Raw genomic sequence first — 57,671 nt, forward strand, 5'->3', positions numbered from 1 at the left:
TGTCGGCAAATGCGGAGAAGTTGCGGCGCGTCCTCGACCAGTGAGAGCGAGTTCGGCGGGCGAGCCCATGCGCGGGACGATCAGCCAAGCTTGAGGCCTCACGCCCAATCCACCGCCCGTCCAACGGCTTTTGCCCAGCCTGCATTGAGGCGGCGTCTTTCGTTCTCCGGCATGACCGGCTGCCAGCGCTTGTCGGCGGCCCAGTTGCCCACGAGGTCGTCCGTCCCACCCCAAATTCCCGTCGCAAGCCCGGCCGCATAGGCTGCACCCAGCGCCGTCGTCTCGATCACCTTGGGCCGCACCACCGGGACATCGAGAATGTCGGCCTGGAACTGCATCAGGAGTTCGTTCACCACCATGCCGCCGTCGGTGCGGAGTTCCTTGACGGCGATTCCCGTATCCTGCGTCATGGCTTGAAGCACCTCCATGGTCTGGAAGGCCGTGGCCTCGATCGCCGCGCGGGCGATGTGCCCCTTGTTCGCGAACCGGGTCAGCCCGCCGATGAGGCCGCGCGCGCCGGCGTTCCAATGGGGGGCGTAGAGGCCCGAGAAGGCGGGGACGATCGTCACGCCGCCATTATCCGGCACGCTGCGCGCCAGCGGCTCGATGTCGGTGCTCTGCTCGATCAGGCCGAGATTGTCCCGCAGCCATTGCACCAGCGCCCCGGCGATCGCGATCGAGCCTTCGAGCGCGTAGACGGTCTTGGCCTCGCCGAACCGGTAGCCGACGGTGGTAAGCAGGCCGTGTTTCGACGCATAAGGTGTCTCGCCGGTGTTCATCAGCATGAAGCAACCGGTGCCGTAGGTGTTCTTCACCTCGCCCTGTTCGAAGCAGGCTTGGCCCACCAATGCGGCTTGCTGATCGCCGAGAATCCCCGCGATGGGAACGCCCGCGAGAAGCCCCACGGCCTCGCCATAGAGGTCGCTCGACGACACGATCGTCGGCAGGCAGGCATCGGGGATGTCGAACAGCGCCAGGATGTCGTCATCCCATCGCAGCGTCCTGATATCCATCAACTGCGTGCGGCTGGCATTCGTCACGTCGGTGATGTGGCATTGGCCGCCCGTCAGGTTCCAGACCAGCCAGGTATCGATGGTGCCGAACAGGACGTCGCCCGCGGCAGCTCTCTCCCGCGCGCCCGGAACGTTGTCCAAAAGCCAGCGCAGCTTCAATCCCGAGAAATAGCTGGTGAGCGGCAGGCCCGTCTTGCTGCGCAGCCTGTCGTGCCCTCCATCGCGGGCATATTCGGCGACGATGGAATCCACCCGCGTGTCTTGCCAGACAAGGGCGTTGTGCAGCGGCGTGCCGGTGTGCCTGTCCCAGATCAGCGTGGTCTCGCGCTGATTGGTGATTCCGATGGCTGCAAGATCCCGCGGACCAAGTCCCTTTCGGGCCAGCGCCTCGGCGATCACACTTTCGGTGTTGCGCCAGATCTCGATCGGATCATGTTCCACATAGCCCGGCTTGCGGTAGATCTGCTGATGCTCTTTCTGCGCCACGGAGACGATCGATCCCGCCTGATCGAACACGATGAAGCGTGAGCTGGTGGTGCCCTGGTCGATCGCCCCGACATATTTGGCCATGAAAAAGCTCCCCCGCGTTTCTCTTCGTTAAGGACGTTGCAGCGCGCGGCTTATTGTGCGGCAAACTGGGCGACGTCCCGCGTCGACAGGTAGGCGTCGATCCTCGCCGCCGCATCGGCCGGCACATGGAGACCGAGCTTGGAGCGCCGCCAGAGGATATCCTCAGCGGTGCGCGCCCATTCGCGGCGCACGAGATAATCAACCTCGGCCGCCGTGAGACCGGCACCGAAATCCTCGCCGAGATCCGCCATCGAATTCGCGCCGCTGAGCAACTCGGCGATGCGGGTGCCGTAGGCGCGCGACAGGCGAAAGGCGAGCGCATCGTCGAGGAAGGGAAAGCGTGATTTGACGCTCGCGAAGAAGCGCTCGAAATCCGCATCCGGCATATCGCCGCCGGGAAGTTTAGCCGTTTCGGTCCAGGCCGGTTTCATGTCGGGGAAGAAGCGCCTCAGGTCTTCGAGGGCGTGTTCGGCAAGCTTGCGGAACGTCGTGATCTTGCCGCCGAAAATCGACAGCACGGGCGCTTGGTCGTGGGGCGCGTCGAGTTCGAAGACGTAATCGCGCGTGACCGCCGAGGCGTTGCTCGACCCGTCGTCGAACAGCGGACGTACGCCCGAATAGGTCCACACCACGTCGCCGGGTTCGATCTCGCGTTTGAAGAAGTGGTTGATCGCGTCGCAGAGATAGCGGATCTCATCGTCGCTGATCACGACCTTCCTGTCGGGCACCGCCTCGACTGGGACATCGGTGGTGCCGACGAGCGTGAACTTTCCCTGATAGGGGATCGCGAACACGATCCGCTTGTCCTTGTTCTGCAGGATGAATGCCTGATCGCCGTCGAACAGCTTCGGCACGACGATATGGCTGCCTTTGACCAGGCGCACTTGCTTGTTGGTGTTGAGGCCGAGCTTCGTGTTGAGAACGTCGGCCACGAACGGCCCGCCCGCATTGACGACGGCGCGGGCGCGGATCTCATAGGTCGTTCCCTTCTGCGTATCCTCGAGGATCGCGAGCCAGGTGTCGCCATCACGGCGCGCCGAGACGAGCTTGGTGCGAACGCGGATGTCGGCGCCTCTCTCGAAGGCGTCGAGGGCACTCAGCGCCACCATGCGGCTGTCCTCGACCCAGCAATCGGAATAGACGAAAGCGGTGTCGAAACCCGGCTTGAGAGCCTGTCCGGCCGGATGGCGGGTGAGATGGATCGTCTGTGTCCCCGGCAGCCGTTTGCGCGGCGCCAGATGGTCGTAGAGGAACAGGCCGAGGCGCACGAACCAGGCCGGGCGAATTCCCTTCTCATGCGGGAGAATGAAGCGCAGCGGCCAGATGATGTGGGGAGCTGCCTCGAGCAGGCGCTCACGTTCGAAAAGCGCTTCACGCACGAGGCGGAACTCGTAATATTCCAGATATCGCAGGCCGCCGTGGATCAGCTTGGTGCTGGCCGATGACGTGTAGCCGGCGAGATCGGCCTGTTCGCACAGAACGACCGAGAGGCCACGACCGACCGCATCGCGCGCGATGCCCGCGCCGTTGATGCCGCCGCCCACGATAAGAAGATCGGTTATTGTCGCCACGAAACGCGTCTTTCCTCGAAAGCCGGAGGGGTCCGGCGCTCTGCAAAGAATTCCTTTAGCCGTCTAAGGCACCTGAATTCAAGGCTCGAACCGGCCGCTTCACGAGTCCTTTGCCACGACGAGGTTTAGCACAAACGCGATGAAGGAGCCGAGGGCCATCACGAAACAAAGGATCGTCACCGCCTGATAGCTGCCCCACCAGGCCCAGATCGCCCCGAAAGCAAACGGAGCCGCCGATTGGGCGAGGCGAACCGGCATCGCGATCATGCCCTGGATGGCGCCGTAATCCTCGCGGCCGAACAATTCCTGCGGGAGGAGGGCCCGGACGATCGTCAGCATGCCGTTGGACGCGCCGTAGAGGAGTGCAAAAACGATCAGTAGCCAGGAACCGGCTGGAATGAAGGGCAGAAGCCCAAAACCAAGCGTGCTCATCGCCATGGTGACGACCCCGATTGCCCGCAGGCTCAGCGCCCGCTCGCCAAAGCCGGTCGCGAAGCGTGCGGCGACCTGCGCCGGGCCGATCACCGAATACGCAATGACCGCCGATTCGAGGGAGAAACCCCGTTCGGCCAGCAGCGGTATGAGGTGGATGGGAAGGCCGGTGGAAATAAATCCCTGGAAAACCGACATCGCCACGAAACACCAGAACGAGGGCTTGGAGAGCACGCGCCGCGGATCGGACCGGGCAGCCGAGGGCTCCGGCTCGGACCTCCGCGCCGGCCGGGCGGCCGCCTTGGGGATGCTCACCACATGCAATGCGGCGCAGATCACAAGGTTGAGCGCGGCGAGCAGAAGAAGCGAGCCGCGCCACCCATAGGCCTCTATCAGAACGTGGGTGAGGGGGATGAAGACGGTGCTGGCGAATCCGCCGATCAGCGTCATCACGGTGATGCCGCGCCGCGCCTGAAACCCCAGCCGCAGGGCCAGGACCGCAAAGCCGGGCTCGTACAGAACAGCGCTCATGGACGCGCCCAATCCGATCCAGATCAGCAAAAAGAGCGCGTAATCGCCGACCTGTGACCAGAAGGCGAGGAGGATCGCGGCCAGGACCGAGCCGCCGGTCATCACTGCCCGGCCGTAGCCCCGGTCGATCAGCCGGCCGACCGGCACGGCGAAGAAAGCCGACGAGACGAGGGCGAGCGAATAGGCGGCGGTCAGGGCCGATTTGGACCAGCCGAGATCCCGTTCCATCGGTTCGATCAGAAGGGCGAAAGCGTAGAAGAGCGTCCCGTATGAAACCAGCTGGGTGACGGATAGGGCAGCCACAAAACCCCATGGCATACGGTCGGGACGAGACATCTGGGCCTGCACCTCGTTCGGCCCCGCGCCGATCGACTCTCCGGAAGATCGTGGCACCAACGGGGGCGGTGGCGGCCCTTATGTCAGGAGCGGAGCTTGACGAACAGGGCTTTATCCATCATATGCACAGCACGGCGTCAGCGCTCCCATCGGGAGCCGCTTGAGTGGGGCTGCGTGACGGATATCCGCCTGAAGGTGGAGGCCCGGCCCCTTTCTTCAATCGCTTGACCGCTCGACTGCCCATCACGCGGTGGTCGCCAAGAGCCCGGCAGCGCCCGTCTTCCAACATGAATTTGGCATGACGAACTTGGCCTTTTTGGCTCACTTTTCTCTGCTCGAAAGACACTCACTTTGACACTTTTCACCGACTTTGGATTGGCGCAGCCGATCCTGAAGGCGCTTGCGACCGAAGGCTATGAGAAGCCGACCCCGATCCAGGCGCAGGCCATCCCGTTCGTGATGGCCGGCCGCGATATCTGCGGCATCGCCCAGACCGGCACCGGCAAGACGGCAGCATTCGCGTTGCCGATCATCCACCGTTTGTCTGAAAAACCCCGCGCCGCAATCCGCAAGGGCTGCCGCGTCCTCGTCCTCAGCCCAACGCGCGAACTGGCAAGCCAGATCGCCGACAGCTTCCGCACCTATGGCCGTCACATGAAGCTCACTACCTCGGTGGTGTTCGGTGGCGTCGCCATCGGCAAGCAGGAGCGCGATCTCTCGTTCGGCGTCGATGTCCTGGTGGCGACCCCCGGTCGCCTGCTCGATCTCATCGACCGCCGGGCACTGAGCCTGCGCGACGTGGAGATTCTGGTTCTCGACGAAGCGGACCAGATGCTCGATCTCGGCTTCATCCATGCGCTCAAGCGCATCGTCACGATGCTGCCGAAGGAGCGCCAGACGCTGTTCTTCTCGGCCACCATGCCGAAGACCATCTCGACCCTGGCCGATACCTTCTTGCGTGATCCCGCCCGCGTCGCCGTGACCCCGGTCGCGACCACCGCCGAGCGGGTTGAGCAGAGCGTGATGTTCGTCGCCACCGGACGCAAGCAGGCTCTCATCGAAACGGTTCTGCAGGATCCGGCGATCGACCGCGTCCTCGTCTTCAGCCGGACCAAGCATGGCGCCGACAAGATCGTGCGCGGTCTCGACAAGGCCGGCATCAACGCGGCCGCCATCCACGGCAACAAGTCGCAGCCGCAACGGGAACGGGCGCTCGCGTCCTTCCGCGCCGGCTCGTGCCGGGTGCTGGTTGCGACGGACATCGCAGCGCGCGGCATCGACGTCGATGGCGTCAGCCACGTGATCAACTACGACCTGCCGAACGTGCCCGAATCCTACGTCCATCGCATCGGCCGCACGGCCCGCGCGGGCGCGACGGGCATTGCGCTGTCGTTCTGCAACGATGAAGAGCGGGCTTTCCTGCGCGACATCGAAAAGCTGACGCGCCTCAAGGTTCCGGTTGCGGCACTTCCGGAAGGCTTTCAGGCCGGTCCGGTGGCTGGCGAGCGGGAAGAACCCCGTGAGCCGCGCCGGCAGCAGTCGCAGCGTCCGCGTTCCGCTCCCCATGCCCGCGGGCATCAGGGGCACGGCGCGCCGCGCAATGCCGATCCCAACGCCGATCGCGGCCCCAAGCGCCACCGCCCGCGCGGCGCGAAGCCCGCTGGTTCCCCGAATGGCGGACAACGCCAGCAGCAACAGCCCGCACGGAGCGGTGAGGCCCGCGGCGATGGCCGTCAGGTCAGCTGGCTCGACAAGGGCCCGCGCGGCCGCTGAGCAATCGACCTTATTCTGACCGAAGGCCGTATAAGGTCAAAAAAGGCGCCCCAAAAAGGCGCCTTTTTTGCAGGGCTCTTGGCAATCGGCCGAGCGCTTAGTCCGACATTGCGGCTTCGCGGCGTTGTCCGAAATGGTCTCACCTCACCTCCCTCCCCGGCTGGGGAGAGGTGATTCTGTCGGGCGGTGCCGCTTTTCCACCTCTGCCTCGAGGGAGAGGTCGGACCGCAGGTCCGGGTGAGGGGATGCGCGCTGTCCGGAAAGGTCCCACCCCTCACCCTCGCTCCGCTCGACCTCTCCCCGGCGGGGAGAGGTGATTCCGTCGGGCGGTGCCTAATGATACGGGTCCGCCGCGTCGCGCAATCCGTCGCCCATGAAGTTGAACGCCAGCACGACGATCACCACCGGAATGATCGGAAACAGCAGCCACGGATGAAGCTGCACGGCGGCGAGGTTCTGCGCCTCGTTCAGCAGCACACCCCATGAGGTGATCGGTGGGCGCAAGCCAAGGCCGAGGAACGACAAGGCGGTCTCGCCGAGGATCATCGACGGAATCGACAAGGTTGCGGAAGCGATCAGGTGGCTCATGAAATTCGGAATGAGGTGGCGCGAGATCACGCGCTGCTTCGAGGCGCCCATGAGTTCCGCCGCCTTTACGAAATCCTCCTCACGCAAGGACAGCAGCTTCGAGCGGACCGCACGGGCAAGGCCTGGCCAATCAAGCAGGCCGAGAATGATGGTGATGCCGAAGAAGACGAGGATCGGGCTCCAGTTCGCCGGCAGCGCCGCGGAAAGCGCAAGCCAGAGCGGCAATTCCGGCAGCGATCGCAGGATCTCGATCATGCGCTGGATCACGTGATCGACCCAGCCGCCGAGATAGCCCGCCAATCCGCCGAACAACAGCCCGAGCGTGAACGACACGGCGATGCCGACGATGCCGATGGTGAGCGAGATCCTGGCGCCATAGATGATGCGCGAGAGAAGGTCGCGCCCGAGCCGATCGGTGCCGAGCAGGAACATCGTGCCGTTCTCGGGCGGGCAGAACAGGTGCACATTCGCTGGGACCAATCCCCAGAAATCGTATCCATCCGCCCGGCACAGGAAACGGATCGGCTGCGGCGTCGACGTGTCGATCGTGTAGACCCGGCGGAAGCTCTCGATGTCGAATGTGAATTGATACGGGTAGACGAACGGCCCGATGAAGCGGCCTTCATGCATGAGGTGCACGGATTGCGGCGGTGCATAGAGAAAATCCCCATGGCGCTTGGTCTGATTGTAGGGCGCGATCACCTCGACGAAGGGAACCATGGCGTAGAAGACCAACAAGATGAAGGCTGCCGCGACCGCAACCTTGTGGCGGCGGAATTTCCACCACATCAGCCGCCAGGATGATGCGCGATAGAAGCTTTCGCTCTCCGATCCCATCGGCTCCGTCGCGCCCGGATCGAAGGCCGCCGAATCCACATAATGCTGCTTCACAGAAAGCGACTCGTTCATCGGCCGCCTCCCATCCTGATGCGCGGATCGAGCCAGGCAAGCAGAAGGTCGGAGACAAGCATGCCGATGACCGTGAGAACTGCGACGAACATCAGGATGAAGCCGGCGAGAAACTGATCCTGGCTCTTCAGGGCACTGAGCAGGATCGGCCCGACCGTCGGCAGGGACAGCACCAGCGACACCAGCACCGAGCCCGAAACCAGATGCGGCAGCAGGTTGCCGATGTCGGAGATGAACGGGTTGAGCGACATGCGGAACGGATATTTCAGCAGTGCCTTGCGCGGGGTAAGACCCTTCGCCTTCGCCGTCACGTAATATTGCTTGCCGAGTTCATCGAGCAGGTTCGCACGCATGCGCCGGATCATCGCCGCCGTGCCGCCGAGACCAATCACGATGGTCGGCACGATGAGATGCGACATGAGCGACTGGATTTTCGGCCACGTCCATGGCTCACCCGCATATTGCGCGTCGTAGAGACCGCCGATGGACACGCCGAACCAGCGGTTGACGTAGTAGAGCAGGATCAGCGCGAGCAGAAAGCTCGGCGTGGCAAGCCCGATATAGCCGATGAAGGTGGCGATGTAGTCGCCTATGGAATATTGCCGCGTCGCGGAGTAGATGGCGATCGGGATCGACACGAGATGGATAAAGATCACCACGGCGAAGTTGACCAGAAGCGTCAGCCAAAGAGCGTCGCCGACAACTTCCACCACCGGACGATCATATTCGAACGACCAGCCCCAGTCCCCTTGCAGCAGGCCTGAAAAACCGTTCTGACCCGGCATCACGCCGAGCCAGACCAGGTATTGCTCCCAGACCGGGCGGTCGAGCCCGTATTGCTTGATGAGAAATTCGGCCTTGGCGACGGAAGCGGATTCTCCTTGCGCGCGCAGTTCTGCGATCTGATTGGTCAGAAAGTCGCCGGGCGGCAATTTGATGATCGCGAAGACAAGGGCCGAGATGATCAGCAGCGTCACACACATGGTAACGAAGCGACGCAACAGGAAAGTAATCATCTGCGAGCCTCTTTGAGAACGGCCTTGTTCCAGTAAATCTGATCGACGCGGTAGATGCCGAGCATCGCCGTCGGCTCCCATGAATAAAGTGCCTTTTTCGGCAGGCCGTGCAATCCGTTGCGGACGACGATGGGTTGCAGGGCACCGGCGACCGTGCCGATGGTCCACTGATTTTCCGCGTGGTTGCTCAGGATTTCGCTCCAGACGTCCCGCTGCACGGTGCGGTTGCCGGTGTTCATCCAGATCTCATAGACGGCGAGCAGCCGCTTGGCTGCGGGAATATCCACCGCTTCGCCGGTCTTGCCCTTGGTCTCCACGTACTGGCCCCATTTCGACCACGCATAATTGTCCTGCCGCATCGGCGCGAATTCCGTCGGCGGCATCAACGCGGTCGGGATAGCGTTGTCGAAGCCCTGGCCGGCGACCATGACGGTCAATCCCGCATAGACGCGGTTTCGCATCACGGTGCGGTCCTGCGGCTTCACGAAAAGCTTCACGCCGATCTCGCGCCAGAACTCGGTAATGAGCGTCAGGCCATCGACCACGAGGCTGCTTTCGCCGTCGGTTTCGACAATGATTTCAAGCTCGCGTCCATCGGGCAGCAACCGGATGCCGGCCGCATTGCGCTTGGTGAGCCCGATCTCGTCGAGAAGCCGCGAGGCCTCGCCCGGGTCGTAGGTCGCGTTCTGGGTCCGCAGCATCGGATGGTAGAGCGGGCTTTGCTCCATGATGGTGTTGTTGCCCTCGATGCCGAGGCCGAAGAGGAGCGCGTTGTTCAACGTTTTCCGGTCGATTCCGAGGGACAGCGCGCGGCGGTATCGGAGGTCGCGGTTCAATGCCCGCCACACAGGATCCGAAGCATTGAGATTGGGATAGAGCGCGAGCTCCGAGCCGCGCGCGTAAGGCCACAACAACGTGGTGTAGCCCTGCGCTTTCTCGCCCTGTTTCAGCACCGGAATGTCGCTCATCGACAACCCGCGAAAGAGAAGATCGACCTCGCCCGCATTGGCTTTCGCGGCGAACAAGCCGCTCGCCGACACATCCATGATGATCCGGTCGATGTAGGGAAGCTGCTGCCCCTTGGTGTCGACGCGATGATAATAGGGATTGCGCTCGAATGTGAAACGGGTGGCCGGAGCCCGGTTCGTCACGCGCCACGGCAGCAATACCGGCAGATCGGGATTGGTCTGCTCTTTCATGTCGTCGACGCGGTTGTGAAGGGCTGCCCAGGATTTCAACTTCTGGGCTTTGGCTGCCTCCTCGAGCTTCGCCTTGTCGGCATATTTGGCGTGAAATTGCTTGAGGTAATGCGCCGGACGATAGATGCCCGGATCGACGGCGCCCGCCAGCTGCGGCAGGAAGCGCGGATTGGGATGATCCCAGGTGTAGCGCACGTGCCGCTCGTCGAGGATCTCGAATTTGGCCGGCTTGCCGCCCGCCATCATGAATTCGGGGACACCGGCCGGCGACAGGTCGGGATTGTTGACGATGTCCTCCCAGTAATACCGGAAATCCTCAGCGGTGAACGGCGCGCCATCGGACCAGCGATGGCCGGCGCGCAGCGTGAACGTGAAGATGCGGTCGTCGATGTTGTGGACGTTTTCGAGAAGGTCGGGCTTGAGTTCGAGCCTGCGGTTATACCCGAGCAGCCGCGTGTAGGTGTAGGTGGTGATGTAGCGGATATCGCGTGAGCGCGGCACGAGCGTGATGACGTCGCCGCCATATTGCCCCGCCTCGCCGTCCATCGGCTCCACAATCAATGGCGTTTGCGGCAGGCGCTGTAAGACCGGCGGCAACTCTTTGCGCCCGACCTTCTCGGTGAGAAGCGGCGCCTCGCTGAATTCGATCGCGTTGGCTGGGAACACCAGCAGGCCCAGCACGCACAACGCTGCCGATGCGCTGATCCGGAGGTTTGCCAACATCATGCCGCCTCCCTGACGAACTCGGTTCCAAGGCGCACCTTATGGCCGGGTTCGATTTCCTTCATGCTGCCGAACTCGCCCGCCGCCAGCCTGAATGGCTCGGGCCATTGCGACGGATCGGCAAAACGGCCGACCCGGAGCTTCTCAAAATCGAGCGGACGATCGATATCGGGATCGGGCACTGCTGCGAGGAGCGCTTGCGTGTAGGGATGAACCGGGTTGCGGAAGAGGGACGTCTTGGGAGCTTCCTCGACAATGTAGCCCCGGCACATGACGGCGATCGTGTCGGCGATGTAATCCACCACCGCGAGATTGTGTGACACGAACAGATAGGTCAGCCCGAGCGCTGCCTGCAGATCCTTCAGGAGGTTCAGCACCTGCGCCTGCACCGAGACGTCGAGCGCCGAGACGGGCTCATCGCAGATCAGCACCCGTGGTTCCAGCGCGAGCGCGCGGGCGATGCCGATGCGTTGGCGCTGCCCGCCGGAGAAGGAATGCGGATAACGTCGCAGGACCCGCTGGTTAAGGCCCACCATGTCGAGCAGCTGCTTGGCGCGCTCATACCGCTCGTCCGATGTGCCGATACGATGGATGCGCAACGGCTCGGTGAGCAATTCATAAACCGTCATGCGGGGGTTGAGCGACGAGAAGGGGTCCTGGAAAATGAACTGGACGTTCCGCCGATAGGCTGTGAGCGCGTCACCCTCGAGCTCGTGAACCTTGCGCGGCCCGGTGCCGTCGTCGAACAGCACATGGCCGGAATCCGGGTTCATCGCCCGCATGATGATCTTTGAAACGGTGGTCTTGCCGCAACCCGATTCACCGACGAGCCCAAGCGTCTTTCCGGTCGGCAGTGCGAGATCCACGCCATTCACCGCGTGGATGGTGCGGACCTTGCCGGAAAACCAGCCCGACCGGAGCGTGAAAGTCTTGGTCAAGCCTTCAGCCTGGAGAATGGGGCCTGCAGGCGCGATCCGCTCGGGCGTCTGCGCATGCGCCAGCACTTCGCTCGTCACCTCCCGGATCGGCGTCAGGCGCTCGCCCTCAGCCATGGCGAAGCGGGGAACGGCGCGCATGAGCGCCTGCAGATAGGGATGCTGCGCTCGGCGGAACAGGTCGTCGCGCGACCCTGCCTCCATCACGCGGCCGCGATAGATCACCACCACCTCGTCGGCCACATTCGCCACCACGCCGAGATCATGGGTGATGAGCAGGACCGACATGCCGGTCTCGATCTGCAATTTCTTGATGAGATCCAGGATCTGCGCCTGCGTCGTCACGTCGAGCGCGGTCGTCGGCTCGTCGGCGATCAGAAGTGCCGGCCGTGTGATGAGCGCCATGGCGATCATCGCGCGCTGCCGCAGGCCGCCGGACAATTCGAACGGATAAGTATTCAACGCCCGCTTCGGGTCCGGAAATCCCACACGCTCCAGCACTTCCAGGGTGTGGATTTTGGCTTCGGCGGGGTCGTCGGCAATGTGCGTGAGATAACTTTCCGAAATCTGGTCGCCGATGGTGTGGAGCGGCGAGAGCGATGTCATCGGCTCCTGGAAGATCATCGCAATCCGGCCGCCGCGCATTTCGCGCATGGCGGAACTCTCCGCCTCAAGACCCGTGATGTCGACCGCATCTCCGATTGCCGGATCGTTGAACACGATGCTGCCGGCCCCGATCTTCGCCTGCTTGGGAAGGATTTGGAGGATCGCCTGGGCGGTGATGGACTTGCCCGACCCCGATTCCCCTACGAGCGCCACGGTCTTGCCCTTGGGAATGTCAAAGGTCAGCCCGTCCACAGCCCGGAAGTTTCCGGAATCCGTGACGAAATCCACCGTCAGCTCGCGGACGGACAGGAGCGGCTCATCCATAGGCTTCTCCGACAAAGGCGCATTATAGGACGATAACGCGCTACGGCTCGACGACGTTTCCACTTTTGTCACAGAATAACTTTCGAACTGGCGCAAAGTGAAGCTGCTTTCTCGCGAGAAAGAGCAGCAACTCTTCGCAAAATGCCCAGATGCACTCGTCGTGCACCAGGTGATGGGTGAGCAATCCTATCGGCTCGCCGTCCCCGACAGGGGATGCGCGCCGATCGATCGCACCCGCAAGCGCCGCAACGAGCGCCGGCACGTTTCCAAGGCTGCGGGTGCCATGCCATTCAATCGGGTCGATATGGGTGTTGATCTGGACGAGGCCGGGCGCCGGCTGGGGCGCCGGGCGGTCCCGAAACGTGGAGAGGCCGACATATCCCGCTCCGGCAAGTCTTGGGAGGAGCGCGGGCGGGATGCGATTCCAGGGCGGCACGAGGACCCGCAGAAGCCGGTCGCCGAAGACGCGTCCGAGGTCCCGCAGGCCGGTGCGGACCTCCGCTTCCATGGCATCAAGATCGCGTTCCGCATCGAACTCCGCTTTCTTCTTGCCCGTCGGCGCATGGTTGGCGTGGGTGTAGCCATGGACGAGGATGGAAACCCGCTCCTCGTCCCGCAACGCGCGCTCCAGCGAGGGTTCGACCCTGCGCGGGACCGCCGCGACGGCGAGGCCGGCCTTGTACCTGTTCGCGAGTTGCAGGAGACGATCAAGCTGCGGGGTCTCGCGCACCGCATCGTCATCGCGCCACCACATGACCGGCTCATGACAGCGATCGCGGGATCGATCGATGGCCGTGTCGAGGGGGCTCCAATCGATGGGCGGGCTCAGGAGTGCGGGGCGCGACAGGGCGAGTTCCGCAGTGATGCGGAGAGTTTCGTGCGCGCCGTCGAGCGCGATGGAATGGGACGGCGGCAACTGCTTTTCGAGCTGCGACGTCACCGCGTCGGCGAGTGACCGCGCATCGAGCCTATCCTCCGGCAGGACCTGCGCGAGACCGGCTTGTTGCAGGCACTCGGCGCGCTGTCGCTGTTCGGTTTCGTGCCCCGCTTCGAACGGCACCAGAATGGCGCGCACGCCAGACCGGAGAATATCGACGCTCGTGTTGTAACCCGCCTGACTGATCGACACATCAGCGCCGGCGAGGAGTTGGCGGAAATCGGGCCGCGCGCGTTCGACTGTCACATGGCCGGGAGCAGCGCGCTGGAGCGCGCGAAAGTCCTCATCGGCAATGCCACGACCAACCAGAACCCGCCACGACGTGCGGGTGACGATTTGCGCCGCTGCCAGCGCGGACCGGTAGAGCGGCAGCGATGCGGCGCTTGATCCGCCGGAGACGATGATCCCGGCGCGCCGCGCCTGCGGTGTCGTCACCGCGGCTTCGTCCACATAGCCGGTGTAGCGCAGCAGTGGGCGAAGCCGGTCGTCGACCGGCCATGACATGTCAAGAGGCGCCACTGCGGGGTCGCCGTGGACGAGAACGGCGTCGTAGAATTCGTCGATCCGCGACACCGCCTGTGTCACCCGTTCCGGCTTGGTCGGCGCGACGAGGATATCGCGGATCGACGACAGGACGAGGGGGCGCGGGCGCATCAGGTGCGCTTCACGCAGCACCGCGAGGAATTCATCCGCCAGAACGCGGCGGCCGAACGGAAAAAGCTCGGTGATCAGGATGTCGGGGCGAACGCGGTTCACCGTCTCGAGTAGATAATCGCAACGCTCTGCCAGGAACGCGGGCGTCACCGGCCGGCCGCCATCGTCCAGCAGGGCCGAGAAATTTGTGCCGCGTGTTTGCACGGGTGGAAGCTGGACGAAGATCACGTCATCCGGCATCGCGACGGAGGTTCGCATGCCACCGGAGACGAGCGTGGTCGAATGACCGGCTTGCGCAAAGGCGCGTGCGAGCGCGGTCGCCCGCGTCAGGTGACCAGCGCCAAGCAGATGCGTGACGAGAATGAGAACACGCTTCGTCATGCGGCGCTCCCGCCGCTCAAGGGCAGCATCGCGTCGCGCAATCGCATCGCCGCCCGCACGAGAGTGCGTTCGCCGGTCACGAAAGCGCGGGCGGCTTCGCCCATCCGATGCCGGGTCGCCGAATCCTCGATCAACGCGCCGATGGCTTTTGCGAAAAGGTCGATATCGCCCGGCGGCGTCAGGACTCCGGTTCGGCCATTTTGGACCACGCTGCCGACGCCACCGAAATTTCCTGCCACAACGGGATTCCCGAAGAGTTGCGCTTCCAGAAGCGCCATACCGTAGGCCTCGTTCACCGCCGGCCACACGATGATATCGGCATGCTGGTAAAGGTCGCGAAGCTCAGTGGCCTCGCATTGTCCATGAAAGCGAAGTCGCGGTTCGAGCGGCGCAAACAACGCTTCGACCTCGCCACGCGCTTCGCCATCCCCCGCGATGTCGAGATGCCACGGGAGGTGCCGCAATTGCACAAGCGCCTTGCTGAGAATGCGATAGGATTCGAACTTGTCGCCCTTGCGCATCATCGCAACGGTGAGCAGCCGGGGCGCGGCGCCGACCCGCGGTGCGCGAGCGGACGAGGTGCCCCATTCCGTCTCGTCGAGAAACGGCGGCAGGTCGACCAGCGTTTGATGAACTGGCTTGGCCGCCTGCAAGGCCGGTTGGTCCATGGCGGTCATGCCGAAGATCAGATCGGCCCGGTCGAGCGCCTGTTCGGCGCCCCGATGGGTGAGCGACCAGGGTCCGTCCGACCGCTTTGAAGCGCGCGATCCCTCGGCAACGACGTAGGGAATATGCAAGGCATCGGCCACACAAGGCCCGATCCAGTCCGGGGCCTTGTAATAGACATGATAGGTGAACCACAAAGCCGGCCGTTCCGCTGTGGGAAGGCCGCGATAATGCGCGATCAGCCGTTCGGCCTCGGCAAGGGATTCCTGCCGCACGTGCTCCTGAAAAGCGCCATCGCCATGCTTGTCATGCGTGCGCAGATGGCTCGCAACGAAGGGTGAAAAGCCGGCCATCCGCAGGGCCTTCAGGAGAAGCCTCGCCATCGTCCTGTCACCGGACGGAGACGGATGGTCCGGACTTTTCAACGGCGCGTAGAATGCCACCGGCAGCGAGGTGGTCACGCGGGCAACCGGACGGTTGCGGCGGGGCCGAGGATGGCGCGAAATCGTTCATCGAGGAGGTCGATGCCGCCATCCATCGAGAAGTTGTGCCGCAGCCGCTCGAACGCGGAATTGGCCAGCTCGGCACGCCGCTCGGGTTCGCGCGCCAGAAGGTTGATGGCATTCGAGAGCGCAACCCAATCGCCCGGCGGCACCAGCACGCCGTCGGTGCCTTCGCGGATGAATTCCGGAATGCCGGCGAAGTCGCTTGCCACGATCGCGAGCTTCTGGCTCGCCGCCTCCATCAACACGTTCGGCAACCCATCCCGGTCGCCGGAGGCGGCCTTCTTTGACGGCAGGGCAAAGATGTCGGCCTCGCGCAGGAGCGCGATGATGTCCGGTTGCGCTTTCGCACCGAGAAACGCCACCCGATCTCCGAGACCGCTCTTCTGTGCTTGCGCTCTGAGACTCTTGAGAAGATCGCCGCCGCCCACATGCGCAAAGCGCCAGTGCAGGTCCGCCGGCAAGGCGGCCAAAGCCTGCAGCAGGTCGCCGAAACCTTTCTTGGCGACGGCACGACCGACCGACACGATGCGGATGGGATCGGCCGGATCGGATCCGTCGCGCAGCGAGCCGTCGGCGGGCGGGGAGGGAAAGCGCGACAGGTCGAGGCCGTGATAAACCAGCCTCACGCGGTCATGCGACGGGCTTAATGCCTGCAGATGCCGTGCTCCCTGCTCGGTGCAGGTCACGCCCCAGAGCGCATCCGCGAGCTTTTCGCGCTTCTCCCAATCGGGTGTCGTCCAGATGTCCTTGGCGTGGGCCGAGAAGGTCCAGGTGCGCCCGGTCAGGATCGCCGCATAGCGCACCACGGAGGCCGGCGTATGAAGATAGTGAGAATGGATATGCTGAATGTCGGCCGGCATCTCCCGCCCCATGACGAAAGCCTGCCCCAGGCGCCGGACGCGGTTCGCGGTGAAATCGCGCTTCAGATCGGCCCAGAAGGCGCGCATGAGTTTTCGAAAGCCCGGCTGGCGTAGGGCGAAAAGCTTTCCGCGCAGCACGCGCAGCGGCTCTTCGTAGAGATATTCCGGCAGGTAAGTCACAGGCGCCTTGATCTGGCGGTTCATGGGATGAACCGCCTTCTCGGTCGGGTGCCGCAGGGACCAGATTGCGAGGTCGAGTCCACGCTGTTCGAGCGCCAGGATCTCCTGGGCGATGAAGGTCTCGGAGAGGCGCGGATAGCCCTTCACGACGACGGCGATCCGTCGGGCTTTCATGGGCAACGACATCCTGGCGGTTACTCGGCTGCCTCTGAGGCGGGCATATAGGCCCGGGGCTGCGTGAGAGCTTTAAGCCGCTCCTGCACGCGGTCAAGTCCGTCGAGCAAGCCCGGAACGGTGACCTCGGACGGGCGTGGTTGCGTGGAGAGGTTGCGAAGGGCGCTTGCCATCCGTTCGGGCGTGCGCGCCTCGGTATAGTCGCTTAGCATGCTCACAAGACCAAGCCTCTCGGCCTCGACCGCACGGATGTGCTGCTCCAGGCGAGGCCGGGTGCGCGGCACGATCAACGCGCGCTTATCGAAGGAAAGAATCTCGCAGAATGTGTTGTACCCCCCCATGGCGACGATCGCGGTCGCCTTTTCCATGAGATGCTCGATCTTGGTGTCGAACGACATCGCGTCGAGCTTCGGCTGCCGCGAGATCCGCTCCATGAACGAGCGGCGCTGATCCCGGTTCACGAAGGGCCCGAACAGGATGACGGCCGGCATTTCCGGGCTCTGATCCGCCTCATAGGCCGAGATCACCCAATCGATCAGGTCGTCGCCGTCGCCGCCGCCGCCGGTGGTCACCAGAATGAAGGGCTGCTTGGTGATTTTCGGATACCGCACGAGTGACGGGGTCGCGGGCACCTCGCGGCGCAGATAGCCCGTATAGGTGATGCGTTGTTCGATCTCCGGCGGCAGGTTGAGGGCCGCCAGGGGCTCGTAGACGTCCTTGAGGCCATAGACCCAGACCTCGTCATAATAGCGGATGAGCGCCTGGCGGGCCTCCTTGCGCTCCCATTCCGGTACGAGAAGAGCCGGCTCGTCCATGACGTCGCGGATGCCCAACACGAGCCGGCAGCCGGCCCGCTGCAGATATTCGAGGGCAGGAATGACCTCTCCGCGAAAGCCGGTCGGCTCCTTGTCGACGATGAACACGTCGGGGCGGAATGATTTGACCGCCTGCAGGATCAAGGCTTCGCGAAAGCCGACGGCCTCATCAAGCTCCACATTGAGGTTGAGAGAGCGGTAATCGCCGTCGGGTAATTTCGTAACGCCGGGAATGCGAATGTAGTCGACCCCGCTGCCGAATTCGAAATTGCCGATTACCGGCGAGCCCGAAATGATCACCACCGAGGTGTCGGGGCATTCCTCCACGATCGCATTCGCAATGGCCCTGGACCGCCGTAAATGGCCCAAACCAAAGGTATCGTGGCTGTAAATGACCACCCGCGACCCGCCTTTGGGCCATGGCGGAGACTGTGCCGTAAGAGCTTCCATCGTCACGTCCATGACCAGCTGCCATGTGGGGCAAATTAGAGAAGGTGTCGAAATGACGTTAAGACACAGAGTTCCGGGCTTGCAATAGCCCCGCCGCAAGTAGGTAAAGCCGCCGTTGAAAAGGGGAAGGGGCGGCGGAAAGAGACTATGGTGGGGCAAAGCGTTGGTGATATCGTCCGGCCAATGGAAAAAAGCCTGTTTCGTTATATCTGGACCCACTCGAAGCGCGACCAGCTGCTTGTCTGCGCGGTCGTGCTCGTGTCTCAGCCGTTCTATTTCGCCTCCCTCGACCTCCCACGGCAGATCGTCAACCAGGCAATCCAGGGCGAGGCCTTCCGCGAAGGGCAGGCCACCGCACCGTTTCTTCCCTTTACGTTAAGCCTGCCGGAGTGGCTCGGCGGAGCCTCGTTTCCGATCTTCGAGGGGTTCGAGGTCGGCCGGATCGGGCTGCTGCTCGGCCTGTCGGGCCTCTTCCTGTTCTTCGTGATCATCAACGGCGCGTTCAAATACTGGATCAACGTCGCCAAGGGCGTGCTCGGAGAGCGCATGCTGAGACGCCTGCGGTTCGACCTCTTCACCATGGTGCTGCGGTTCACCCCGGAGGCGCTGCGGACGGTCAAGTCGTCCGAGACCGCGACGATCATCAAGGACGAGGTCGAGCCGGTCGGCGGCTTCATCGGCGATGCCTTCATCACCCCGGTGTTCCTCGGCATGCAGGCGCTGACCGCCTTGTTCTTCATCATGGTGCAGAATGTATCGCTGGGGCTGATGGCGCTTGCCGTCGTCGGCATTCAGTTCACCATCATCCCGCGCATGCGTCGGGAGCTCTTGCGCCTTGGCAAGCGGCGCCAGATCGCGTCCCGCCAGCTGGCTGGTCGTATCGCCGAAGTCTCGGATGGCATCGAGGCCGTGCAGGTTCACAATTCCTACGCCTGGGAGCGCGCGGAGATCGGCCAGCGATTGTATCAGCTGTTCGACCTGCGCCTGCGAATCTACAATCGCAAATTCATCGTCAAGTTCATCAACAATTTCCTGTCGCAGCTGACGCCGTTCTTTTTCTATTCGGTCGGTGGTTACCTCGCCATTCGCGGAACCCTGGATATCGGCCAGCTCGTTGCGGTGATCGCAGCCTACCGGGAATTGCCGCCGCCGCTGAAAGAACTCATCGACTGGGACCAGCAGCGCCTCGACGTGCAGGTCAAATACGACCAGGTCACCCAGCACTTTTCGGAGGAACGGCTCGCGCCGACGCTGCTTGCGAAGGAGGACGCCGGTGAAGAAGCGCCGCTCGTGGGACCTCTCGTCGCCGAGGACTTGCGGGTGAGCGATCCCCATGGGGGCGTGATCCTGAACGGCGTCTCGTTCGAAATTCCGCTGCCCGCCGATGTGGCGCTCATTTCAGGGGGGGCCTCCGTGGCCAGCCTGATGGCGCAGATCCTCGCGCGCCGCATGACCACGTTCGGCGGCCGTATCCGCATCGGCGAACAGGATCTGCGGCAGATCCCGCCCGCGATCGCGGGACAAAAAATCGCCTATGCGGGCGTCGACCCGATTCTGTTTCCGGGCAGCATCCGCGATAATCTGGTCTACGGGCTGCGCCACAAACCGCTCGGCCAACGCAAGGAGGACGAGCGCGAGGCGCTTCGCCGGATCAGGGAGGCGCAGCGGACCGGCAATCCGATCGAGAATGTTGCCGACGAATGGATCGACTACACGGTGGTCGGCGCGAAAGACGAGGACGACCTCGACCGCATTCTCATCGACCTGATGAAGAAAGTCGGAATGGGCAACGAGATCTATCTTTTCGGACTTGCGGGCCGGATCGATCCCGAGCGCGATCCGCAACTGGCGGAGCATCTGGTCGAAGCGCGCAGGCGCTTGCGCGAGACTTTCCAGGCGGAGGGAATGGCGGATCTCGTCGAGCCCTTCGATCCGCAGCAATTCAACGACCAGTCCACCATTGCGGAGAACCTCCTGTTTGGCGTCCCGACATCGGACGCTTTCCGCGGCCGCAACCTTGCGGAAAATTCAAGCTTCCGCTCGGCCATCGATCAGGCCGGGCTCTTCGACGAACTCGTCCATATGGGCCGGCAGATCGCCGAGACGATGGCGGAAATCTTCGAAGGGTTGCCGCCGGGACATTCGCTCTTCGAGCAATTCTCTTTCATCGGAGCCGAGGAGCTGCCCGAGTTCGAGGCGATCCTGCGCCGGAGCCGTTCCGATGCGGCGTTGACGAAAGAGGACCGAACCCGCCTGCTCTCGCTGCCGCTGGCCTATATCGAAGCCCGACATCGTCTCGGTCTGATCGACGACAAGCTGAAGGTCCAGTTCGTGCAGGCGCGCGGATACGTGCGTCAGGAGTTCCAGAAAGTCGAAGCGGATGTGGAGTTCTACGACCCGGAAAAGATCTGCGCGGCTGCCCCCGTGCGCGACAATCTGCTTTTCGGCCGCGTCAGTTACCGGGTAGCGAACGCCCAGGCGCGCGTGGCGGAAGCGATTTCGGCCGTGGTCAAGGGCCTCGACCTGCTGGAGGATATCGAGCGTGTCGGCCTCGATCGGCAGGTCGGCACCGCCGGCCGCCTGTTGACGGCGCAGGAGCGCGCCAGCGTCAATCTGGTGCGGTGTCTGGTCAAGCGTCCGGATATTCTGGTGATCGACGGCGCCTTGGCGCCGTTCGACGAGACGCGCGCGCAAAAGATGATCAAGCTCCTGATCGAACTCGGAAGAGGCAGGAGCCTTTTCATGGTGCTGCCGAATGATCGACAAGTCGAGGACTTCGATATTCTAATGCGCTTCGGCGACGGACAGATTACGACAGAGAGCAACGCCGGTCGGACGTCCGAGGCATCGGAGCCCCAGCCGGCAAACGCACAGAGAATAGCAGGAGAGGTTGCATGACCCTTGAAGCCGAAGTTCAAACCTTGCGGCAGGTCCCGATGTTCAAGGACATCGATCCGGCGCGCTTGAAACTTCTGGCCTTCACCAGCGAGCGCGTTCAGTTCGCGGATCGGCAACGGTTCTTCTCGCAAGGTGATGCGTCCGACTCGGCCTACGTGATCCTGGAGGGAAGGGCGGATGTCCTCCTCACCACGCCGACAGGGGAGATCAAGGTCGCCGAGCTGGAAGGCAACGCGCTGGTGGGCGAGATGGGCATTTTGTCCGACACGCCACGGTCGGCCACCATCATGGCGTCGGAGCCCACGACGGCGCTTCGGATCGACCGGCGGGTTTTTCTGGAGCTTCTGGCGCAGTTCCCGCAGATGTCTTTGGCGGTAATGCGGGAGCTGGCAAAGCGTCTGGAACAGACAAACGCGAAGCTCGTGGCAAAATCTACGCCTTAATTTTCCGTTAACAAACAGGGTCTTAAGCCAAAAAAGGCAGCGCCCACGGTTAAGCTGACCGATTCTCGCCACATCTGCCCGCCACCCCTTTGTATCAGAACGACAAAAAGGGAGGGTCCGCCGTCCGGTCGGGCCCAGCGGGAAATAACCGAATGCCGACGATTGCGATCACGCCTGTGGGCGCGATTCCGCGACCTGTAACGGGTGCACAAACGAATGCGCGACGCGGTCGCCACGCGATCCGTCTTTGTGCAACGCTCAGCCTGGTGCTCGGCTTTCAAGCTATGGCGGCTGCGCCCGCCGCTGTCGCGACTTTGCCCAGCGCCCTCTTGGCTCGTCCGGTTTCTGCACCTTTGCCGGTCCCGGAATTCCGTAAAAATCCTGGGCTCTTCCGCTCCATCATCGAGGCCGCTTTTCCGAAAGCGACCCAGAGGAAACCCGCCCCGGTCGATCCGGTTCCGGTGGCGGCCTTTGACGATCCCGACGAGTTGATCCTGTTCGGCGGCCGGACCGTGCCGCGATGGCTGGTCCATTCCGTGCTCAAGGCGGCTCATGTCACGGGCGTCGATCCGGTCTACATGCTGACGCTCGCCGATGTTGAATCGAGCCTCTCCAACGAGGCGAAGGCGCCGACCTCGAGCGCCGAGGGGCTGTTTCAATTCATCGACCGCACATGGCTCGAGACGGTCTACCTCCACGCGGCCGATTACGGCTTCGAGGCCGCCGCCAAGGCAATCCGCCTCGTCGATGGCGAACCGGTCGTAGGCGACGACAAGGACCGTTCGTGGATCATGAGCCTGCGCACCGATCCCTATTTTTCGGCGCTGATGGCGGGAGAGTTGATCAAGGACGTGGAGCGCGCGCTACAGGCACAAGGCGAACGCGAACTGGAGGAGGCCGAACTGTATCTGGCCCACTTCCTCGGCGCCGGCAGCGCGGTGCGTTTTCTCGATGTGCTCTATTCCGATCCGAACATGAACGCCACCAAGCTCTTCCCAAAGGCAGCGAAGGCCAATGCGGGATTGTTCACGGACGGCAAGGGCCGCAAGCGCCGCGCCGTGAGCGTGGCGGAGTTGTACAACAAGATCGATTCGAAGATCGTCCGACGCATGGATCGCTACGAGGATATCGGCCCCATCCTCGCCCGGATCAACGCCCCCGCCGCCGCGCCGCGGATCGACGCATACGCAGAGGTTCAGTAGTTGCGCGTTGGCCGCGGGTCCCGCGGCTAGAGCCGGGCTCTGTCTCTTAGTTTTGGCGCATGATCCTTCGGCGAACCGGCAGCCACTTCGCCGGATCAGGCTCTAGAACGCCTTGAAGGTGATGATCGTGTGTGTGTCGGCGATCTCGGGAATCGATTGCACGTTCTCGGCGATGAAATGCCCGATATCGACGTCGTCATCCACGTGGAACTTGGCCAGGATGTCGTAATTGCCGGCGGTCGAATAGATTTCGGACGCGATCTCCCGGTCGGCCAGCGCACTCGCGACCTGATAGGTCCTTCCGAGCTTGCATTTGATCTCGACAAAGAAAGTCTGCATGAGGCGCGCTCCGGGTCAGGGTTCGTCTATATGGCGCGAAAGGCGCGCCGCGTGAAGGTCAAGGCCGCCCGATGCTCACATAAGTGAAGCCGCGCCGCCGCATGTCCTCGGGCCGATAGATGTTGCGAAGATCGACGACGATCGGCTGCGCCAACGTCTTGTGCAGGCGACCGAGATCGAGCGCGCGGAACGCATCCCATTCGGTCACGATCACCAGCGCATCGGCGCCCGTCGCACAATGGTACGCGTCGCCGGCGTATTCGACATCGGGCATGAGCGCCTTTGCGGCCGTCATGCCCTCTGGATCGTAGGCGCGCACGATCGCGCCGGCATCCTGCAAGGTCGTGATGACATCCAGCGACGGTGCATCGCGCATGTCATCGGTGTTCGGCTTGAAGGTGAGACCCAGTACCGCGATGGTCTTGCCGCGAACCGAGCCGCCGCAGGCGGCAATCACCTTGCGTCCCATCGCCCGTTTGCGCTGGACGTTGACGGCCGCGACCGTCTCGATGATGCGCGTCGGCGCCTCGTGATCCTGCGCGGTCTTGATCAGCGCGAGCGTATCCTTGGGAAAGCACGAGCCGCCATAGCCGGGTCCCGCATGCAGGAACTTGGAGCCGATGCGGTTGTCGAGGCCGATGCCGCGCGCGACATCCTGCACATTCGCGCCCACCTGCTCGCACAGGTCGGCGATTTCATTGATGAACGTGATCTTGGTGGCGAGGAACGCGTTGGCGGCATATTTGGTCAGTTCCGCGGTCCGCCGGGACGTCACCAGAAGCGGCGACTGGTTGAGATAAAGCGGGCGGTAGACTTCCGTCATCACGTTGGCGGCGCGGTCGTCCTCGGTGCCGATGACGATCCGGTCCGGGCGCTTGAAATCCGCGATGGCAGCGCCTTCGCGCAGGAATTCCGGGTTCGACACCACGGCGAATTCAGCCTCCGGCCGCGCCTCGCGAATGATGCGCTCGACCTCGTCGCCGGTACCGACCGGCACAGTCGATTTGGTGACGATGACCGTGTAGCCGTTCAGGGCGGCGGCGATGTCGCGGGCGGCCTGGTGGACGAAGGTGAGGTCCGCGTGCCCATCCCCGCGTCGCGAGGGCGTGCCGACCGCAATGAACACCGCTTCGGCTCTCGCCACCGCCTCCGGCAGGCTGGTGGTGAAGGAAAGCCGGTTCTCGCGCACGTTCTTGGCGACGAGATCGCTCAGGCCCGGCTCGAAAATCGGAATTTCGCCCCGGTTCAGGGCCTCGATCTTGGCCGGGTCCTTGTCCACGCAGCAGACGTCATGGCCAAAATCCGCAAAGCAGGCGCCCGAAACCAGGCCGACATATCCCGCTCCGATCATCGCGACACGCATCAGGGGCTCTCCGGTTGATCAACGACCGGTTTAAGCGGGCGGAGGCTTGGCTGCAAGCGGCGCCGCGGGAGGCCATCGACGCAATAGAGTCTTTGACTTCGGTTCTCGAGCGGCACACAAGACCCGCCAATCGAATCCGAGGCTACCCATGGATAACCCTTTTCTCGTCGAGGTCGCCCGCGGCCATCTGGTCGAATCGCGGCACCGCGGCAGCGTTTCGGTCGTGGAAGCCGATGGCGTCACGGTTTTGTCGCTGGGCGATGTCGACAGGCCGGTCTTCCCGCGCTCGGCGGTGAAAGCGCTTCAGGCACTCCCTTTGATCGAGAGCGGCATCGCCGAACAATTCGGGCTTACCGACGAGGAGATCGCGCTCGCCTGCGCGTCCCATTCGGGTGAGCCGCGCCATACGGCGGCCGCCGCCGCCATGCTGGCGAAGGCCGGGCGCGACCTGTCGTGCCTCGAATGCGGCACCCATTGGCCCATGGGAGAAGCCGCCAACCGTGCGCTTGCGGCGAGTGGCGAGACACCCACGGCCCTGCACAACAACTGCTCGGGCAAACATGCGGGGTTCATCTGTCTCGCCTGCGGGTCGGACACCGATCCCGCCGGCTATGTGAAGGCGGCGCACCTGGTCCAGCAACGGGTGCGCGCTGCGCTTGAGGACATCACGGGCGCATCTCACGACGAAGACCGGAGCGGTCTCGACGGTTGCTCGATCCCAACCTATGCAATCCCGCTCCCGGCCCTGGCCTTCGGTTTCGCCCGCTTCGGCACGGGGATCGGAATATCGCCCGACACCGCGAAAGCCGCCGGACGCATCCGCAAGGCGGTGGCGCAGCACCCGTTCATGGTGGCGGGCACGGACCGCTTCGACACCAGGGTGATGGAGATCCTGGGCGAGCGCGCCTTCGTGAAGGTGGGCGCCGAGGGCGTCTATTGCGCGGCCTTGCCCGAGCTCGGCTACGGCATCGCACTGAAGGCCGACGATGGCACCACCCGCGCCGCCGAGGCCATGATGGGCGGGCTGCTGCTGCGCTACCTCAAGCTCAGCGACGAGGAACGCGCTGCCATTGAGCGCCTGGCGCAGCCGGTCCTCAGGAACTGGAACGGCATCGAGGTGGGCGGAATGACCGCGACCGGGGAGTTGATGGGTGCGCCGTCTTCCTGAGACGCAGCGGCGTCTCGAAGGATCCTCTAGCCCCAATGCGAACCGAGGGTCCTGTCCCCAGGTCGCCCAGCCGCAAAGGCGAGAGCCGCCACGCCGATGACCGCGAAGTAGCGCCGGACACCTGATCGGCCAGGCGCTGGATCGGTGCGCGGCTGCGCTGGGCTTCCGCCACGAGCTGTACGATCTGCGACAGCATGGTGTCGCGCCCGACCTTTCGCGCCTCGGTCAGGAGGCCGCCGGACTGGTTCATGGCCGCCGATCGCCTCGGCACCCACCTCCTTGGTCACGGGCATCGACTCCCCTGTCACCATCGATTCATCGACGGAGCTGCGCCCCTCCACAACGATGCCGTAGACCGGGGACCTTGCTGCGGCTTCGGGCCAAGGACGCCCCTACCGCGGCCTTGTAGGATCTGTTCACCCGCTGGTCCAGACATTCGGTTTACCTCTCAGAGGTACCAAGAACGGCGATTTGCGTCGGTTTGGTCTTGATCTCACCAGCCGCACCGAGGAACTTCTGCATTGCTCTATGGTGTGAAACAGAAGGTATCAACCGATGAAGACGCGCAAACTCGGTCCCCACCTCGCCGTTTCGATAGTTGGGCTCGGCTGCATGGGAATGAGCCACGCCTATGGTGGCCAGGACGAGCAGGAATCCATCCGCACGCTTCATCGGGCCATCGATCTTGGCGTTACCTTCTTCGACACGGCGGAGGTCTATGGCCCGTTTCAAAACGAAATCTTGGTCGGCAAGGCCCTGAAGCCTTATCGTGACAAGGTGGTGATTGCCACCAAGTTTGGCTTTCGGATCGACACGAGCAAGAGGGGCGCGGACGCCATGTCCGGCGTCGACAGCCGGCCGGAGCATGTCCGCGAAGTGGCCGAGGCGTCGTTGAAACGGCTCGGGGTCGAGGTGATCGATCTGTTCTATCAGCACCGCGTCGACCCGCAGGTGCCGGTCGAGGATACAGTGGGTGCCATGGCGGACCTTGTGAAGGAAGGCAAGGTGCGCGCGCTCGGCCTTTCCGAAGCGGGAGCCACCCACATCCGCCGGGCTCATGCTGTCCATCCGATTTCCGCTCTTCAGAGCGAGTACTCGCTCTGGACCCGCGATCCGGAAGGCGAAATCCTCGACACCTGCCGCGAACTAAGTATCGGCTTCGTGCCATTCAGCCCACTCGGTCGCGGTTTTCTAACAGGTAAAATCCAGAAACCGGAGGATTTCGGTTCCGAGGATTTCCGGCGGACGCTTCCGCGCTTTAGTCCCGAGAACATGGCCGCCAACGCCTCGCTCGTGAAATTGCTGGAGGAGACGGCGGCGACAAAGGGCGTGACGGCTGCACAACTCGCGCTTGCCTGGGTCCTCCACCAGGGAGATTTTATCGTCCCCATCCCCGGTGCACGGAAGATCGCGCATCTGGAGCAGAACGTCGCCGCTGCGGACATTGCGCTTTCGCCGGATGAGTTCAAGACGCTCGGCGACTTGTTGGCGCCTGAAAAATTTGCCGGCAAGCGCTATGGCGATGCAGCCATGTCGCTGACCAAAAGGTGAGATAGGTACGTTTAGCGCGAGCATTTCAGTTCGACGACTTATCCAGCCGTACGAAAGCAGAAGTGTGCGGAACGCGCCGCAACAATCACATCGCCACACGGGCGCCATCCAGACATGACATCTCCTAGCATACTCCTGATGGACGGGGACGGGCATGATGTGATCCGGCGGCAAGAGAACCAGAAATAGGACACGATTATCGAGCTCACTGACGGTGCGACACTGACTGAACGACCGGCAGGTCCGCTGGTTTGCCCCTTTGGAAGTGGTCCTCCTGAGGTATGGCTTTGCCGAAGTCAGTCGCATTGAGGCGGGAACAACTGCTGATCCTGCGTTTGTGAGATTAGCTTGCGGTCATCAATAAGCCGCGGCGCGTAGCCAAGTCACCGATGCCAAGATTTCATCCTCCGCTGGTGCTTTACATTCCGGAAAGTCGTCGAAAGTCTCAGTCGCGAGCGCTTGAACCAACTCGCAGTCCCTTACTCCAACCTGTCCCAATTGGTCCCGATGACGTTCGAAGTGTTCTTCCGTTGGGTCGCATGGTTGCTTACTCTGGCAATCTTGGCATTCACCCTTTCTCCCATTGAACACAGGCCGGTCACTTCGGCTCCTGCCGATCTGGAACGGTTTGCCGCGTTCGTGGTGACGGGAGCAGCTTTCTGGCTCGCCTATCCCAAACAACGCTTTGGAATCATGCTGCTGGTGACCGGAGGTGGCGCGCTGCTCGAGACGGCCCAAGCCTTAGTCCCAGGTCGTCACGGTCGCCTCGAGGATGGCCTTATCAAGGCGTTAGGCACCCTTCTTGGCGCTGCAATCGCTCTGTTGATTGAGCGGGAGATCAAACGACGCAGGAAAATCCGCTGAACGCCCAATCGAAAACCTGGAGCGCCTTTCGCGGCCAGAGGTTCGATATGGCAAGATTGTCATCGATTTCTCGTTCTTGCGCAGTTGACGGCTGGAGTCGATGAATGTGCAGCAGGGGCGCAAGTTCTTCTCAACGCTACGACCAGCGTCAGACAGCAATCGGGTCGGGTTCAGGCTTGATAAGAAACTGCGGTCCTACATGGCTGGCACCGCCGCGATCAAGGATAGGGTTGACCAACCACGAACTGCCAAATGCCTTCAGCGATCGCGGCGGCGACTGCAGTCGCGACGCTTCACTAGGCGGCACGGTCGAACGCGCGCTTCTCACCTGCGCCGACGGTTGAATCCGGATTGCGCCTATCCTTGACAATAATGCAAGTCGCCCGAATATTATCTGGCGAATTGGGCGGGTTTCGATCGCTCCGATATGGCACTCGCGCCCGTTCTCTCGCGGGTTACTATTTTGTTCCATGCATTGCGGCGCCATGCTGTTCTATCGCGACGTTTCGCCGGCGCAGATCTGCGCTTCCAGGCTCTTCGGGATCATTGGAGCAGGGGGCCTGGGCTGTCCAGACGTCTGACCCGCCGGCTGTCCGAGTTAAGTCCAGAACTGGAACGGATCATCGCAACCAAACGACAGCAGGGGCTTTATGTGCCCTTGGCTCTGATCGATCGAAATGGACCGCTTCTTCCGCTGATCGAGCCTTTCTGGGCCACAAAGGTCATCCCCGCTATCGAGTTTCGACCAGTCCATCGACACAGCCTCGTCGTTGTCGACCTCGAGGGAGATGTGGGCATTCTCAAAAATTTCCTCGGCAACGTTTCTGAGTTCGTGAACGAACTCGAAGCCGCGCTGATGCTACATGAAGCACGCTGCAATGTTCCGGACGTGCTCCACGTCGATTTCGACCGCCTCCATATCGTCTATAGCTATATTCGAGGTCGCAACCTACGGTTGGCTCTAGAGGAGGCTGGCGCCGATGTCAAAGGGCGGCCGATGCCCCGATTTATCCTCTCCCGTCGCCGGCTAGAGGCGCGTCGGACCGAGTTAGCTCGCCAGTTTCTACCACACGTGGTCGATGCGGTTACAATCGACCGGATCCGGGACGGCCTCGTCGCCGTCCACCGTGCTGGATGTACGCTTGAGGATATCAAATACGGCAATATCATCATCGAGGAGAAAACCGGCGAACCGGTCTTCATCGATTTCGAGCGAGCACTTTGCCTAAAGGACATTCCAGCCGGGCTCGCCTCGTATATCCGCGAGCGGGACATCAAAAAGCTCACCTGGATTCTCAAGGTCGATCCCGCCGTTGCGTCGAACCGGTGGTCGCGTTGATGCCGACGCACAGGGCCCAACCTGTGCGCACTATCTCACACTCGTCAAAGGCTCTCCGCGGTCCGCCCGCGGAACGCCGCGATCGGTACAACTGCACTTATGACAGCCTTATATCGGGAGATGACATGCCCGGGATCGAATTGGTGCGCGCGTCGCCACGCCGCCACAGCGAAGCGAGCGCGCGTCTCTGGATCTTCCATGACGCGGAGTGCGGCGCTCATCGCGTGCTCGTCATCAGTTGGAACCAGAATCCCGAACGGCGCTCGGGTCAGGGTCAAGGCTTTCGGCCCGCCTGTCTCGCCTTGGAGAATCTCGGCCGGTCCCGAGTCGCAGTCGGTGGCCACGACGGGTTGCCTGACGCACATCGCCTCGAGCATTGCATTGGGGAAGCCCTCCGCATTAGACGAAGAGACATAGAAACGCGCCCGTGCGACGATTGCGTGCGGATTTGGAATATAACCCGGCATATGGACCCTGTCGGCGATCCCGAGCGCCGCGGCGAGCGCCGTCAGTCCGCTTCGCTCGGGTCCTTCCCCGAGAATGACGAGCGCGCTGGTGATGTTTGCGCGAGCGTAGGAACGCAGGAGCATCGAGAAGTTCTTGTTGGTCACGAGACGCCCAACGGCCACGATATAATCGGCTGGAAGGACGATTGACGGCTCCGCGCGAGCCGCATGCGCGATCCTATCGATCTCGATCGTGTTGTGGATCGTGACCATTTGGCGAGTGGTTAAGCCGTAGTTGCGCACGAGGTCGTCGCCGACGCCGCGTGATACCGCTATGACGCGATCGGCGTACGGGTAGAAACATCGGACCGCCAGCTTGCGCAAACCCCGAAAGCCGCCGGATGAGAAATGGCTTGTGGTATGCACACGTTCGCTGATGATGCAGGGTATCCGCAGCAGCCGCGAACACGCGATCGCCGCACAGTTCGCGCGGGTCAGGAAGCTGACGACGACGTCGGGCCGGTTCTCCCGCATCACGCGAAGAAGGACATGGATACTGGAGAGCAACCGCCCTCCAGAATCGAGTGGCGTACGCGTCACACGAGGCGAGGGCGCGTACATGTCCTCGCCGCGATCCAGCGTTACGAGCGTCACCGCCCAATGTTCCTCAGCCTCTGCCAACGCGGAGGCGAGGGTACACACCACCCGTTCGGCGCCACCACCCTCGAGCGAGTTGATGACGAAAAGGACCTTGCATGCTCGTGTTTTGCTCGTCATACGTCAGCGGGCTCTAATTTGGTCGGTGGCGGCGCCTTCGGGGAACGGTCGTGATGGACGATAGCCTCGACAAAGCCGGCAAGCTGCCGACCGATCTTGACCCAGTCATTGGCCGACAGGTCCGGCGAGTGATGAAGCCGTTCAGACCGAAGCGCGAACACGAACGCTGCTATCCGATCGGCTGTCAGGTCACCCTTGTAAAGATGGACCCAATCCGCACCGGCTGTTTCCCGCAATTCCGGCAGGCTGCCGATGGACGGTGCCAGGATTGGCCGATTGCGCGAAAGCGAAAACAGCGCAGCGCCGCTATTCAGCACGTTTCGATAGGGAAGAATGACCGCATCGGACTTGTCCAACATGGCTTCGAGTTCCTCATCGCGCAGGAGCTCGGACCTTAGGTCGAGCTCAATGTGAGAGGCGCTACTTGCAAGTTCCCGCAATCTCTGGATGAGGTCGAGGTCGTCCACTTTCCCTGCGACGGTGAGGTGAACAGCGTCTCCCGGCAATTCCTTCATGCACCAGATAAGCTGTTCCACGTTTTTGTAGGGTCGAATTTGACCGAAATGGAGCAGGCGAACCGGGAAGCCAGGGGAGCGAGGCGGCGTCGGAGGCGATGCCATGGACGAGCGGTAATGCCCGTGCGTGGTGACGAGACCCGGTACCGCAGCGAGGGCGGGGTGGTGTTTAAGGATCTCCGCGCGCGAGCTGTTCGACAGATAAATGACGCCATTGATCAACTTTAGGAAATCGGCGCCACTACCCGGCTGAAGATTGGGCACGTCGTGGGGGTGAATATTGTGAGCAACCCACACAATCTTGAGACCGGTAACTAGCTTCGCAAGTTCAAGGAGCTTCAGTCTCAATCGCGATCTCAAGCCGCGGCGTCCGGCAGAGCCCGAAAGAAAACTGTTCGGCCAGTGAAAGATCACCACCCGGAACGACAGGAGTTTCCGAAACGAGAATTCCTCGACGCGAAAACCGTTCGCCAGCAGCGCTCGCGCGAACAGCACGGTAAATGCGTTACTCCTTCCTCTGAATGCCGGCGAGATCGCGACTGACAGCGAGGCGCGTAGCGGCATGGCAACATCTTCTGTGATCCGTTTGTGCCTAACCATAGTAACGATCGAGAGAAAGAAGTTGCGAAAAGGGAAATCGGCTCATGGTTCATCCTCAGCCGCGTGTAACTCGGGCGCTTCCGCCATGACTGCCTCCCACGGTTGGGGCGCCGAACGGTTTCGGACGGGATTTGCAAAGCCCCTACCGTGTGTCTCGGCCATGCGGTTGCCCCGAGGGTGCTTCAGTGGGAACCAGTCGCTCCTTGAGAAGAAGAGAGTAGAGGCGCTCGGCTAACAGACGATGCCCTTCGGCGTTGGTGTGTTCATCCCAAGGAGCAACCCAGAGCGACTGCCGGTCCCGGACCCTCGAGAAGGAACCTTGTAAATCAATAACCGGAAGCTTGGCTGATTGCGCGAGGGTCGCTAAACGATCGAACACTTTGCTGCGCGAGCGGCTGTCGTTCGGGATTTCAAGCAGAACCAGTGCCGGGCGAATGCCCCATGATACGGTCGAATCGTGGAACCTTTCGAATACCGCCCGCAGGGTTTCCTCCGCGAAGGGCGCCAACTTGCTCTTGAGGACGTCCTCCTCCGGAAGGGCCTCGGGCCTGATACCCGCCCGATCCATTGCGTTTTTGATAAAGGGAAACTGATCGAGGAGCTGGTTTCTGACCAAATTCCGAACTGATCTGAACGTCCAATCCGGTTCCACTGTGCCCGCCACATACAGGACCAGGTTCGGGTGAAGCGGTAAAATTCGTTGCTCGATGACGGCAAGTTTCTGGGTCGGTCGATATGATTGATATGAAAAATTCAGGATCTCGAACTTATAGCCGGTCAGCGGGCCCAATTCGCGGTTGAGGCGGTCCTCGACGACGTTCTCATAGGTTTCATCATCCTTCACACCCCAACCCATGTCGTGCGAGGCGCCAACCAGGCCGATACGGAAGGTATTGGGCTCGGGCTCGAGCGAGTACTCACGGTCACGTAATCCAAGCCTATTGATCGTGCGCGTGACTCCAGTAGCCATCGTTGCTGTCGACGGCACAAATTCCCTCTCGATAGCATCGTTACGGTCCCTCACCGGGACTGACCCTTTCCAATCCGGCGGCTGCATGCCGTAGATCTTCCACAGCTCGTCATTGAAGCGCGCCGCATCACCGAGATCTTCGTAGTAGCCGCGAACGAGCTTCTTCGAGTCGGCAGCGTTGAGCTGGGTGCGGTCGCGCATGTCCTGCACCAGCGTCACCAGCGCTGGCGACACCGTCTTTAGCAAAGCAGGCTGTAACGCGACTACGATAAGCAGGCTGGCGATTGCCGAGACCGCCGCAGCCTGCAGCAGGAATGGCTTACCCGCTTCGCCGGCTTCGCCGCCACTGCCGAACACCTCGCGCCTTCTGTGCCGAAGCACTGCACCCAGCACACCCAGGCAGGCTGGCAAGCCGAGGAGGACTGCCAGATCCACCGGCCCCGAGTTGAGAAGGGCTCGCCAAATGAATCCAAGCTCCTCCAGATTGGGGGTACTCCAGATCGTCCAGAGAACACAGATTGTGATGAAAGTGCCGCTGATCCTCAGGGCGAGCAGCGCATCGCTGCGAAATGTCCTTGCCGGCTTCGCGAGCGATCTTTGCCGTCCCTTGCGGGATTCCAAAAGGACGTTGATCGATACGACGAGACCCAGCCCGAACCAAAACACCATGTCGGTCCATACAATCGGAAACTCGCCCCGAATCCAGAACCATTGGTAGGAGTGGAGAAGCCAAGTGGCGGTGAATGCAATCAGCGTCGCCAATGTGATCGCAAAAGTCTCGCCCCGTTTCCGGAGCGAGAAATAGGCGGGGTTAAAAACTAGTTTTTGGATGAAATCCTTCCAGTAGATATTAATTCTACGCCAGAAGTCGGTGAAGCTAGAGGAGAACAGATAAAAGTGATGGGTTTCGGCGAGCCCGAAGCCGTACAAATGGAGCAATCCGACAATGAGGTGGAACAGGCCGGAGATCTTGAGATAGAGCAGGAAGGTAGACACCATGTATTGCGCGGCGTCAGTACCGCTCATCGCACTTGTTGGCTCAATAACTGCCAAGAAATAGACCGCCTTGTAGAGCGCCAGCTGAACAAGCCCTCGCAGCATCCATCTCACGCCGGTTTGGTATAACCGTAATGAATCGTCGTTGTAGATGCTGCGCTGGAGAGTCTTGTAATCGACCACGGGAAAGAGAGGGAAGCAAACATTCGGCAGCATGAAAAAGTATGAGAACGCGCGCCCGACGCTAAACGGCCCGGCACTGTGTTTGAGATCGTAGATGTAGATGACCAGCCGGAATATGAACATCGAGCCAAGGATGGGCCAGATGGTCATCGGGATCGCTGATAACTGCGGTAGCACCTGCTTTCGCGCGAGCGCCAACATCAGACCAACGATCGTTATGAGTGCGATGCGAATCCAGAACGCTACCGGCAGGTGACATAAGGCAATGAGCAGTCCTCCGGTGGCGAGCAGCCACATTCCGGGTTCCCACCCAAAGACGAGTGGCACGCTTGCAATGGAGAGCGCAGCAAAAAAATTGATCCGCCAGGCCGCAGGCAGGAAATGGTGGACTAGAAAGCCGCCCAAAGCGAGCATCAGGACCGACTCAAATGCGCGGGTTTCTATATTGGTCAGCCTGATCGCAGCCGCCACGAGCGCGAGCTCGACGGTGATCACGGCGAGCCGGAGGAGCCGCCCAAGTTGGAGATCCCTTCGGAGCTGTACTCTATAGTTTTGTACAGCGTCATCGGCGCCTCCATTGGAGACGTCAACGCCAGAAATGGGCATGCCTGCGAGAGCGCGGCTGGCTTGGTGCATCGGCCCTAAGCGTGCCGATGTAGTAGGAGCTTCCACGGGCGTGGCCTCCTCTCAGGCTTCTTAGATCCAGGCACACTGGCGCCGTTCAGCCCAGATGATCTTTGACCGGCGCACCGCTGAAGGTCCAGTGATGAACCTGCGCTAAATTAGCTGCTCGGAATCGTAGGCGCGGTGCGGAGCCGATCGGCGACGCGCCCCTCGGTTTCGATGGTTTCACTCGATTGGCTGTGTGGAGGTGCTTCAACCGTGCAGGCCTCGCGCAGCTCGGAAGGCAAAGCCAGCTTGCAGACCATTGAGGCGGGACTATATTAATCTCGGCGATGCGATGACTTCCGTCGCAGCACTTTTTCTGGCTACTGTCGATCGTGACAACCCGGATGTGACGCAGATACCAGTCGATACTGCGAGACAACTGGAGCAGATCTCATGACCCACGAGAGTTCCGCAATGAGCATCGTCAAGGAGTTCATTCTTGACGAATTCCTTCCGGGTGAGGAGCCGAGTAGGCTCACGCCAACCACTGCGCTGGTATCGACCGGCATCCTCGACTCCCTGGCGACGCTGAAGCTCGTCACTTTCCTCGAGCAGACGTTCGACATCCAGGTCAAGGCTCACGAGGCAGACGAGGAACACCTGAATACGTTGCATACGATCTGCGAACTGGTCGATTCGAAACGCTGACTTGGCGCTATCCATGCTGCGAGGTCCCATGACCGTCAAGCTCTATCGTTATCTTGAAGACGCCGCAGGCCGGTGGCCCGACAAGATCGCGGTCCAGGAGGTGGATGGCAGCTTCATCACCTACCGAGAACTCGATCGCTTATCGGACCGAATGCGTGATCGATTGGTCGAGCTTGGAATACGTCCTGGCGACCGCGTCGGATTCTGGATTCGCAAATCTATCGATGCCGTCGCGACAATATTCGGGGTCCTGAAGGCCGGTGCGGCTTACGTGCCGATGGATCCCACAGCACCGCCGACGCGCAACAACTACATCCTCGCCGATTGCGGAGTCGCAGTCATCGTTATCGAGAATCGTTTCGAACCGATGCTGATTGCGGAACCAAGCGCGCAGGGTGCCTATCCTGCAATCCTCGTGATTGGCGGTGCGGGCGGCGGTGTCCACCTGCGCGCCATGCTCGATGAGAAAGATCGCCACGCGGAGGCTCCGTCGGCCGTGTCCGCGCCGGTTCGGCCGGAAGACCTTGCCTTCGTCCTCTACACGTCGGGCTCGACGGGCAGACCGAAGGGTGTCCAGCTGTCGCATCTCAACGCCGTGAGCTTCGTCGAGTGGTGTGCAGAGATCTTCGCTTTGTTGCCGACGGACCGGTTTTCCTCCCACGCTCCATTCCATTTTGATCTCTCCGTCTTCGACATCTTCAGCGCTGCGAAGCACGGGGGCACGCTGGTGCTGATAGGCGAAGAGGTTGGCAAGCAACCGCTCGAACTAGCGCACCTGATCGCCGACCTGGAGATTACCATCTGGTACTCGGCACCATCCATTCTGAGCCTGATGGCGCAATTCGGCGAACTTGAAAGCCGAAATTTCTCCTCCCTGCGATTCGTGCTTTTCGCCGGGGAGGTTTTCCCGGTCGCTCATCTGAGATCATTGGTAAAATACTGGCCGCACCCGCGCTACTTTAATCTCTACGGGCCAACGGAGACCAATGTTTGCACGTTCTACGAGGTGCCAACGCCAATCCCGGAGGACCGCACCGAGCCGATGCCGATCGGCAAGGTCTGCTCTCATCTTGAGGGGATCCTCATCGATGCCGATGGAAGGGCGGTGGAGAAGGGCACGGAAGGCGAGCTCTGCATCCGCGGTTCTGGTGTCACGCGAGGCTACTGGAACTTGCCGGAGCAGTCGCGCAAGTGTTTCGTCGAGGTGGCGGGCGCGACATACTACCGGACCGGCGACATAGCCAAGGAAGAGCCCAGCGGCAACTTGCGGTATCTCGGCCGCAGTGACCGGATGATCAAGAAGCGCGGGTTCCGGGTTGAACTCGGCGAAATCGAGGTCTGTCTTTACCGTCACACTGGCGTTCGGGAGGCTGCTGTCGTGGCGCTGGCGGATGACACCTTGGGGATGAGAGTGCATGCCCATGTGGTCTCCAAGGACGGCAGGACGCTATCCCTCATCGAGATGAAGACCTTCTGCTCCGAACATATTCCGATCTATATGATCCCCGATCGCTTCAGCTTTCATCCTTCACTCCCGAAAACCTCGACGGATAAAGTCGACTATCAGACTCTAAAATTTTGGAGCGGGGGCTGACCTGTGGACTTCGCCTGGTCCGAAGAGCAAACGCAGTTTCGCGAATCGGTCAAAAAATTTGCTCTTGAGGAACTCAATGACGGCTTGCGCGAGCGCGACAAGCGGAGCGAGTTCAACCTTGAGGGCTGGCGCAAGTGTGCCGACTTCGGAATCCATGGACTCCCGATTCCAATCGAGCATGGCGGATTGGGCGCTGATCCGCTGACGACCGTCGGCGTCCTCGAGAGCCTTGGATATGGCTGCAAGGACAACGGCTTGGTCTTTTCGATCAATGCTCACATGTGGACGCTCGAAGTCCCGCTGCTGGATTTCGGCAGCAAGGAGCAGAAGCAAAGATACCTGCCTCGCCTTTGCAATGGCAGCCTTGTCGGCGGAAACGCAATGACGGAGCCGGGCTCGGGATCCGACGCCTATAGCCTGCAGACCACCGCAGAACGACGGGGCGACAGATATGTCCTTAACGGCAGCAAGACCTTCGTCTCGAATGGGGGCGTCGGCGATTTGATCATTGTGTATGCCACCCTGGATCGATCCATCGGGCCGAATGGCATCTGCGGCTTTCTCGTAGAGAGAGATTATCCCGGCCTCCAAGTCGGCCGCGCACTGGAGAAAATGGGGCTGCGAACATCGCCGATGGCTGAAGTATTCCTTGAGAATTGCGAGGTCCCGGTCGAGAACCGTCTCGGCCGGGAGGGGAACGGCAAGAACCTCTTCACGCACTCAATGAACTGGGAACGCGCCTGCATCCTCGCCAGTGCCGTCGGAGCGATGCAGCGACTGCTTGAGACATCGATCCGATACGCGAAGGACCGCAAGCAATTCGGCCAATCCATCGGGAAGTTCCAGCTGGTTGCGACAAAGCTCGTCGACATGAAGATGCGCGTGGATCAAGCACGGGCAGCGCTGTACCAAACAGCCTGGCTACAAGGCAAAGGGAAAAGCATTTTTCTTGAGGCTGCCCTCGCGAAGCTCACCATCAGCGAGAATTGGGTGAGATGTGCTGAGGACGCCATTCAGATCCGCGGCGGCTACGGCTACATGGTTGAATCGGAGGTGGAACGGGAACTGCGAGATGCCTTAGGCAGCAGGCTTTACTCGGGCACGTCCGAAATCCAGAGAGTTCTCATCGCCTCGCTGCTGGGCCTGTAGGAGGCCTCGACCGTTCAGGCGCACTTCCGAGTAGCCCAAGACGCAACGGTGAGAACCGCCACGCTATTCAGCCGCCGCCGCGCCAAAATAAGTTGTTCGTCTCGGTGGAAGACTACCGACGCTTCACGATCCGAGAACCGATTCTTTGGAATCTCGGGGGAAGGTATGGAAGAAACTCGAGCAGTGTCTCCGATGTGTAGCGAGGCGCAAATGCGAAAAGCAGCACAACGTAGATCACACTTCCCAATAAGGCCGAGGCAAGCAAGCGCACCAGCGGTCCCATATCCTCCAGGACGAACAGGCGCGCAGCGGTCACGGCAATGGCCATGAGGCTAGCTGCGACTCCAGGTCCAATCAGGGCGGTTGCCGTCCTTCTTACACGCAGACCGACCCCCTTGCGGAGCATAAGCAAGACGATCGGCAAAGTCAGATGGCTGCGAATAGTCAGGCCGGCAGCAATCGCCACGATGCCAAAAGGCACTGCGATCAGGACGACAAGGGTACTCGTGAGGAGTTGTGCAATGTCCGACACGACGATCAACCGTGTATTCCCGACGGCCGTGAGCGCTGGGGCAGCGAAGTACACGAGGGTGGCGGGCGCCACCACAAGTGCAAGTGCCGTCATCACGGAGGCACTCGACGCCCATTTTTGCCCGAAGCAAAGCACCACGAAATCGGGAGCAATCGCGGCGGCGCCTAAAAACACCGGGAAGGAAACCAGGGCCGTCGCACGGGTCATCCGAAGGTAAGCCTCGCCAACGGCGGCTGGTGGCAGCCGCGACAGCGCTGTGAGGGCTGTGACCTGGAGAGGCCTGATAGTGGTACCGATGAGAAATTGCAGGCCGCGCAACCCCACCCGGTATGAAGCCAGCGCCACGGGGCCGAGGACAAACCCGATTGCCAGTTCGGGGATACGCTTCGTGATTTCGCCGAGCATCTTAGCGGTGATCAGAGTGCCGCCAAATCTTCCGAACTGTCGCAGATCGCTCTTGGAAAACACCAGCCGCGGCCGCCACGGCACTGCTCGCCAAATGACTACGGCACTGAGGATCGCAGCAACAAGGCGGTTTACGACCAGCGCCCACACACCGAAGCCATGATAAGCCAAGCCGACGCCGACGATGCCCGCGGACAACTTGGCGGTGGTCGTGCGGAGCGCCAAGACCTTGTAGCCGAACTCGCGCCGGAGCTTGGCCTCGTGGACCGCGCGCGCACCATCGACAATGAGGCCGCTTCCCAAAGCGATGATAACCGCTCCTAGCAGAGAGGAGCCCGACAGGATCACCCAGACGCCGGCGGCGGATATGGCGACCGCGCAGAGCGTGGAACTAACGAGACTGGTCCAGAATGCAGTCGATGCCGCAGTCTCATCCCACTTTTCCCGTTGGATGAGCGCTTCCGGAATGCCGGCAGTCATGAACGTGGCGGCTATTTCGATAAAAATAGCCGCGAAGGCGACAATGCCGAACTCTGCGGGCTGCAGCAGGTGGGCCAAGATCGAGAACACCAAGAAGCCGGAAAACAGCGATGTGAAACTGGCCCCGATCGACCACAGTGAACCGGCGATCAGTTTTCTGCGTATGCTCATGCAGCCTCTCGAAAGGATCGCTCCGACCCGAGCGGATTCTCCATCTAGCGTCTGCGGGCTATCATCGACCGGTACTTCTTTACTCTGACGTAGAACTCTGGATGGTAAGTCATCATATAGCGCCGAAATCTCGTATTTACTGTCGCGTCCGGGAGCAGGAGACTCTGAAAAACCGGAATCTCGATGCCCTGAAACTCGCTATGCTTGGTTTTCAGGGAACGTAGAAACGGTGTGTTATCGATCCGCTCGCGATAAAAATCGATCCATTTCTGATGGCAGACATACAGTTTGTTGGAGCCGATCGCGAATGGCACCAACGGCTTCGTGCGAGCACTATGCCACGCAAAGTAACCTGCAGACACATCTGGCCATTCCGCACGGTGGAAGTCGTCGATGGCTATTACACCATGCTCCGCCAGACACCCCTCCGCGATGGTGAGATCGTTCCGAACAATCTCAAGCCAATGTCCGCCGTCAACACTGAAAAAACGAACCTCTCCAACCGCGGCAAGGATGTCGGCTGCAGTGATATCGAGAGACGAGCTTTTCGTGATTACAACAGCTTCCGGAGCTATGCCGAAGCGCCTCAGGTTCTCCTCGAGCTTGATCCGACTGCCCATCCCGGAGAAATCCTTGTTCAGGTGCTGGTCCTCAAAAATATCGACGCAGTATGCCCTGTCCTGATCCTGCAGGCCTAAGCACATCGCGATGAAGGATTTGCCGTGGTGAACTCCGATCTCTGCCATAGCGCCGCCCAGACCCGCTTCATTCTGCGCGGTGATGACACCTCGATAGATTTCGGCGTCGACTCGGCCGAACCAACCCTGAACCTGCCGAATACCAGCCTCGACATAATGGTTAAGCTGTTCATCCCCGATCACGCGCATCCTGTTCATGCCCTTCGGTTCGCGAGTATCGGAACATATAGGCTTCGCTCCTCGGAAGCGCGCCTCACGTGCCGCGGCGCGCTAATTCGCAAAAGACAAACAAAATCTAAACTAGACGAGGCGCCGAGCATTCATCAAGCTGGCGATCGCTCAATTTGACGGATAAGGAGCTCCGCGCGACACTGACGGACGCGTCCAGGTGGCCGCGGCCAATCGAGCGGTTCGGATGGCGCGTGATGGATTCTAGGGCAAGTGCAACGGTCGGCCCGATCATCTTTCCATTTACGGGCGCGAGCGTTGGTGGAAGCCATATCTCCACGTTCCACCTCGCTCGCTCGCTGATGCTTGATCATCGGATACGGTGCATCGTTATTGCTCCGGCGGCCTCGAGCATTGCGCGACAAGCCTCTGAGATGGGCCTCGAGGTTCAAGCGACGGCGGATGCTCCGGCGAAAGCCCGCAAGCCCGGGAGTGATTTGATCAGACTACCTCGGCGAATGCAGGCACTGCGCCTCTACGGGCCTCACACCGTAGTCCACTGCAACGATCTCTGGACCCTCCAGTCTTGGGGCTTTGCGGGACGGCTATTGAGTCTACCAGTGGTCTATCACCATCGGGTTATCCTCACGATGTCGCGGCTCGACAGGGCACTGGTTCGAATAGCTCAGGCCGTGATCACCATATCCGAGCCGTGTCGGCGCAATCTCGGCTTCCTGGCGGACCACCGAGTCCATTCAATCCTGAATCCGTTTCCTGGGCCGGCGCTCGAGCGCCCGGCGGGGTGGAGGGCCGAGTTCGGTGCACGGTGGCAGGATCGGAGGCCCATTCTGGTTGGCTTCGTCGGTAACTTTCAATATCGGAAACGGCCTGATTTCTTTCTTGAAGTCTGCCAAGTCCTTGCCGAACGCGAGCCCGATGCCCGTTTCATCATATTTGGCCGGGAGCGTGACTATCAGAGCAAGGACCTTGAAGACCGCGCGCGCGAACTTGGGATCGCTGACAAGGTCGCTCTGGCTGGCTTCCGATCTCCGACTGAAATGAATCTTGCCACATTGGACGTCCTGCTCGCTCCGGCACTTGGCGAGCCCTTCGGACGCACGCTTGTCGAAGCGCTACTGCTCGGGGTTCCCTTCGTTGCAACCGACGACGCCGGCCATAGCGAAATAGTGGCCCGGTGGTCTGGTGGCCATCTGGTTAGGCCCGATGCGACGGCGGAACAGTTCGCGGATGCGGCTGTGAACGTCCTTGCTGCTTCGGGAGACGTAGCGCTTTCGCTCGAGGCTCGCCACAGGGTGGCGGAGGAACTTGCGCCGCGACTTCACGCTGCAAAGATGCTTGGGATCTACCGCCGGATCTGCCTAGCCACTCAATGAGTGTTCGCGAGCCCGTTCGGGGTCTTCTCCATCAAGGTCGAGTATACAGCGCTCGTTGTCTCGCTGACCTTGTCCCAGTCGTAGCGGTTCAGAATGACAGCCGGATCGACGAGGAAGGTTCTGGGAGGATCAGCCAGTTTCCGCCGCAGGTCGTCCCTGTCGCCGACCTTGAAGTAGTTGGCTTGTGCCAAGCCAAGATCGAGGTTCGGTTGGATGTCGCTCAGTAGAAGTGGACACCCGAGGATCGCGGCTTCCAGCGCAGCGATCGGCAGCCCTTCATGCCGGGATGCAAGCACGAAAAGAGAGGCGTCCCGAAGGAGAATGGTGACCTCCGCTCTTCTTAAAGAGCCAGTAAACACCACTCTGTCATTCGCTTCGTGATGAAGGTGCGCGACGTACGGATCGCCCGCTGCAGCCCCTCCGATAATGACGAGCTTAGGTGGATTGGCGACACTCTTGAATGAGCGGATGAGATCGTCGAATCCCTTTTCCGGAACGAGTCGCCCGACCGTGACGATATATTCGCCGCGTATTCCGAACCTCCGCCGGAGAGAACGACGCTCTCGTTCCGAGGCGGCCGGTTGCAAGATGTGAGTGGCACCGTTGGGGACAAACGAGATGCGCGACGCCTGTGAGCGATAGCGGCGTTTGAGTTGCTCAGCGAGAGACGGAGAGACCGCGATCAGACGATCAGCGAAGTGCACGGCGCAAAATTCGCCAACTCGCAAAACTGCTTTGGCAAAAGCATTCCAACGATCCCGGTTGTAATCCGCTCCGTGGTGAGTCACGAGAACCTTCATGCCAAGCGCCTTGGCTAGCGGCGCGACCAAGGCTGGGCCGATCGCGTGGATATGAACGACGTCTGCATGAATGTAGAACCGCGCGTAGAGAAGGCCTACCGCTGAATTTGAAATCGCCTCAAGATATTTATTCTTGGCATGCGGGAGAGCGACTATCCGGACTCCGCAGTATTCGAATATCAGATGCGGGCAATAGGATCTCCGACCAATTACCGTGAACTCATCGTCCGGGCGTTGCCTTTGCAGCCTTGGGATAAGTTGCTCGCAATGGGTCTCAATCCCTCCGACCACTTGAGGAATACCTCTCAGTCCAAGCACGCAGATCCGCACGGCGCACCCTCCCATCAGGTTGCTATTTGGCGGCCGGGATGTCGAGTAGACCGCCATCATGGATCAGCGACAGGCGTGCCCTCGCGTTCATCCTGATCAGTGAATTTTCCACAATGATCTCTCCCTTTTGCCCCACCTCAAACGCGGTGGTTCCCTCATCCTGATCTTCGATCTGGCATCCGGTGACACGGGCCTTCGCGCCGTTCGCAACCCAGAAATGATTCTGTTTGCCGTTTCCACCGCGCTTGTGTGGATTGCGGCTTACGCAATCTGTAATCCTGCTGTCGCCCCAAATCCGAAAGTTGCGCATGTTGTCCTCTGCGCGAGCTCGAAGGAGAGTGGTGTTGGAGGATTTGAGATCGTAGCCGCCGTCCGTCGAGCCGGATGAAAGCGTGTCTTCAATGAGGATATTGTGGACGCCGCGCTCGGTTACAAAGCCGTCACCGTTCCAGTATTCGTGCGTGCTGTCATGGCTGTTCATCATCGTCACGCGACGCATCACGACGTCATGAACCGTGTCCTGCAGCGAGATTCCCATTGCAAAGTTGTCGCCGTCCTGACGCTCGCTGTCGCCGAGGACGTCCTCTATGACAATCTTGGCTGAGTTATCCTTGAGCCTGATCGCCCCTTTCGAATAGCCCCGCACAGTCACCCGGCGAATGGTGAGGTCGTAGATGCTCGCGTGCGCACCCGAACCGCTTGCGTTATTCTCAAGGAAGCGGCGGACGTTTCTCGCGTCCACGTCCCGTATTTCCAGTCCCTGAATGTCGCTAGCAATACGGAAGCAGCCATTGCCATGGTTGCGAAAGTAGATGTGCTCGAAGCGGAGATAGTTCGCGCCACCGGAGAGACGGAAGACCTCCGAGCCAGGATCACCCTCAAGGCTCCAAGGATCGGCACGGCTTCCGACGAGCTCAGCCTTCGCGGGATTTCCGGCTTTATCTGCCCCGGCAATCGTGACAGGCAGCCCATCGGCCCCGCCGGCCCGGATGACAATTTGTCGTGAGATCCGGTAGGGTCCATCATCGGCTTTAAGCAGCACCTTGCCGCCGGGCCCAGCCAGGGCGACGAATGCGGAGAGCTTTTCCAACCCACCGGCGTTTGCCCAATCCGACCCGTTCGAATCACCAGCAGGCGACGGAGCAATGTGTAGTGTCCGTGGCTCGCTGCTGAAGGCGACGCCTGGAGCAGCACAGGCGACAACGAGAAGAATTCTTATGAGAGCCCGCCTCTGGGCATGTGTTAGTCGAGGCGCATGCAAAGCCATGCAATCCTCCCAGGAACAACAAGTGATAGCAGCGAGCGCACCGCGTCCGGTCTGCACCTAGTATGCGTTGCGATGCCGTAAGACCTCGCCTACCGTCATGGCCAAGATCTGGAGGTCGAGAAGCAGAGTACGGTTCGCAATATATTGAATGTCCAACTCGACCCGTTGCCTGATTGCGTCAATCGTTGACGTCTCGCCGCGCAAACCATGAACTTGTGCCCAGCCGGTAATGCCCGGCATGACGTGACTGCGCAGTGCGTAGTTGCCAATCAGACGGTTGAATTCGCTATCATGCACCAGCGCGTGCGGGCGGGGGCCAACGAGCGACATCTCACCTTTGATCACGTTAAGGAGTTGCGGGAGTTCATCGAGGCTTGTACGCCTGAGCCAGCGGCCCACACTGGTAATTCGTGGGTCGTCGCGCGTCGCCTGAATCACCGTCTCCCCGTCTTCGAGAACGGTCATCGTACGAAATTTGTAGATTCGGAAGACACGGCCATTGAAGCCTGCGCGGGATTGACGAAACAGAATGGGGCCTTGCGAGTCGAGGCTGATCGCCAACGCGATTACAGCGAAAAGTGGTAGACAGAGGACCAGGGCGGCTCCGGAAATGAAAATGTCGAATGTGCGCTTCTGCGCCTTCTCGGCCCAAGTCAGCGTTGCCCGCTTCAGTTCAATAGCAACATTTGATGCGACCTTGACATGGGGATGCCGCATCAGCTCCAGAATGCTTGGATCCGGCAGGAGCCGAACTGGCACAGGCGTCATCTGCAGCTCCGCCAGGAGGGCATTCACGGCTCCCTGTCGACGCCAATCAAGCGCGATGTGGACTTCGTCAAGCTTCGCCTCGCGGACATACTCGATAACCTGCCGTGCACACGCTTTCCAATCCGCATCGGTGTAGAAGCACTCCGTCTGAGGCGGCACGACGACCGATCTCACAACACGGTAGCCGAAACGCTCAGAGTCGGGCTTTTGCCGGGCTGTTCCAGCGCCGTCCTCCCCAATGAGCACGATCGCTCGCCCGTTCAGTCGACCCTGCGCGAGCGCGCGCGAGATCACCTGCGAGAGCGCGATGCGCTGGGCAACGATGAGACCTGGTGCAATTGCGGCGAAGAGGAAAACATGGCCGGGCCAGAAAGCATGACTCGGGCTGAGGATGAAAAGAACTCCAGCCAAAAACAGAGAAACGATTGCGGAAAGAAACACGACAGTGCTGCGGGTTGTGCGAGGATCTATGATGCAATTTTGTTCGTACACACCATGAGCCCCGAGGCATGGCAGCAATAGAGCCCCGAAGAGGATGCCGAACACAACAAACTTCTCAATTGGACCTATCTCGCCGAAAGCGAGTAAATGGTAACTTGCACCCGCTACAACGCTCGCTAGCAAGATCGCGGCAAGATCGGACAGGCGGATGAAGAAACCAAAATCGTCATATACGATCGGCCAGCGCCGCCGCGTCCCGTTTATTGCATATAATATTGAATAAGACGGTGTCATATCTGACTAAACCGGTATTGGGCCCCGCAAAAACGTTAGCTGTGCAGCCAAAGATGATTGTAAGCCAGCTTATTGAGCTTGTCCCTCTCACGTGACGCTCAATTCCGGGAAATCAAGGTGCGATGTTCTTTGCAGATAACCGAAGTCGCGACTCAGACGAGCCCGTTGCGAGCTTGCGCGATACTGCGCGGCGGGTTCTAAACTAGCAGCAAACTGAGCAGGTCGCGCGACCCTTCGATCAATCTCGCAGCGTCACATACATGCACTGAGGACGCATGCGCTGAGGACGTGTGTGTCACTGATGCTTGCCACGTTGCTGACACCACAGCGATCACAGACGCGGTGGGCACGACCTTTCGCGGATAGCTGCATTTGTGCCCTCGGGGAACCTCACTCTGCCTTGGCCGACGCAGTTGTCTCAGCTCTTTCCAGGTTTGCTAAATTAGCGGCGGCGCAGACAATGCATGGGGTTGCTGGTCCTTCGGCGTAATCTATCAATCCGAAGCCGTATTGATGCTAACCTCAAAACATCAGGTTGCATCTAGCATCGCGCGTCTCGAGGACACAATTATCCTTTGGACATAGCGCAGCGTGTCGGGGCTGCATTTCGGCTTGAGCAATAGTTAAGACGATGCGATGGTAGTGGACGCTACCGAGTGGCGAGTTCCTAGCCATTGCGTCGGATCAGACCGGCACTTCTCAGCGTCTCGAATTCATGAGAACCAGCGAGTACGGCGACGCGCCAGAAAAAATGCAATTCGAGAGGTGTGTTTCGAGAGGTGTGTCATGCTCCAACTGCCGACGCGCAAGTCTTTTGAGGAGCCAGTGGTCGCCCCGGTTGGGGGAAGGGACGAAAACGAGGTCTTCGACCTGCAGTACATCTTTGCAGCGATCAGACGTCAGTGGAAAATCATCCTTGGCCTAACCGCGATTGGCGCTGCACTTGGAATCCTTTACGCCGTGACGTCCGTGCCGTTGTATACCACAACGACGAGTATCATGATCGACCGTCGTCAGGTCCGGGCGGTTCAGGATGTTTCCGCCGTCACGGATGTCGGGGTGGATGCTCCAATCGTCGTCGACAGTCAAGTAGAGGTCCTCAAGTCGGGGAGGATTGCGCTCGCGACGATCAACCAGTTGAACCTCGCAAACGATCCAACTTTCTGGTCTCGCGAAGGTTGGCTGTTGACTTCGGTGTATCGGCGGATTGAACAGATCGCAAGCGACGTCGCCGGCAAGCTGCGCGACCGCCCCGAGGCGGTGGCGGATGGGTCGCGAGCGCGGGAGATGCGACTATGGGCAGCCGTCTATCGCCTGCTCAGCAGGACCACGATTGCGCGCGTTGGAAAAACCTACGTCATCACGGTTAGCTACACGGGGACTAGTCCGGATCAGGTCGTTCGGATTGCCAACGCATATGTTGAGGCCTATCTGGCTGATCAACTTGATGCAAAGTACGAGGCGACCCGACAGGCCAACTCATGGCTCCAGAAGCGGCTCGATGAATTGCGGCAACAGTCGGTCGAGTCCGATCTCGCGGTCCAACGATTCCGCTTGGCGAACAACCTGATCGCGGTGGGAGGGCAACTCGTCTCCGATTTGCAACTAGCGGAGTTGAACACCCAACTCAGTGTCGCTCGCGGGGAAGTTGCACGGACCGGCGCGCGGCTCGACAGAATTCGCACCATCCTCGACACAAACCAGATTGAGGCGTTGGTCGGGGAGGCAATGGGAAACGCTGTGATCAGCGAACTCCAGGCGCGTTACCTGGAGGCATTGAGACGTGAGGTGGAAATCATTGCATCATTTGGGCCGGATCACGAGCGCGCAGTGCGGTATCGATCCGAGAAAGCGGAGGTTAAGCGCCAGATACTTGTCGAACTTTCTCGAGTTGCCAACGGTTACGAGAGCGAATACCAGATCGCCAGATCGCGGCAGGAATCGCTGAGCCAGAGTGTCGAGAAGCTGATCGGTGTCGCTGCTGAGGCAAACAACAGCCTCGTGCAACTGCGGGAACTTGAGCGGGCGGCGGATACCTACAAGAGCCTCTATCAATCGTTCCTGGGGCGTTACCAGCAAACCGTTCAACAGCAATCATTTCCGATGAGCGATGCACGGGTTGTAACTCCGGCTGTGCTCCCTATGCAACCAAGTCACCCGCAGACATTTTCCATCATCCTCCTGTCAGCCCTGATGGGGACCATTGTTGGGAGCGCATACGGAGCCATACGCGAGTACCGGGACGGATCCTTGCGGACTGGAGACGAAGTCCGCGAAGAACTCGGGCTCAAATGCCTCGGAATGCTGCCCACGATCTCTCTCCCCAGGTTCAGTAAGTGGACAAGACGCAATTCGTTGCGCGGGATCTCACCGAAAGATCGGATGCCGCTCGCGCGTTACGTTCTCCATGCACCCCATTCGGATTTCGCAGAGGCCCTTCGGTCAGTTGCGACCTCGGCCTCTCATGGGTGTGGGGGTACCCGTGCGCGAGTGATTGGAGTTCTTTCCGTGGCGCCGCAGGAGGGCAGGACACTCATTGCCGCCAACCTTGCTGCGCTGCTCGCCGACGAGGGAAGCCAGACACTCCTTGTCGACGCGGATTTCAGAAACCCCACCTTAACTAGAATCCTCGCCCCTGACGCTACCGACGGCCTCTTGGAAGTCCTTGCCGACATTCAACCTTGGCGAGGAACCCTGCGCCGTGTGCCTGGCTCGGAGCTTGTGATACTTCCCACGGTCTACCGGGAGGATCTCGCGCACTCGAGCCGGCTGATCACAAGCGAGAGATTCGAAGAGGTCCTTCGTGAGGCATCGGAGCGATTCGAGTATATCATCGTGGATCTTCCGCCACTTGGCGCGGCAAACCATGCGAGGGCGTTAGCAAGCAAGGTCGACAGCGTGCTCCTCGCGGTCCGCTGGGGGCACACATCGAAGGCCCTCGTCAAGGAAGCTCTGGTTGCCGATGACTTGGATGAGACCCGGTGCATGGGTGTCGTCTTGAACCGGGTGGATATGAGACTTCTCCGGCTGTACCAGCGTTACCCCGTCAGGCGCGACATTTCCGACGCAGACGGGTGGCGTGCATGAGGATCCTGGGGAGCATCACCTGCGGGAGGACTTGCATTCGGTCCGGATCTTTCGTCACAAACGAGCCCTGTCTGGATTCTCCAACACGGGCGTGATCCGTTCATCGCGTCCACTGCCGGCTGAAAAAAGGTTCAGCATGAGGGCAAGCATGCATCGACTTCTCGGCCAGCCCGGAGCGCTGCCTAACGGCTGGCCGTCGCGTTCGCCACGCCGTCGGGGGAACAACTGCCAGTCAGTCGACCCATCGTCCATGTGTCTCATGTGCAGTAGACATCGCAGAATGCGTGCAGTCTGTTTGCTGCCTCAGTACTCGCGGGCCGAAGCTCGGAAAGAGGTTTCGCCGTGACATCAAGCTTCGCCTTACCCAAACGCCGGCGACCCTCTGCAGTGACATCAGTCGTTTTTCCGTTCGTCGGCGGCGACATGGGAGGTAGCCACGTCTCGGCCTTCACCCTTGGACGGGCCCTGCAGGAGGAGCATGGAATTCGGTGCAGCGTCCTTTGTTCAGCTAGAACGCTCGTCGCCGAACAGGCAGACAAGAGCGGTTTCGCCGTTGTAGCGACCGGCGAACCACCCACGTATCGCCATCATCCGGCATACGATGCGGTTCGATTTGCCGATCGCTGGCGGATCGTCAGGGAGTTGGCCACAGATTGTGTCGTCCATTTCAACGACCTCGCAGCCGTGCAGTCCTGGGGACCGGTGGCGCGGCTGGCCGGCAGGCCCATCTTGTATCATCACCGTTCACTCAATCGGATGACGTTGCCCAAACGGCTTCTCGTCAATCTTGCCCACGAAGTCGTCTGTATCTCGCAAGCATGTGAGCACAATGTGGAATTCGTGGCGCCGGGCAGGAGAACCCTCGTGCTCAATCCGATCCACGTGTCCGGCAATAACCTTCTTCGTCGTGAAGCACGCCGGTTCGCAGCTGAGATCGGGTGCTCAAGGCAAGGGCCTCTCATTGGTTTCGTGAGCAACTTCTGGTTCAGGAAGCGGTCGCGCTATTTCCTGGAGGTCTGCGCAAGGTTGGCTTCAGCCCGACCAGATTGTCACTTCGTCGTATTTGGACGCAACGGCGACGAAACCGAGGACGATCTCATGGGAGTGGCAAAGGAGCTTGGAATTGCCCATCGGGTGACGTTTGCCGGTTTCCGTCTACCTGGCGAGCGGAACATCGCCGCCCTCGACCTCCTTCTTGCAACGTCGGTAAACGAGCCATTCGGGCGCACGCTGGTTGAGGCGGCTATCGTCGGAACGCCGTATCTCGCCACGGACGATGCAGGCCACCGGGAGATCTGGAACCGCTGGCGCGGCGGCCGCTTGGCGGAAATCGGAGTGAATCCGGATGAGTTCGCATCGCTCGCACTCGATATCCTTCGCGAACCCGAGGCCGTGATTCTCGGGCAGCACGAACGCGGGCAAATCGCCGAGGATGTTTCGGCGCGCACGCACGCTCGCCGCATCATCGAGATCTATCGCCGACTCGAGGCTCCCAAGCCGGGACTCGCGCAATTCCCGCAAGAGGCCCTGTAGGCGGAGAACTGCTTCGCGTCGCCCGACGCTGATCGGCAACCCGGTACCGGCTCTATTCGCCTCACCTCGTCGACATTTCCAATCGCATTCGGGGCATCCGTATGCGCCGAAGCACCTGCGCATGAAGCGTATAGGCCAGCGTCAGGGCGAGAAGCACATTCCCTTCGATCAACCAGAACGGCATCGTGGCCAAATTCAACACAAAAAATCCAATGTGCGCGCCCATGATCAAAGGGCGTCGACCAGAAGCTGTCCTCATCGCAAGCTTGAAGTTCAACGCGAACAAATACACCAGGGAAACGAGCCCAAAGAGCCCGGCCTCGTACAGCACCGACACGAAGGTGTTGTGGGCGTAGTGGCTAAACACTCCGTCCCACGACTCTGGACCGAAACCGAGAGCGAGGTTCGTGACCGAGCCGTTCAGGTAAGCCGTGATGTAGCGACTCCAAATGATCGCACGAGCTGACAGGAGGTCAGCCTCCGCCTCCGTATAATATTCCGGCGGCTTGAGGAGGCCCGCGCTGTTCGACAGCACAACGAACAGATCACTGAACCGCTGATGCATGGCACTCGCGAGGGCGTAGAGCAAGATGGCTCCGGCCAACCCGATCACGATCACGATCACAGGGCGTCCGCTGGGAGAAATGCGCCTGATCGCGCCAAAGAAGATGATTGCGGCCAAGATTGGGAGTGCCGCCAGTAGTGACGTCCTGTAGTTCGCCAGCAGAAGCGCGAGCAGCGCGGCAGCTATGCACAGGACGGTCAGTCGTGGCTTGTCCGGCGCCAGGAAACATGAGCAATAGAGAAAGGTGAGGACAATAATGGAGAATGCGGCTTCATGGTTGTAGCCGCCGATGAAGCAAATAGAGCCATCTTCCTCGCTGCCCTTGCCCAAGCCCATGACAACCGACAGCAGCTGCAGAGCGAGGGGCGGCAGGAAAACGGTGAGGAGGCCGCAAAACAGCGCAACGGATCCGTGTCGCCGCAGGGCCTCGTAGGCAGCAATCGTCAGGGTGATAAGATAGCCCCATTTTGCGAGGCTTCCCACGCCTTCCACGCGGCCGTTGGCGATTGCACTGACGGCTAGAACCGCGATCATCAGGTAGACGGCCCCGAGAGCTTTCAGCTTCAGAAGGCGCTTGTCTACGACGGCGAAGCCAATGGCTGTCAGGATGACCGAGGCCAATGCGTTTAGCGACAGTCCCCCGGCTATTGGGGAATACGTGTATTCGTGGAACGCTGACATCAGGTAGCGCAGCCAGATAGCAGCGATCAGAAAGCGAGTCGGATTGTCCTTGAAGCGGGAGGCAGCGATCCAAGTGGAGGGGAGCAGAATCAGAAAGGCACCCATCACAATGTGTGCAGGGAACGTCGGAATCTCTGATTCCATAATCTGAACCCTTCCACCAAGCCCGGCTTGCGCGTCGGTTCGACCCGTCCAGGCGCCATGGCGCTCGGAACGGCAGATCCAATCTGCTTTAGTCCGAGAGGATGTGGGTCGCGAGTGAGCTTCTCGAACCCAAGTGGTGAGCCGATCCGTCGACTTCTGGGAGGGGCATCAGCCGGGCCAGATCCACACGGATTTGTTCTGTGATGCTCTCGACCTGGCTCACGCGCGTCATTCCGGTGCGCATTGCCGCGTCGCTCTGGATTGCTGCCAGATCGATAGCATCGAACGCCTCCAGTAAGGCAAGCCCGCTGTCTCTCCAGCGATGCTCGCTGTTGAGAACCTCGCATAACCCGCGGATCAACCGTGCTGTGAGAGCGCCGGGCCTGTTGTTCGCGGTTTGGGTAATGCATTGCAGGGCTGTGATCACTGTTGCGGCGCCATAAAGCCTCAGGCAGCGGGAAATTGCGCCAATGGCCATCGTTTGCCCGGGACGCTGACGCTCGACCGGAAGCGGGTAACGAAGAAGCTCTACGTCCGCCCTGACGCATACATCAGCGACATCGATGGCCCAAGGCTCGCGCGCCACGACTGCCGCTGCATGTAAGGCCATGGGTGAGATTGGCACCGTAATGCCGTTGATTGCCTTGAAGGCGATTGCCTGCTGCTCGCGCGCGGCGATGACTACCTGACACGGGACGGTGTCGAAACCCACTAGCGCCGCGGCCGTGGTCCTGTGCTGTCCATCGATGATGACGAACTTCCCTCCCTCCACTGGAGCAACGACGACTGGAGAGAAACAGGACCATGAGAAGGCCGAGGCGATTCGAATGACGTTGCGGCGGCCTTGCCCCACGATAGGGCGCTGGTAGGTCGGATCAACGACGAGATCTTCGATCCGGAGCCATTGCAGCATCGGAACCGCGCCGGCACAAACGCCAATTGGCTTTTCCAAGTCTTCTGTCGAGATCGGTCGCATGCAATGCTCCATTGACAGCTGGTGGACATCTTTGTTCGCTGAGAAATTCCTTTCTGATACAGGGCGGCGACGGCCCGTCTCGATGCCGAACCGCCGCTCGCCATAATCGGCGCTTGCCTCAAAAGCCCTAGTTGGCGCCCGATTGCGAGTGTGGGTTCGAGCCCTCGCTTGCGGCGCTCAGGCTGGGCCAGCGGGCCGAAAGATCCTCTCCGGGCCCCGATTCCACCCCCACGACATCGCCCGGCTCGACAATAGCGTTCTCGTCGACCACGAACTTGACGGCATTGATGCCATTCCGACGGACGATCCAGAAGGCCATCCGCTGTTTGGTCTGTAGCGAGCGGTCGAGCACCAACCGTGGTGCGACGGTGGTCGCTTCATTCACAAGACCTTGGGCGGTTGCGAGGCGCGCCCTAAGCTGGTCAAGTGCGACCTCCGTCTCCTGTATTTCAGTGACGACCTTCGCCTTGCGCTCTGCCCTCAGGTCGGACGCATCCCGGTCCGCTTTGCTGATCTCCTGCCTGGCGCGGAGCGCGGCAGTCGTGTAGTCGAGCATCTTGCTCTCGAGATCAGCCACCGTGCGCTCGAGTGCGAACTCTCGCGAACTCACTGCCAAGCCCTTTTCAACTAGGCTGCCGACGCTCCTCAGTTCGCGACGGGCGAGAGAAATCTGCTTGTCCTGAACGGCGATCTTTTGCTGGAGAGACTCAATCTCCTTGGAGAATAAACCTATGAGTTCCGAATGAGCAGCCAATTGGGAGCGCATCGAGTCGCTGCGTGCGTTCATCACCGCAAGCTCGTCGGCAATGAGCCGCGCGACGTCTGCATCATCGCGTAATTCTTCCGGGGCAGCGATCTGCGTTCTGTCGGCGAGTTCCGCGGCCAGTCGCGCGCGGCGGACCAGTACGCGGCGTATTTCCAGACGAGCGCTCTCATGGGTTCCGGCTGCTGTGAGCCTATCGCGCTCAAGGCGGATGAGGCCCGCCTCAGTCTGCCGGAAAAAGCCACCCGACAGGCCAACCGCCTGAAGCACCGTCAGCCCAGGTCGGTAGGCGTACTCACTGGGACGCTCGACGCTTCCAACCACGTAGATCGGCCTGTATTGGATAATCTCGACGGCGGCTTCTGGCCGGTTCGGGAGCCCGGCGCGCTTCTGCAGGGTTTCGGCAACGGCAACAGCAAACTCGTCCGCCGTCATTCCTTCCGCAGGTAGGCTGCCGATGAGTGGTAGCGAGACAACCCCGGAGGCGTTCACGGCGTATTCGCCGGCGAAAACCTCCCAGTCGAAATACTCGGTTTTGCCGACCCTCCACTCGACGACCTTGACGCGTAACCTATCCTGCGGGCCAAGGCGATAATCGTCGGCTGTAGCACCGAGCGGGAGCAAGACAAACAGCAATGACCAAAGCAGGTTATGCGACCTGACACTCTGGAGTGCGTTACTCCGAGCCAGTGTCTGGACCAGAAACCGAGAGCCCATCGCTGCCTCTCTGCATTCCGACATCAATTGCCCTAGGCGGGATCGCTGTACATACGACCGTCAAAGGATCGCCCGGACGGTTTCCATTTCAGCAATTTCGATGACGAGGCGAGATGATGATGTCCGACATCTCTCTAGCGTGCTAATCTACGCACGTACGCTTCAATGAAGCTGCAACTCTAAATAGCTCCAACATAATTGATAATACTCTCGGGGAAAAGCGCAGATGTCAACCTCTATAAAGCGCTGAGGTTACCCTCGTCTCGCTCGCTCGGAGATCCGAACGCCCCATTTATCGCAAGATAGCGTAAGGCCACAGCCCACATTTCCAAGAGCTATTGCCACATTCCAAGAGCTCATTCCAAGAGCCATTGAATGTGGGTGACGCAGCTTGAGCAAGGGCAGTGTATTGGGGCGTGTGATGAGCCTGCCAGTTTCGTCGGGCACGCTCGCGTCCCGGAGGTGCTACAAAACCTGCCACGACCTCGCCCCTCACGCGCGAACTTCAGCGGGTTGGTTTTGCGTCTCCGCCGGATACGCTCGCGGTAAACCTAATTATCTGAACGCCGTCGATCTCCTGACACAATCCTGTTGGAAGGCCGCTTTTCCGCAGTCATTGGGAGCATAGCTTGACGGTTATTGATAAACCGCTGCTCGTTGTCGAGTCACCGGATCGTACTCATAATTTGTTCCGTAACGCGCAGCGGCCCTTGCTTTTTTGTGCCGTGCCAGAGGACTATCCTGTGCCCGGCTTCGTGATTGCGGAAGGGTGGCTGTTCGAGCGATCGCTTCACCCTGCGGATGCTCCGCCACCAGGTTTCCACTCAAGAGCCGCATCGGCTGGCGTGCGGTTTAACGGCTTCTACCTGTTTCACCTCATCGCGTAGGCGGTTCAACAAGCATCAACTTCCTGGCGCTCTGATCCAAATTAAGTTGTGTTCGGATAACGGGGGAGTTTCGATCTGGTCGGAAGAGCGATGATGCAATGCCCAAAGCGCGGACACAGACGGCGCGTGCAGCCTCGGACCGAATCCTCCGGATTGGAATCCATCCCTATCCGAGATGAGGGCGCGCACCTTCGCGATCGCGCGCGGCGAGCTGATGCCGAGGTCAGACGATCCGAAGATGTGGGTGCCGTCCGCAGGGGCCTTCGGGGAAGTTCTTTCAAGCAAGAATAAAGCTTTGCTTGAACGGATCCGGAGCGAGCGTCGGCCATCGTTGTGTCGCAGCTTCGCTCAACCTCAGCCCGTATTCGGGATCCGATCGCGGTATTCCTGCGCCAGGGCGATGAATTCCAGGACGAGATTCGAGCGGGAAACATTCGAAGGAAATAAGGCGCCGAAATTGAACGGAACTTCGGGCCGTAAGGGCCGCGAGATGAGACCGACCTGGTGAAATGCGGACGCGGTGAACGGGTCGGCGATCGTAATTCCGGCGCCTTCGATGACGAACTGGCAAGCGACGGCTGTTATCGGCGTTTCTATCTGAACGTCGTAAGGCACGCCCGCATCGTTCAGGACGCGCTCGAGCGCCAGTTGGATAAGGCTGTTCGGGCCACTGCCGACGAGCGACACGCCACGGAGGTCCTTGGCCTCCACGAACGGTTTGTGGGCGAGGGGATGCGAGGGCGGCATCACGCAGACGCCGCAGGCACGATCGAACAGCGACACTTCGAGGCCCGGCCGTTCGAAGGGCAGCATGGCAAAGCCGATGTCGAATTGCTGTGTGGTAACCGACGCCGCAATCGTCTCCGAGCGCTGGACCTGCAGCGAGGCCGTGACGCCGGGTCGCTCCCGCAGAAATCGCGACATGACACGCGGAAGAAAAGTCTGTGCGAGAGCAGGCATGCTCACGATTCGCAGATGCCCTACGCGTCGCTCGCGGATCTGAGACGCGCGGTGGAGCACCTTGTCCAATCCAAGAAATGATCTCTCCACTTCCTCATGGAAGAGGAGCCCCTCCGCCGTCGGGACCGTGTGCCCGTCGACGCGGGTGAAAAGCGGGAAACCCACAATGTCCTGCAATTGCCGGATCATGCGGCTGACCGATGGCTGGGATGTGCGCAAGAGCCGGGCGGCTTTCGTGAAACCGCCCGTCCGGATGACGGTCTGAAAGGCCTCGAGGTGCTTATGACTGATCTGCATGGAGAGAAGAGATTAACCCAAAAAGCGGATGGCGAAACAGGCGGCAAGCCGTCAATCCCGGTCCAGTCCGGTGCTTTCAATTCGGCATAGCCCATATCAGATATGTATAAGCGAATTAAAAATCATGCAATTGACATATCAGCCAGCCCACCGAAACTAGGCTCACCCTGCGGCAGAAAGCTGACTGCATTGATGATCCGCCGAGACCCCGGATCGGAATGGAACGCGACTGCCAGAAGACAGGCTCCAGAAAGGGAACATGATGATCGACCGCACCAGGATTCTCCTTTACGCGACCGCTCTGATCGGCGCCTCCGCAACAGGGAGCGGGGCGATCGCCCAGGCTCCGCAGACGATGTACATCGCCGGATATGGCGGCTCGTTCGAGAAGCAGATGCGCGACACCATTCTGCCGCCCTTCGAGAAAGCCAATAACGTGAAGGTCGAGTACGTCGCTGGTCAGTCCACCGCGACGCTTGCCAAGCTCCAGGCGCAGCGCAGCAAACAGGAGATCGACATTGCCATCGTCGATGACGGCCCGATGTATCAGGCGGTGCAGTTCGGCTTCTGCGCACCCATCGAGAAGGCGGCTGTGCTCGACGACGTGTACCCGATCGCCAAACTGGACGACCGCGCAATCGCGTTCGGCATCGGGGCGACAGGTCCGGTTTATAACGAGAAGGTCTTCGCCGAAAAGGGATGGCCCGTCCCGCAATCCTGGGGCGATCTCGGCAATCCTGCCTACAAAGGGCAGGTGTCGCTCCTCGGTGCGGCCAGCACCACGGGACTCCATGGCTTGATCATGGTGGCGCGTGCCAATGGCGGCGGGGAAAAGGAGATCGAGCCTGGCTTCGTTGCCTATCGTGACAAGATCCGGCCGAACATGCTGACTTTCGCGCCCTCCGCTCCGAAGCTGGAGGAGTTGCTGCAAAGCGGCGAGATCGCCATGACGGTGGTGGCCCGCTCGCGGGCGGTGGCGCTTAAGAAGGCCGGGTTGCCGCTGAAAATCGCCGAGCCGAAGGAAGGTACAGTGGCGCTGATGGTGACCATGTGCCCAGTGGTGGACAGCGACGCGCCGGCGCTGTCTCAGAAGTTCATTCAATACATGCTCTCGCCCGACGTGCAGAAAATCCTCGCGGGCAGCGGGTATGGCCCGGTGAACAAGACCACCAAGCTCTCCGAAGACGAAGCCGCAGGTGTTCCTTTCGGGGACGAGGCGGTGTCCAAGCTCGTCAAGATCGATTGGCCGACCGTCAACCAGCAGCGCGCCGCGTGGACGCAACGCTGGAACCGCGAGATCGAACGGTAGCACGAGGCGTTCCGGCTCGCTCGGGTGAAGGCGGGCCGGATTCCCAATCGGATTTGAGAACAACATGAGCAAGATCGTCATCGAATCGCTGGTCAAGCGCTTCGGGAGCTTCACTGCGCTTAACGGGATCGACCTTGCGAT

At 60.8% G+C, this 57,671-nt stretch carries 43 protein-coding genes and 1 pseudogene (2 of these 44 cut by a window edge); 18 read left to right on the forward strand and 26 right to left on the reverse strand.

Going from position 1 to position 57,671, the window contains the following annotated elements; genetic code table 11:
* Positions 1-44, forward strand: partial view of an HIT family protein gene (locus FEZ63_RS00260; RefSeq protein ID WP_150941630.1) — the final stretch only. 379 nt of this gene lie to the left of the window's left edge; 44 of the gene's 423 nt are visible here — the last part of the coding sequence; its start codon lies off the left edge, out of view; the stop codon is at positions 42-44.
* Positions 45-98: 54 nt separating this feature from the next.
* Here the strand turns inward: FEZ63_RS00260 and glpK are convergent, their stop codons facing one another.
* The 3 genes from glpK to FEZ63_RS00275 form a co-directional block, all read right to left on the reverse strand.
* Positions 99-1,583 (reverse strand): glycerol kinase GlpK, encoded by a 1,485-nt coding sequence (gene glpK, locus FEZ63_RS00265; RefSeq protein ID WP_150941631.1) that lies wholly within the window; start codon positions 1,581-1,583, stop codon positions 99-101.
* Positions 1,584-1,633: 50 nt separating this feature from the next.
* Complete coding sequence (locus FEZ63_RS00270) at positions 1,634-3,154, reverse strand: glycerol-3-phosphate dehydrogenase (RefSeq protein ID WP_150941632.1); 1,521 nt, start codon at positions 3,152-3,154, stop codon at positions 1,634-1,636.
* A 99-nt stretch (positions 3,155-3,253) separates the two neighbouring features.
* Complete coding sequence (locus tag FEZ63_RS00275) at positions 3,254-4,453, reverse strand: MFS transporter (protein WP_150941633.1); 1,200 nt, start codon at positions 4,451-4,453, stop codon at positions 3,254-3,256.
* Between the two features lie 351 nt (positions 4,454-4,804).
* On the opposite strand from FEZ63_RS00275, the gene FEZ63_RS00280 reads away from it, so the two are divergent.
* The gene (locus FEZ63_RS00280) at positions 4,805-6,226 is read left to right on the forward strand and encodes a DEAD/DEAH box helicase (RefSeq protein WP_150941634.1); all 1,422 of its coding nucleotides are present in this window, start codon (positions 4,805-4,807) and stop codon (positions 6,224-6,226) included.
* A 333-nt stretch (positions 6,227-6,559) separates the two neighbouring features.
* Here FEZ63_RS00280 and FEZ63_RS00285 read toward each other — a convergent pair whose 3' ends face one another.
* The 8 genes from FEZ63_RS00285 to FEZ63_RS00320 all read right to left on the reverse strand — a co-directional run bounded on the left by FEZ63_RS00285 (position 6,560) and on the right by FEZ63_RS00320 (position 18,149).
* Positions 6,560-7,723, reverse strand: a complete 1,164-nt coding sequence (locus FEZ63_RS00285; RefSeq protein ID WP_150941635.1) for an ABC transporter permease — start codon at positions 7,721-7,723, stop codon at positions 6,560-6,562.
* Positions 7,720-8,739, reverse strand: coding sequence for an ABC transporter permease (locus FEZ63_RS00290; RefSeq protein ID WP_150941636.1), 1,020 nt, complete (start codon positions 8,737-8,739; stop codon positions 7,720-7,722). The genes FEZ63_RS00285 and FEZ63_RS00290 overlap by 4 nt, the downstream gene beginning before the upstream one ends.
* Complete coding sequence (locus FEZ63_RS00295) at positions 8,736-10,664, reverse strand: ABC transporter substrate-binding protein (protein ID WP_150941637.1); 1,929 nt, start codon at positions 10,662-10,664, stop codon at positions 8,736-8,738. The genes FEZ63_RS00290 and FEZ63_RS00295 overlap by 4 nt, the downstream gene beginning before the upstream one ends.
* On the reverse strand, positions 10,661-12,526 hold the full coding sequence (locus FEZ63_RS00300; protein ID WP_150941638.1) for an ABC transporter ATP-binding protein: 1,866 nt from the start codon (positions 12,524-12,526) through the stop codon (positions 10,661-10,663). Before FEZ63_RS00300 ends, FEZ63_RS00295 begins: the two co-directional genes overlap by 4 nt.
* A gap of 40 nt (positions 12,527-12,566) precedes the next feature.
* Positions 12,567-14,498: a glycosyltransferase gene (locus FEZ63_RS00305; RefSeq protein ID WP_150941639.1), complete on the reverse strand. Its 1,932-nt coding sequence runs from the start codon at positions 14,496-14,498 to the stop codon at positions 12,567-12,569.
* A complete protein-coding gene (locus FEZ63_RS00310) occupies positions 14,495-15,547 on the reverse strand; it encodes a glycosyltransferase family 4 protein (RefSeq protein WP_150941640.1) in 1,053 nt (350 codons plus the stop codon). The genes FEZ63_RS00305 and FEZ63_RS00310 overlap by 4 nt, the downstream gene beginning before the upstream one ends.
* Positions 15,548-15,621: 74 nt before the next feature.
* The gene (locus FEZ63_RS00315; protein ID WP_150941641.1) at positions 15,622-16,884 is read right to left on the reverse strand and encodes a glycosyltransferase; all 1,263 of its coding nucleotides are present in this window, start codon (positions 16,882-16,884) and stop codon (positions 15,622-15,624) included.
* Positions 16,885-16,904: 20 nt separating this feature from the next.
* Positions 16,905-18,149 (reverse strand): glycosyltransferase family protein, encoded by a 1,245-nt coding sequence (locus FEZ63_RS00320; RefSeq protein ID WP_150941642.1) that lies wholly within the window; start codon positions 18,147-18,149, stop codon positions 16,905-16,907.
* A 183-nt stretch (positions 18,150-18,332) separates the two neighbouring features.
* Between FEZ63_RS00320 and FEZ63_RS00325 the strand changes: the two genes are divergently transcribed.
* From FEZ63_RS00325 to FEZ63_RS00335, 3 genes are all read left to right on the forward strand, one after another.
* Positions 18,333-21,047: an ABC transporter ATP-binding protein gene (locus tag FEZ63_RS00325; RefSeq protein ID WP_150941643.1), complete on the forward strand. Its 2,715-nt coding sequence runs from the start codon at positions 18,333-18,335 to the stop codon at positions 21,045-21,047.
* Positions 21,044-21,490 carry a Crp/Fnr family transcriptional regulator gene (locus FEZ63_RS00330; protein ID WP_150941644.1) on the forward strand — a complete coding sequence of 149 codons (447 nt, stop codon included), beginning with the start codon at positions 21,044-21,046 and terminating at the stop codon, positions 21,488-21,490. The genes FEZ63_RS00325 and FEZ63_RS00330 overlap by 4 nt, the downstream gene beginning before the upstream one ends.
* Before the next feature lie 152 nt (positions 21,491-21,642).
* On the forward strand, positions 21,643-22,692 hold the full coding sequence (locus tag FEZ63_RS00335) for a lytic transglycosylase domain-containing protein (RefSeq protein WP_150941645.1): 1,050 nt from the start codon (positions 21,643-21,645) through the stop codon (positions 22,690-22,692).
* 102 nt (positions 22,693-22,794) lie between these two features.
* On the opposite strand, the gene FEZ63_RS00340 is transcribed toward FEZ63_RS00335, so the two are convergent.
* Positions 22,795-23,031, reverse strand: a complete 237-nt coding sequence (locus tag FEZ63_RS00340) for an Lrp/AsnC ligand binding domain-containing protein (protein ID WP_150941646.1) — start codon at positions 23,029-23,031, stop codon at positions 22,795-22,797.
* A 58-nt stretch (positions 23,032-23,089) separates the two neighbouring features.
* Entirely contained in the window at positions 23,090-24,394 is a 1,305-nt protein-coding gene (locus tag FEZ63_RS00345; protein WP_150941647.1) for a UDP-glucose dehydrogenase family protein, read from the reverse strand.
* Between the two features lie 148 nt (positions 24,395-24,542).
* On the opposite strand from FEZ63_RS00345, the gene FEZ63_RS00350 reads away from it, so the two are divergent.
* Positions 24,543-25,562: an asparaginase gene (locus FEZ63_RS00350; protein ID WP_150941648.1), complete on the forward strand. Its 1,020-nt coding sequence runs from the start codon at positions 24,543-24,545 to the stop codon at positions 25,560-25,562.
* A 27-nt stretch (positions 25,563-25,589) separates the two neighbouring features.
* Here FEZ63_RS00350 and FEZ63_RS00355 read toward each other — a convergent pair.
* Positions 25,590-25,921: pseudogene (locus tag FEZ63_RS00355) on the reverse strand (P-type ATPase actuator domain-containing protein); the annotation flags it as partial.
* 196 nt (positions 25,922-26,117) lie between these two features.
* On the opposite strand from FEZ63_RS00355, the gene FEZ63_RS00360 reads away from it, so the two are divergent.
* The 3 genes from FEZ63_RS00360 (at position 26,118) to FEZ63_RS00370 (ending at position 29,316) form a co-directional block, all read left to right on the forward strand.
* Positions 26,118-27,113 (forward strand): aldo/keto reductase, encoded by a 996-nt coding sequence (locus tag FEZ63_RS00360; protein ID WP_150941649.1) that lies wholly within the window; start codon positions 26,118-26,120, stop codon positions 27,111-27,113.
* Positions 27,114-27,572: 459 nt separating this feature from the next.
* Positions 27,573-27,977: a VanZ family protein gene (locus FEZ63_RS00365; RefSeq protein ID WP_420846242.1), complete on the forward strand. Its 405-nt coding sequence runs from the start codon at positions 27,573-27,575 to the stop codon at positions 27,975-27,977.
* A gap of 652 nt (positions 27,978-28,629) precedes the next feature.
* On the forward strand, positions 28,630-29,316 hold the full coding sequence (locus FEZ63_RS00370; protein ID WP_162419630.1) for a BUD32 family EKC/KEOPS complex subunit: 687 nt from the start codon (positions 28,630-28,632) through the stop codon (positions 29,314-29,316).
* 44 nt (positions 29,317-29,360) lie between these two features.
* Here the strand turns inward: FEZ63_RS00370 and FEZ63_RS00375 are convergent, their stop codons facing one another.
* The 3 genes from FEZ63_RS00375 to FEZ63_RS00385 all read right to left on the reverse strand — a co-directional run bounded on the left by FEZ63_RS00375 (position 29,361) and on the right by FEZ63_RS00385 (position 34,298).
* Positions 29,361-30,539, reverse strand: a complete 1,179-nt coding sequence (locus FEZ63_RS00375; protein ID WP_150941652.1) for a glycosyltransferase — start codon at positions 30,537-30,539, stop codon at positions 29,361-29,363.
* Positions 30,536-31,618, reverse strand: a complete 1,083-nt coding sequence (locus FEZ63_RS00380) for a glycosyltransferase family protein (RefSeq protein WP_150941653.1) — start codon at positions 31,616-31,618, stop codon at positions 30,536-30,538. Before FEZ63_RS00380 ends, FEZ63_RS00375 begins: the two co-directional genes overlap by 4 nt.
* A 178-nt stretch (positions 31,619-31,796) precedes the next feature.
* Positions 31,797-34,298, reverse strand: coding sequence for an SGNH/GDSL hydrolase family protein (locus tag FEZ63_RS00385; protein WP_150941654.1), 2,502 nt, complete (start codon positions 34,296-34,298; stop codon positions 31,797-31,799).
* 588 nt (positions 34,299-34,886) lie between these two features.
* Here FEZ63_RS00385 and FEZ63_RS00390 point away from each other — a divergent pair.
* From FEZ63_RS00390 to FEZ63_RS00400, 3 genes are read left to right on the forward strand one after another with little or no spacing between them, the layout of a single operon-like run.
* A complete protein-coding gene (locus FEZ63_RS00390; protein ID WP_150941655.1) occupies positions 34,887-35,120 on the forward strand; it encodes an acyl carrier protein in 234 nt (77 codons plus the stop codon).
* Positions 35,121-35,148: 28 nt separating this feature from the next.
* Positions 35,149-36,714, forward strand: coding sequence for an amino acid adenylation domain-containing protein (locus tag FEZ63_RS00395; RefSeq protein ID WP_162419631.1), 1,566 nt, complete (start codon positions 35,149-35,151; stop codon positions 36,712-36,714).
* 3 nt (positions 36,715-36,717) lie between these two features.
* Positions 36,718-37,863: an acyl-CoA dehydrogenase family protein gene (locus tag FEZ63_RS00400; protein WP_150941657.1), complete on the forward strand. Its 1,146-nt coding sequence runs from the start codon at positions 36,718-36,720 to the stop codon at positions 37,861-37,863.
* A 112-nt stretch (positions 37,864-37,975) separates the two neighbouring features.
* On the opposite strand, the gene FEZ63_RS00405 is transcribed toward FEZ63_RS00400, so the two are convergent.
* Together FEZ63_RS00405 and FEZ63_RS00410 are read right to left on the reverse strand one after the other, a co-directional pair.
* Positions 37,976-39,451 carry a lipopolysaccharide biosynthesis protein gene (locus FEZ63_RS00405; protein WP_150941658.1) on the reverse strand — a complete coding sequence of 492 codons (1,476 nt, stop codon included), beginning with the start codon at positions 39,449-39,451 and terminating at the stop codon, positions 37,976-37,978.
* Positions 39,452-39,495: 44 nt separating this feature from the next.
* Positions 39,496-40,347, reverse strand: coding sequence for a class I SAM-dependent methyltransferase (locus FEZ63_RS00410; RefSeq protein ID WP_150941659.1), 852 nt, complete (start codon positions 40,345-40,347; stop codon positions 39,496-39,498).
* Between the two features lie 488 nt (positions 40,348-40,835).
* Here FEZ63_RS00410 and FEZ63_RS00415 point away from each other — a divergent pair, with 488 nt between their 5' ends.
* On the forward strand, positions 40,836-41,711 hold the full coding sequence (locus FEZ63_RS00415; RefSeq protein WP_162419632.1) for a glycosyltransferase family 4 protein: 876 nt from the start codon (positions 40,836-40,838) through the stop codon (positions 41,709-41,711).
* Here the strand turns inward: FEZ63_RS00415 and FEZ63_RS00420 are convergent.
* From FEZ63_RS00420 to FEZ63_RS00430, 3 genes are all read right to left on the reverse strand, one after another.
* Entirely contained in the window at positions 41,705-42,901 is a 1,197-nt protein-coding gene (locus FEZ63_RS00420; RefSeq protein ID WP_150941661.1) for a glycosyltransferase family 4 protein, read from the reverse strand. The two genes, FEZ63_RS00415 and FEZ63_RS00420, sit on opposite strands and share 7 nt — an antisense overlap.
* Positions 42,864-43,931: a hypothetical protein gene (locus FEZ63_RS00425; protein WP_162419634.1), complete on the reverse strand. Its 1,068-nt coding sequence runs from the start codon at positions 43,929-43,931 to the stop codon at positions 42,864-42,866. Before FEZ63_RS00425 ends, FEZ63_RS00420 begins: the two co-directional genes overlap by 38 nt.
* A gap of 234 nt (positions 43,932-44,165) precedes the next feature.
* Positions 44,166-45,611: an undecaprenyl-phosphate glucose phosphotransferase gene (locus tag FEZ63_RS00430; RefSeq protein ID WP_150941663.1), complete on the reverse strand. Its 1,446-nt coding sequence runs from the start codon at positions 45,609-45,611 to the stop codon at positions 44,166-44,168.
* Positions 45,612-46,253: 642 nt separating this feature from the next.
* Here FEZ63_RS00430 and FEZ63_RS00435 point away from each other — a divergent pair.
* Positions 46,254-48,698 (forward strand): Wzz/FepE/Etk N-terminal domain-containing protein, encoded by a 2,445-nt coding sequence (locus FEZ63_RS00435; protein WP_162419635.1) that lies wholly within the window; start codon positions 46,254-46,256, stop codon positions 48,696-48,698.
* A gap of 387 nt (positions 48,699-49,085) precedes the next feature.
* The gene (locus FEZ63_RS00440) at positions 49,086-50,231 is read left to right on the forward strand and encodes a glycosyltransferase family 4 protein (RefSeq protein ID WP_150941665.1); all 1,146 of its coding nucleotides are present in this window, start codon (positions 49,086-49,088) and stop codon (positions 50,229-50,231) included.
* A 61-nt stretch (positions 50,232-50,292) separates the two neighbouring features.
* On the opposite strand, the gene FEZ63_RS00445 is transcribed toward FEZ63_RS00440, so the two are convergent.
* The 3 genes from FEZ63_RS00445 to FEZ63_RS00455 all read right to left on the reverse strand — a co-directional run bounded on the left by FEZ63_RS00445 (position 50,293) and on the right by FEZ63_RS00455 (position 54,077).
* Positions 50,293-51,621: an O-antigen ligase family protein gene (locus tag FEZ63_RS00445; RefSeq protein ID WP_150941666.1), complete on the reverse strand. Its 1,329-nt coding sequence runs from the start codon at positions 51,619-51,621 to the stop codon at positions 50,293-50,295.
* 88 nt (positions 51,622-51,709) lie between these two features.
* Entirely contained in the window at positions 51,710-52,597 is an 888-nt protein-coding gene (locus tag FEZ63_RS00450; RefSeq protein WP_162419636.1) for a ParB N-terminal domain-containing protein, read from the reverse strand.
* A gap of 127 nt (positions 52,598-52,724) precedes the next feature.
* A complete protein-coding gene (locus FEZ63_RS00455; protein ID WP_162419637.1) occupies positions 52,725-54,077 on the reverse strand; it encodes a polysaccharide biosynthesis/export family protein in 1,353 nt (450 codons plus the stop codon).
* Positions 54,078-54,706: 629 nt separating this feature from the next.
* Between FEZ63_RS00455 and FEZ63_RS00460 the strand changes: the two genes are divergently transcribed.
* Positions 54,707-54,964, forward strand: coding sequence for a hypothetical protein (locus FEZ63_RS00460; protein WP_244622577.1), 258 nt, complete (start codon positions 54,707-54,709; stop codon positions 54,962-54,964).
* A gap of 354 nt (positions 54,965-55,318) precedes the next feature.
* Here the strand turns inward: FEZ63_RS00460 and FEZ63_RS00465 are convergent, their stop codons facing one another.
* Positions 55,319-56,221 (reverse strand): LysR substrate-binding domain-containing protein, encoded by a 903-nt coding sequence (locus tag FEZ63_RS00465; RefSeq protein ID WP_150941669.1) that lies wholly within the window; start codon positions 56,219-56,221, stop codon positions 55,319-55,321.
* 259 nt (positions 56,222-56,480) lie between these two features.
* Between FEZ63_RS00465 and FEZ63_RS00470 the strand changes: the two genes are divergently transcribed.
* Positions 56,481-57,530 carry an ABC transporter substrate-binding protein gene (locus FEZ63_RS00470; RefSeq protein WP_150941670.1) on the forward strand — a complete coding sequence of 350 codons (1,050 nt, stop codon included), beginning with the start codon at positions 56,481-56,483 and terminating at the stop codon, positions 57,528-57,530.
* Positions 57,531-57,594: 64 nt separating this feature from the next.
* On the forward strand, positions 57,595-57,671 hold the beginning of the coding sequence (locus tag FEZ63_RS00475; RefSeq protein WP_150941671.1) for an ABC transporter ATP-binding protein. The gene runs 1,000 nt beyond the window's last position; 77 of the gene's 1,077 nt are visible here — the first part of the coding sequence; its start codon is at positions 57,595-57,597; the stop codon falls past the right edge of the window.

The sequence above is a fragment of the Microvirga brassicacearum genome, assembly GCF_008757455.1.
GTDB classification, from domain to species: Bacteria; Pseudomonadota; Alphaproteobacteria; order Rhizobiales; family Beijerinckiaceae; genus Microvirga; species Microvirga brassicacearum.

Bases quoted from the DNA above. Each gene is read 5' to 3' on its own strand.
- glpK (WP_150941631.1), bottom strand. From the start codon at position 1,583: ATGGCCAAATATGTCGGGGCGATCGACCAGGGCACCACCAGCTCACGC.
- FEZ63_RS00340 (WP_150941646.1), bottom strand. From the start codon at position 23,031: ATGCAGACTTTCTTTGTCGAGATCAAATGCAAGCTCGGAAGGACCTAT.
- FEZ63_RS00275 (WP_150941633.1), bottom strand. From the start codon at position 4,453: ATGTCTCGTCCCGACCGTATGCCATGGGGTTTTGTGGCTGCCCTATCC.
- FEZ63_RS00410 (WP_150941659.1), bottom strand. From the start codon at position 40,347: ATGAACAGGATGCGCGTGATCGGGGATGAACAGCTTAACCATTATGTC.
- FEZ63_RS00300 (WP_150941638.1), bottom strand. From the start codon at position 12,526: ATGGATGAGCCGCTCCTGTCCGTCCGCGAGCTGACGGTGGATTTCGTC.
- FEZ63_RS00380 (WP_150941653.1), bottom strand. From the start codon at position 31,618: ATGCCGCTACGCGCCTCGCTGTCAGTCGCGATCTCGCCGGCATTCAGA.
- FEZ63_RS00295 (WP_150941637.1), bottom strand. From the start codon at position 10,664: ATGATGTTGGCAAACCTCCGGATCAGCGCATCGGCAGCGTTGTGCGTG.
- FEZ63_RS00345 (WP_150941647.1), bottom strand. From the start codon at position 24,394: ATGCGTGTCGCGATGATCGGAGCGGGATATGTCGGCCTGGTTTCGGGC.
- FEZ63_RS00335 (WP_150941645.1), top strand. From the start codon at position 21,643: ATGCCGACGATTGCGATCACGCCTGTGGGCGCGATTCCGCGACCTGTA.
- FEZ63_RS00375 (WP_150941652.1), bottom strand. From the start codon at position 30,539: ATGACGAGCAAAACACGAGCATGCAAGGTCCTTTTCGTCATCAACTCG.
- FEZ63_RS00320 (WP_150941642.1), bottom strand. From the start codon at position 18,149: ATGGAAGCTCTTACGGCACAGTCTCCGCCATGGCCCAAAGGCGGGTCG.
- FEZ63_RS00285 (WP_150941635.1), bottom strand. From the start codon at position 7,723: ATGAACGAGTCGCTTTCTGTGAAGCAGCATTATGTGGATTCGGCGGCC.
- FEZ63_RS00450 (WP_162419636.1), bottom strand. From the start codon at position 52,597: ATGCGACCGATCTCGACAGAAGACTTGGAAAAGCCAATTGGCGTTTGT.
- FEZ63_RS00470 (WP_150941670.1), top strand. From the start codon at position 56,481: ATGATGATCGACCGCACCAGGATTCTCCTTTACGCGACCGCTCTGATC.
- FEZ63_RS00430 (WP_150941663.1), bottom strand. From the start codon at position 45,611: ATGACACCGTCTTATTCAATATTATATGCAATAAACGGGACGCGGCGG.
- FEZ63_RS00350 (WP_150941648.1), top strand. From the start codon at position 24,543: ATGGATAACCCTTTTCTCGTCGAGGTCGCCCGCGGCCATCTGGTCGAA.
- FEZ63_RS00445 (WP_150941666.1), bottom strand. From the start codon at position 51,621: ATGGAATCAGAGATTCCGACGTTCCCTGCACACATTGTGATGGGTGCC.
- FEZ63_RS00415 (WP_162419632.1), top strand. From the start codon at position 40,836: ATGCAGGCACTGCGCCTCTACGGGCCTCACACCGTAGTCCACTGCAAC.
- FEZ63_RS00310 (WP_150941640.1), bottom strand. From the start codon at position 15,547: ATGGCGAGGCTTCTCCTGAAGGCCCTGCGGATGGCCGGCTTTTCACCC.
- FEZ63_RS00405 (WP_150941658.1), bottom strand. From the start codon at position 39,451: ATGAGCATACGCAGAAAACTGATCGCCGGTTCACTGTGGTCGATCGGG.
- FEZ63_RS00305 (WP_150941639.1), bottom strand. From the start codon at position 14,498: ATGACGAAGCGTGTTCTCATTCTCGTCACGCATCTGCTTGGCGCTGGT.
- FEZ63_RS00465 (WP_150941669.1), bottom strand. From the start codon at position 56,221: ATGCAGATCAGTCATAAGCACCTCGAGGCCTTTCAGACCGTCATCCGG.
- FEZ63_RS00290 (WP_150941636.1), bottom strand. From the start codon at position 8,739: ATGATTACTTTCCTGTTGCGTCGCTTCGTTACCATGTGTGTGACGCTG.
- FEZ63_RS00315 (WP_150941641.1), bottom strand. From the start codon at position 16,884: ATGAAAGCCCGACGGATCGCCGTCGTCGTGAAGGGCTATCCGCGCCTC.
- FEZ63_RS00325 (WP_150941643.1), top strand. From the start codon at position 18,333: ATGGAAAAAAGCCTGTTTCGTTATATCTGGACCCACTCGAAGCGCGAC.
- FEZ63_RS00360 (WP_150941649.1), top strand. From the start codon at position 26,118: ATGAAGACGCGCAAACTCGGTCCCCACCTCGCCGTTTCGATAGTTGGG.
- FEZ63_RS00395 (WP_162419631.1), top strand. From the start codon at position 35,149: ATGACCGTCAAGCTCTATCGTTATCTTGAAGACGCCGCAGGCCGGTGG.
- FEZ63_RS00455 (WP_162419637.1), bottom strand. From the start codon at position 54,077: ATGGGCTCTCGGTTTCTGGTCCAGACACTGGCTCGGAGTAACGCACTC.
- FEZ63_RS00390 (WP_150941655.1), top strand. From the start codon at position 34,887: ATGAGCATCGTCAAGGAGTTCATTCTTGACGAATTCCTTCCGGGTGAG.
- FEZ63_RS00330 (WP_150941644.1), top strand. From the start codon at position 21,044: ATGACCCTTGAAGCCGAAGTTCAAACCTTGCGGCAGGTCCCGATGTTC.
- FEZ63_RS00420 (WP_150941661.1), bottom strand. From the start codon at position 42,901: ATGATGGCGGTCTACTCGACATCCCGGCCGCCAAATAGCAACCTGATG.